Source organism: Cryobacterium sp. Y29 (genome assembly GCF_002929825.1).
Taxonomy (GTDB): Bacteria; Actinomycetota; Actinomycetes; order Actinomycetales; family Microbacteriaceae; genus Cryobacterium.
Genome location: NZ_PJJN01000025.1, coordinates 1 through 57038 on the forward strand (window position 1 = coordinate 1; position 57038 = coordinate 57038).

Sequence of the window (57038 nt, forward strand, 5' to 3'; positions counted from 1 at the left end):
TACGCTTCGGCTCAGATCACCGCATTCGCGGCCGCGAATGGCATCACCCGGTCGATGGGATACACCGGAATTTGCTGGGATTGTGACACGATCAGCTCAGCAGGCTTGGTCGCGGCTTGACCCGTGTTGGGATTGACCGCCGCTCAACCGTGGCGTGTCCTTGTGTTGATCTGTCGACCTCGGCCCAGTCTGGAGCAGGGTTCCGCCTGCTAAGCCATGTCCCAATAGGGGCCTTGCCCCGGGTGTTCCCTGCCCGTGTGTATCGTCACAGTCCTGACTGACTTTCTTCGCGGAACCGCCTTCGATAGAACAGCGAATGAAAGGCCAACTAAATGCCCGCCCCCGTTTTAAAGCGCCCTCGCAAACCTCATGGGGTATTCCACGGCGAAGGAGTAATCCTCGGCGTCGATACGCATAAAGATGTTCACGTCGGAGCCGTCCTCACGATGGCTGGGGTGCTTCTAGCAACCCACAGTTTCGCAACCACCAGTGCCGGCTATCAGGCTCTCTTGTTGTGGGCTTACCGTTTCGGTGAGGTGAGCGCGGCGGGAATCGAGTGCACCGGCTCATACGGTTCAGCGTTGATGAAATACCTCCACACACAACATGTGCTGGTCTTCGAGGTCAACCAACCCGATCGTGCGTTACGGCGAAAAGCGGGGAAAACAGACGCAGTCGATGCCGAAGCTGCCGGACGAGCAGTGCTCGCGGGTCGCTCGTTATCGACCCCGAAGGACGGTATCGGAGGAAGCGAGAACCTTCGCCAGATGCGGTTAGTGAAGTCCTCAGCGGTGAAAGCACGCACGACCGCGATCAACCAACTCAAAGGACTCGTCGTGGGCGCTGAACCCGGTCTGCGAGACGAGCTACGAGGGCTGACCACGAAAGCTCTCACCCGGGCTTGTGCGGTCATACTGCCCACCAGTGTCGAGCGGATGCTGATGGCAGAACTTGCCCACCGGATCAGCTACCTCACCGACGAACTCACCCGCCTGAAAACAGTCATGACGCAGACAGTCACGGCCTGCGTACCAGAACTCCGCCAACGATCCGGTATCGGCTACGACAGTGCTGCAGCGCTGATCATCGCTGTCGGTGACAACCCGGAACGGATGACGAACGAGGCATCCTTCGCGGCCCTGTGCGGGGTGAGCCCGGTCGAGTTCTCATCCGGGCAAACAACGAAACGTCGACTCAACCGGGGCGGCAACCGACAAGCCAACGCCGCCCTCTATCGCATCGTGCTCACCCGACTTCGATGGGACCCACGCACCCAGGAATACCTGAAAAACCGTACCGAGAAAGGCAAAAGCAAACGAGATGTCATCCGCTGCCTGAAACGCTACATCGCCCGCGAAATATTCACCATCATCAAAACTATCCCTGACCAGCCCAAACACCGAACACTGGTCGATTTGACACCATAGGGGCATCAACGCCATGGCTGAGAGCTTCTTCGCAACACTGAAAACGGAGTTCTACTACCGACGGATCTGGCCCACCCGGGACCGGGCGATTCGAGACGTCGCGGCGTGGATCGAGGACCGCTACAACCGTCGCCGTCGCCACTCCTCGATCGGGCACGTCACGCCTGTGGACTTCGAGCTGCAATACTCGTCACAGGCCGCAAAGATCCAACTCGCCGCTTAACCCGTGTCCACTCTCCGGGGTCAAGGCCAGTCCGGCATCAGGTGCACGCACGAACCCTGCGTCTGGTTTGCCGACTGAGCTGTAATTGTTCTGGAGTCGCTTGAGCTTGCGAACGGATCGTGCAATGACGAAGCATCCAAGGATTAGCAGGAGAGCGCCAGAGACGATTAAGAAAACGGAAAGCCCGACTGGGTGGCTTCCAAGCCCGAACAGTCCTTGCGGCCAGAGCATTGTTGAACCGGCAACGAAGACGATGCCTACGACGAGGACCCCACGCGTAAGGGTCTGGCTGTGGCGCCGCGCATCGTCGGCCGCGACCAGTGCTTTCGCGTTGGACGAGGGGTTCTCAGAGCTCTGATCTCCAGTCTTCATCATGTGGATACTGTATGTCCAGGATTTTCGTACCGTCAGTATTCTTTGCTGCGTGACGGCCGACAAATACCGCAACGATGAGGCAAATGCCCCACGTTTCCCTCGACGACACCATCGCGATCCTCCGCTCAGCCTGGCGAGCCGCAGGGGCGCCCCCGCACATGTGACGTTCCACACGCGGGGCGACCATGCTGTCAGGGCTGTCATTTGGACGTCGATCAGGTCTCACCCAGGTGCAGCCGAACACAGATTTGTAGCCTCTCCGCAGCAGCGAGAGCACCGTGTCGCGAAGGACGCGGTGTCTTCCAAAAGCCTTCGACGCTTGGCGGAGGGCCTGGCGAAATCAGGCGAGTCTTCGCGTCAGTGTTCGATCTCTTCATTGTGCGCCCGCAAGACGTTCCCTTTGCGGGCTGGTCAACCCGCCGGCCGCGCGCACGAGTTGATGTCTATACGTCCACGACGGTAGAAGTAGTAAATGGCCTGCTATCGGATCCCGGGGTCGAAGGTCGTGTTGGGTGGGATCAAGGAGTTGTCGCAGCACTAAGGTCTGCAGCGGCTTTCTTTGCCTCGGTTGCGGTCGCGAACATAAGTGTCAGCGGACTGCTGGTGAGCGGGTCCTTCACGAGCGGTGCTGAGAGGACGCGTCCGTCGAGGACCATCGCCAGGTTCTTGTTCAGTGCCTTGCTGGAAGCCGCGCTGAGTGTTTCGGCATCTGTGTCATTGAGATCAAGGGTCACGGCGTTTGTCGATCCCTGATCGTCGGAAAGTGTTACGGAATCTGGTGTGATCTCACCCAGGACTTGTGCCAATTCGTATGAGGTGGTTCCTGCCTGATCGCACGCGGGGGCCGCATCGTCTGAGGTCAGGACCGGCGCTGTGCATGGAGCGTCAACGGAAGAAATCACGAGCCGAAGTTGAAGCGGTTTCCCAGGCGAATTCGTGTCGCCGGCAGTCGTAGTACTGCACCCCGTGAGAAGCATCGCAAGGGAGGCACAAGCAAGGACGAGGGATAAATCGGGACGCGCCCGATTATTGAGTCGAGGTCTCACATTTGAGCGTGACCATGTTGTAGTCGACATTTTGAATTCCCCCATCGTTGCGGCACTAAGAACCTTCCTACAACATCGCAGTGAATCGGACATGTGTCAAACGGTTCAGTGGCACGAACGAAGAAACTTGTGCCCGCCGACGGACTCTTAGCGTCCCGCAAGGGGTTCCCCTATCGGGAACGGACCCAGAGCCAGCGATCGCAGGGAGCTAAGAGGCCCACTCTTCGGCGACGATCTGCATCGATGCTGTCGCACGGTATGCCTCGATGTCGTCGGCGGCGAGAATGGCGGTGATCAGCTCTTCGGTTCCTGAGACATAGACGCTCGCGCCGTAGAGGTCGTTACCGACTGCCCACACACCATCCGCGGGCATCCACCACTGAGCACTTCTGCCGCCGGCCATCCCGTCGAAGGGCTCCCCGCCATCGGCGAGGTCGCCGGCGAGAATGAGTACTTTACGACCGGGCAGGATCTTAATGCTTGCCGTGTCTCGTAGGTCATCGCGCATCCCGGCGTACCCTTCCCAGACGAGGAAGAAACACTCGGTGGGTGCGGACGTGTGCGCTCGGAGAAGCCGCGCGAGCGTTGCGGCCACGACGGGTTCGATGGTCCCAATTGTGCGATTTACTTCCCGCGCGCCGTTGTTGAGGTCGGTCCACTTCGTAGTTGCGTCCACCTCGGACTGCTCCGCAGCAAAGGTCCACCAGGCGAGGGGCTGACCGTTATCGTCGTGCAGGGGATTCATCACACGCGCATATGAAACGTGCCCACGAGGCAGGTAGTCACCCACGGTCATCGATCCACCCTGGAGAGATGGCAGCTCAGCGATGACGTGCGGGACGAGGCCAATCGGATGCAATGCCATCTCCGCACCCTATCGAGTAATCAAGGTCAGCCCGATGACGATCTGTCGGGATAGAGCTCTCCCTTGCGGGTCGCCCCAAGCCATCGCGGCGGGGCTATCCCGACGGCTTAGGGAAATGCAGAGGATCACACTCGGCGCAATATCCCCTCCGTCCCTCTGGTCTCGAGTCGTTGCGTTGCCGATAACGAGACTGGTCGGGCCACCAAAGGTACGAGAAACGCAAGTCGTCGCGTCCCGTAGAAGGTTCAGCTCGCGGTACGGGCGCAACTGGGCTAGTTGTACCCGGCCATGACGTTAGTGACGTTAGGCCGATCATGAAGCTCCGCCCGACCACCCCTCGGAATAGCGCGACCGCCCACATAACGAAACCACTCAGGATTACGCACCGTGGCATGAGGACCATCCGGCGCGAGCGCCTGACCCGGCCTGGCCAGCGCGCGCACAATCGCCCGATGGGCGTCAATCGCGCCCCTATCAACAGCCACTACTGAGGGGGATCCGCAGCACGATCCAAGATCGCATCATAAATCGCACCGTCAATGAGCCCCTCACTCAGTGCACGCCCCACCTCGTCAAATGACCCAGAAGCAGACACCAAGAGCGAATCAAAACCATCTGTCGGCGCCTCCGACGGGTAGACCCATCGGCCCAACTCATCAACGATCTGGGCCCGAGTCAACTCCCCCGTGGCATACCGCTGCGCAATCTCATACGGAGACGCACCAGAAAACCCCGGTACCAGCTCCACCACCTTTGCCGCCGTCCGCAACGCAGAATGAATCGTCGGCTGCTTCACCCCCAACTGCGACGCAAGCTCCGTCTGGCTCATGATCGCAGCCAAGCGACGCAACTCCCGAAGGTAATCGAGACGGTCAAGGTCAAGCCGCTGGCGCAACGTCCGCGCCTTCTGAACCTCAGGGCGGTAACTAATCGTGGTCATTCAAACCACCTCCTATAGACCATTCTATAACACGTGTATAGAACTATCTATAGGCTAGTTGTCAATCTCAGAAGACGTACGTGCGGAGCGGCGCAGTCAGCCGCGACAGCCTCGCAAAAGCGATCTGGTCAACAATCATCATCCAGCCGGGCGCTCAGGACGCGGCGAACTCATCCAGAGCCCGTGGGCAGGCCGCTGGGAACGGTCCCGGGCCGGTGACGAGCGCGGCCTCCGCGTGAACTGCTCCGCGTTCAATGGAGGTCCGGGCCACCCGCCTCGTTGAGTTCGTCGAGTACGCTGATCGCCTCGTCGGAATCGTCGGAATCGTCGGGGCTGTCTAAGTTGTCATCCGTTGTTGATCCGGCAACTTCCTCGGCAGCAAGATAAGGGTACTTCTCAAGCAGAAAGCGCCGCTTGTACGCAACGTCGGCCGCATCAATGATCGCTTCCAAAGTGGTCCAATTGAAGGTACCGCCAACAAGGATTCCGACTGCGGGTACGACCTTTCCGAGCCCTTGCTTGGTGAGACGAAAGCTGAACTTCTTCGCGAACTCCCCGGAGACCCTGGCGACAATTGACTTGTCCAGGATCGCCCATGTTTTGCCGCGGATTAGTGCTTGCGTGAGCCGCGAGATGTCGGCCATCGCGGCGGTCTTTGCGGTTGTTGACATCGCCGTCCCAGCATTCACGACAGACATCACGAAGAGCTTCTCGGCAGGCTGGTCAGGATCGTAGCCATAGAGCAACGAAACATGGCCCACTGAGCGTGAGGCGAGTCCGAAAACGACTGCTGCGTCGCCAGCGAAAGCGCCGACGATTGCTGCCCCCGACGGAGCTGCCGCGGCGCCAGCGGAGGTGGCGGCGACGAGTTCACCTCCGGAGATCACAAGCCCTGCACCCATCCCCGAGAGTGCGGCGGAGAGCGGATAGTACCAAGATGCTCCTCGTCCACCGACTGCGTCAATCTGTTGGAGGTCGAGATGACGCAGATCGAAGAGCGATGCAACGTCGTGTCCGCGCTTCTTATGGATCGACACCACGCGTTTGGAGGAAAGGCCCACCCGCGAAATCCGTCCCACAACGCGCCGCGTCGACCCAAAAGCGGCGCCGCTCCAATCGGCCACGCCGTCAGGGAGGGCCGCGGCGGCTTCGCGGGCCCGAGTGCCGATTGCGTGTGTGACGTTCGCACTGATTCCTTGCCCCCGCGAAACGGCAGACTTGGCCCGTGGATGGTTCTCCAAGTACTTCGTGGCACAATCGCCGAGTCCCGCTGCGCCGATTATCACTTGCTCGCCGGCGCTTTTCATCGCTCGGGATAGGGGCCGCCCCTTGAATCGTTGGATGTCACGCCACGCCGCGAGCTCGTAGTCCGAAGGATCTCCCATTACGCAAGAATAGCGACCAACGCCGACCGGCAGCGGGTGCTTCAAGCCGGTGCGTGAGTTAACGTTGTCCGCTTACTCGCATATAGCCGGTGGGCTGATGTCCGCGAGCTCGTCGACAGCAATCTTGGGACGCTCGCGGATGAGAGCGAGGACCGCTACAACCGCCGCCGCCGGCGCTCCTCGATCGGGCACGTCACACCAGTGGACTTCGAGATGCAATACTCGTCACAGGCCGCAGAGATCCAACTCGCCGCTTAACCCGTGTCCACTCTCCGGGGTCAAGGCCATTACGGGGAGGTATGCCGCGGTATAGGGGCAGGCGGTGTTATGGCCGAGGGGTCGGAGTCCAGCAGGTGCTCAGCTGCTCGAGGGGACAGCAGGTCTTCGTCGGTTGCGGTGCTATAGGGCGAGGCGGCGAAGGGCGACGACGGTGATGTCATCATCGGTCAAGTCGGAGCCGGTGATGACCGCGCGAATTCGGAAAATGACATCGGCGGCATCCACGGAGGAGTCGACAATATCTGCAATGTGCCGAAGCGATTCGACGGTCCCGTCATAGAGATCAAGGATGCCGTCGCTGCAACTGACAAGTGTGTCGCCGGGTTCCAGTTGCAGATGGCCGATAGTCCACGCCTCGCCGGAAGAAAGTCCGATGGGAAGGTTATCGGACGCGAGTCGACTCCACGACCCTTGGGCGCTGACGTGGATAGTCAGGCCGTGGCCCGCATCAATGTAGCGGACAGCTCCGGTGCGATCGTCGAGTCGCGCGTGGAACATCGTCGCGAATGTCGACGCGTCCGCTAAGTCAGATGCGAGGGCGTCGGATGCGCGATCAAGCGCGGTGGCGAGGTCGTCATGATTGCGCGCACTTCGAACGACGGCACGCACTGTCGCGGCGATGATGCCGGCTCCCACACCCTTGCCCATCACGTCTCCCAATGTGATCGCGATGCCATTACTGGCTTTGTACCAGTCGAAAAAATCGCCGCTGATCGTTTTGGAAGGAAGGCACATACCTGCAGAGTCGTATCCCACCGCATCCATGCCGCCTGTAGGTAGGAGCGCCTGCTGCACCACAGAAGCTCGCTGCAGTTCCATAAGTGTTGCGTGTTCCTTGGCCTGAAGATCGCTAATATTCCTGCGAGCGAGACGGCCGAGATCGTTGACCACGGCGGCCGCCAGGGTGAACGCGCAAGCGGAGAACAGGCCACGCGCGATCTCGTTCGGGTTGTCTTCGAGCGTAGACCCGAGAAAGAAGGGTACGAGCAACCCACCCAACACGCCGACAAACGCGTAAGCGATGTGACGGCGGCCGGGTGAAGCGGCGATCCAAACGGCTGGCAGGATTGCGAGCGATGCGAAAATCGATGTGCTCTCACCTGTCGCGAAGCGTAAAACTCCGATGACGAGAAAATCAATCGCCGGGATCATGACTATCACCCGCCCTGTCGGGTCCACCCGAGGTAGGATCCCGGCAAGGCCGGTCGCGACGGCCAGCAGCACGGCGGCTGCGATCAGGGCAGGAACGCTGGTGATGTTGGCAGTAGGCACGATGAGTGAGATCACAACGGCGACTGTAAATAGCAGTAGAACCGGAAGCTGTTTCACCAGCGGCGGAAACCCATCCAACACCACCGCCGAAATCGACAGCGCACGGATCGTGAGGCGCTTGTTATGTAATTGACCGGTCACGGTGCAGCGTGGCGCAGCTTGGTAATAGTCCAGATGTTGCGATCTTGTATTCGGTGGTAGTCAAAGTCGTCGACGAGTGCCTGGATGAGCGCCAGACCGCGGCCGGTCTCCGCGAACTCGTCAGGCATGTCCCGCGGACTCAAGTCGATTCGTGCAGGAGACGCAGTATCTTCGAGAACAGCCTTCAGCGCGGCTTCATTCGCTGAAAGTCTAAGGTTACAAATGATCGTGGTTGCGGACGTGCCGTGCTGGATGACGTTGGAGACGATTTCAACGAGCGCTGTCTCGAACATCATCCGGTCCGTCTCGTCAACGTCGCCTTCCTGCGCCCATAGCGTCTCGAGAGCGGAATGCACGACGCCGACTTCATCGGGAGGGGTGCGGAAGTCGATCGTGCACTCAGACATTGTCGTCGATTAGTCCGATAACGGTGTCGCCCAACTGAGACGATGACACCATGTTTAGCTTGCCAAGCCCGCGAATAACCGCGTTATCAATTCCGATTATTTCGCTCGCGAACATTTTTTACCTTTTCTTAGACTGGCTCTTATCAACATCTGTTCGCAAACAGGCGCGGGGTGACCGCCATAACATAGCCCTAACGAGCAGCCAATGCCTTGTTGAGGGCGGTCGTGGACGTCGTTGAACTGTTGATGCGCCAGTCGGTTTCTTTGAGGAAGTGGAACCAGACGAAGCCGGTCACGTCGGTCTGCTTCGCCAGGTAGGTCACTAGGGCAGTGTTCCACTCGGCCTTGGATCCGCCGGACTCGGCCGACGCGGTTTCGGCGATGATGATCGGCTTTCCCGGCGCGAGGGTGCGCAGCTGAGCGAGCCCGGCGTCGAAGAGGGTCGCTGGTGTTTGCCAGGTGCTCCAGGTGGCCGAGGTGCCCCAGTTGTAACCGTCCAGTGCAACGACGTCGACGTACGCGGCGCCGGGGTACAGGCCGGCCAGAGGTGTGGAACCGGTGTACGGGATGTTCGGGCTCCAGACCCAGGAGACGTTCGTGGCTCCGGTGGCGGCGACGACGTCGTGCACGTGGCGCCAGGCCGCGGCGTAGTCGCCCGTGGTATTGCCGTTCACGCCGTCCGCCCAGGGGTACCAGTTGCCGTTCATCTCGTGGCCGTAGCGCAGCATCACCGGCTTTCCCCAGGTGGCCAGGGCCTGGCCCCACTTGGTGAGGTACGCGTCGTAGGCGCCAGCGGTGATGTTGTCCGAGGAGTAAGCCGGCTGGCTGATTCCGCCGCCCCAGCCCCAGGGCTCCCAGGTGATCAGGCTCGTGGCGCCGCGCGCCCGAACGGAGTCGAGCTCGGCGATCGACACGGACTGGTTAAAGTCCTTGTACGACATCACGATCGAGGGGCTCTCGTTCACCAACGCCGCGACCGCGTCGAGTTCGGAGTTCGCTAGGGCGCCACCCGGGGTGGCGACCCCAAAGCGGAGCTTCGACGTGCTGATCGGGGCGCTCGTCGTCGCGGCCTGCTGGATGACGGTGGCGTCGGCCGGGTCCGCGGCGGTGGAGACAGCGGCGAAAGTGACGGTGAAAGAGGCGCTGGCCGTGACCCCCCCGATCAGGGCGGTGACCGGCAGGATGCTCGCTGTCGTGTCGGGAACCGTGAGGTCGGCACTGAAGCTTCCGTTTGCCCAAGTCTTCATGACAAGGCTGGTGGTGCCCATGGTCACCGTGCCCGCCGTGTTCTTGGCGAATCCACGTCCGTTGACGGTGAATGCGGAGCCGACCGGTCCGGTGTTCGAGCTCAACGAGACAGTGGCCGTACTGGACGCGGCCGCGGCGCTGGGAGCGTCGCTAAGGCCGGCGGATCCGGCCAGGACGGTCAGTAACACGACCAAACCCGCGAGCGCAGATCGGATGTGACGGTATGCGCGCATGGAAGCTCCCGGTAAGGGGGAGATTCACTCGGGTACCACGACACAATGCCGCAGTGAAAATCTCTTGTGTCGTAAGAATAGGGCATCGTGGGGCCAGCGGAATTCGCGGGGTCCCCCGGCCACTAATATGAGAAAAGTCACGGTGTGCATGTACCTCATGCCGGCGCAGCGGGGGGACCCAGGAAGGTACCAGCGTGCGAGGAGTGTCCCGCCGTTCTGTCAGCCTGGCACTAGCCGCCCTTGCTCTTGCGCTGCTGATGGGGCCGGCCGTACTCCCGGCTGCTGCCGTACAAGGCGAAACGAATGGCGGCGGCGATGCCGCTGACGTGCTGACACCGGACTCCGGAGCATACTTCGGTTCCATCCTCGACTGGTCCGCCGATAGTGCCAAGGACCAGGCGGACCGGCTGGGATCGCCAAGCGCGGTGTTTGAACACGACGCCGCCGTGCCCTTACCGGAAACGAGCAAGCTCTACCTCGAACAGTTCGTGGACCAGGTGCAAAGTCAGGGAGCATTGGCCCTGATCACCCTCACGCCCACGGTGGCGCTGGCGGATGTGGACGCCAGCGTCGCCAAGGCCGTGGTTGACGACCTGGTTGACGTGCTGGGCGACCAGGACCAGCCCGCTTACTTACGCTTCGCCCCTGATATGAACAGTTCCTGGACGGCGTGGGGGCAACAGCCCTCGGCGTATCGGCAGGCTTTCACCATCGTGGCCGACGCCGTGCACGCCCGACTCAGCAACGCCGTGGTGGTGTGGTCGCCCGCTGCTGGTGAGGACTATCCGTTCACCGCCGCGCGCGCGGCGGACACCGACTTGCTCAGGGAACTCGACACCGACAAAAGCGGAGTGGTCGACGGCGCCGACGACGCTTACTCTCCGTACTATCCCGGGCCGAACGTAGCGGACTGGGTGGGGCTCTCCCTCTACCACGACGACACCGGCGGCGGCGAGGCCGTGAACGTCGTACCCGCAGAGGGGGAGTTGGCTGACCAGCTTGGTCCGATCAGTGCAGTGGCGTCCGACGACGACTTCTATGCGCGCTACTCAGAGGCCACGAAGACTCCGATGCTGTTGGAGACGGCAGCATTCTTCAGCGAGTCCGCCGCAGGTGCGACAGAGTTGGCGGTCAAGCAGGCGTGGTGGCGTCAAGTCTTCGCCGCATCTACGGACGGCGAGTACGACAACCTCGGCGTCGTCCTGTGGCGGGACACCACTTCGACCAGATCTGTCGTGGGGGAGGTCTCGATCGACTGGAGCGTCACCCTGGGAGGGCCGACGCTCGCCGCCGTCGCGGACGACCTTGCCGCCAGCAGCCTGGTGCTCGCGCCAGTGCTCGAACCTGCGGGTACACCACCCCTGCGGGCCACCGCGACCGCCGGGTTGACCCTGGCCGGATGGCCAGCCTGGCTTGTTGTGGGCGGCGTCCTGGCGGCCACGGCCGGGCTGTTCGCCTGGGCCCGCCTGGCGCGCAACCGGGTCACGGTGCTGTACCGGGAGGAGCGGAACCGGGACCTGCGCATCGACATGTTCCGGGGCATCGCCATCGTCTTCGTCGTGGTCAACCACGTCGGCCTGGTGTCGCTGTTCCAAACTGGCACCCAGGAGGCGGTGGGCATGGTCTCCGGCGCCGAACTGTTCGTGCTGCTCTCGGGCGTGGTGCTCGGCATGGTCTACCGGCCCCGGCTGGAGGCCGGCAAGCTCGGCGAGGTGATCATCCGAACCGGCGAGCGGGCCTGGAAGCTGTACCGCACCGCGCTGGCGGTGATCCTGTTGGTCTTCCTCCTGGGCGTGCTGCCGTTCGTGAACGGCACCGCCGTCACCACCTACACCGACCAGGGCGTCGGCGCCGGGGGAAGCTCCGCCACCGGCCGGGTCTACGACCTCTACACGAATGTCGACCAGCTGCTGGCCTATCCGGCCAACCCGCAGATCTTCGTCGACTTGGCCCTGCTGCGCCTGGGGCCCTGGCAGTTCAACGTCATGGGTCTCTACGTGATCCTGCTGGCCCTGTCGCCGCTGATCTTTTGGGCCCTGTCGCGTCGCTGGGCGGTCGGCGTCCTGGCGGGTAGTTGGGGCATGTATGCCGTAGGCGCCCTAACGCACTGGCGCCTGTTGCCGTCGCAGTTCGAGGACTCCTTCCCCCTACTGGTCTGGCAGGTGCTCTTCGTCACCGGCATGGTCGCGGGGTACCACCGCCGCGAGGTCATCGCCTGGTTCCGCACCCGGGCCGGCACGGTTGTGCTCGGCATAGTGATCCTGGCCTGCGTGGCCCTGATGCTGTTCTCCTGGAACAACCCGTACCTGTCCAGCGCCTGGGATGTGCGCCTGGCCCTGGTGCCCGACAACACGTTCCGGCTTCTGTACCGCGCCTTCTTTGAACGCACCTATTTAGAAATAGGCCGACTCCTCAACGTACTGATACTCGTGGTCACCGGCTTCGCCGTGCTGACCGCGTTCTGGCGGCCGCTTAATGCGGCGCTGGGTTGGTTCTTCATCCCGCTCGGCCAGGCCACCCTGTACGTGTTCATCGTGCACGTGTTCTTCGCGCTGATCGCCTCGAACATCCCCGCCCTGGCCACCGGGAACGTGTGGCTGAACACCGCCGTGTACGTCGTCATCCTCGGCCTGCACTGGGTAATGGTGAAGACCAAATTCCTGTTCCGGGTGGTGCCACGATGACCACCGGCGCCGAGGCTAACGTGACGACCGCCGGCGACCGCCGGCAGGCAGTGCTGGGCTCGCTCGGCCTGCTGGCCAACGAACCGGAAACCATGTTCGACCGGGTGATGGCGATGGCGGCCGGCTTCTTCCGGATGGACCGGGCCGCGATCGTGCTGGCCGGCCGGGACACCCTGGTGGTCAAGGCGCAGTTCGGCGGTGACCTGGCCCGGCCGGAGTTCTCCGGGAGCTTCACCGAAGCGGCCATCGCGACCCGCACGTTGCTCGTGGTCGACGATGCCAGCACCGACCCCCGGTTCGCCCGCAACTCGATCGTCGACGACCCCAACGGCGTCCGCCTGTACGTGGGCATTCCCCTGCACGCTCCCGGCGGGGAGGCGATCGGCGCCTTCGCCATGTCGAGCACCCGAACGCGTCCGTTCGGTGAGACCGAGCGCACCCAGGTACGCCGCATCGCGGCCTGGCTCGAGGAAGAATTGGCCAGCCAGAAGGAGACGACCAGGGCCGCTGAGGTGCAGCACGCGTTGCAGCCGAAAGCATCGGTGAAACTGCCCGGATACGAAGTAGTCGGCACCTCCACACCCGCGCGCGCGGTGGACGGTGATTTCTTCGACTGGTATTCCGTGCCAGGTAGCCTCGGCCTGACCCTGGCGGATGTAATGGGTAAGGGCGTCGGGGCAGCACTTGTCGCAGCCACCGTGCGCGCGGTCATCCACACCTCCGCGGGCAATTCGGGCGTGGCCGCCACGGTGCGTCGCGCGGCCCGACTGCTCGAGCTCGACCTCGAGGACACCGATTCGTTTGTCACCCTTTTCCATGCGCAGCGCCGTCAGGCCGATGGGCGGCTGCGTTACGTCTATGCCGGCCACGGTCTGACCTTGGTCGTGCGCGCTGACGGGCGGAGCGAACAGCTAGCCCATGCGAACTTGCCGCTGGGTACCGGCCTAGAACCCGATTGGCAGCGGCACACCGTGTGGCTCGAGGAGGGCGACACCCTGATCAGCTTCAGCGACGGCGTGCTCGACCTGTTCGATGGCAGCCTCGCTTCGCTCGAGGAGGTGGCCGACATCGTCCGATACACCAAGACCGCCGCTGAAGCGGTGTCTGTTTTGACAATGATGGCCGAGTACGCGGAAGACTCCGATGACGTGGTTGTAATCGCTGTGCGCAGGAAGGGGAGACGCTGATGCAGATGCTGTTGTTGCGAATCGTGATCGTGCTCACGCTCGCCCTGGGGATCAACTACGTCGCCTGGCGCTGGTTGTTCTCCCTCAACTTCGACGCGTGGTGGATCGCCCTCGCCCTGGTGCTCGCCGAAACCTACAGCCTCATCGACGTGTGCCTGTTCGGCCTGACCATGTGGCGCTCGCGCACCCGCCCGCTGCCGCCGCCGCCCGCGGAGGGTGCCACGGTGGACGTGTTGATCACCTCGTACAACGAACCGATCGAGATGGTGATGGACACCGCACTGGCCGCGAAGGCCATCCGCCATCCGCACAACACCTGGGTCCTCGACGACGGCTCGCGCCCCGAGATGCGCGCCGCGGCCGAGGCGGCCGGCATCGGCTACATCACCCGCGGCGCCGAGTGGGACGACCAGCCCCGGCACGCGAAAGCCGGGAACGTCAACAATGCGCTCATGCAGACGGCCGGCGAATACATCCTGATCCTGGACGCCGACCAGATCCCCCGGCCGCAGATCCTCGACAACACCCTGGGCTATTTCACCGACGACCGGGTCGCCCTCGTGCAGACGCCGCAGGTGTTCACCAACGTGCCGCTGACCGACCCGCTCGGCAGCCAGGCGCCGTTGTTCTACGGTCCTATCCAGCAGGGCAAGGATGGCTGGAACGCGGCGTTCTTCTGCGGGTCGAACGCGGTCCTGCGCCGGGACGCTCTCATGCAGCTGGGCATCACCGGGTACGTGGAGGAGCTGGACGGGTCCATCTGGGCCACGCTGCGCACGGCCGCCCGAGTGCTGCGCCGGGCACGCACCTCCGACGCCGCCGGGCAGCCGGCCGTGCAGGAGGCTCTCAGCGCCGTCTCCGACGCGATCGCGCACGCCCGGTCGCGGCTCAAGCGCGGCGACCATTACGCCGAGATCACCTACGACCTGCAACGCCAGGTGGATGCCGCCGCCTCGTCGATCGTGGCCGGCGACCTCGCCGGGCTGCAGAGCGACCTGGCCGAGATCCGGGAGCTCGCCGCCGTCGCCAGCGGCGACGGGGGATCCAGCATGGATCATTTCCTCGACATGGAGACCACCGTCGCGGCGCTCGCCACCCGCGAGCTGTCACCCCTGAACGCCCTGGAAACCGTGCAGGCGGTGCTCCGGGCCATCGACATCGACCGCGCCGACGAAGCCCAGCCGGTCATGCCGCTGGCCACCATCTCGGTCACCGAGGACATGGCCACCTCGATGCGGCTGCACGGCCTGGGCTGGAAGAGCGTCTACCACCACGAGACACTTGCCGACGGCCTGGCCCCGGAAGATGTGGGCACCATGCTGACCCAGCGGCTGCGCTGGGCGCAGGGCACCATGCAAGTACTGCTGCGGGAGAACCCGCTGCTACAGCGCCGGCTAGCTTGGCCACAGAGGCTGATGTATTTCGCCACCATGTGGAGCTACCTGAGCGGCTTCGCAGCGATCGTGTACTTCGCGGCGCCGATCGTTTTCCTGGTCTTTGGCATCTTACCTGTGTCTACGAACGCGTTCGACTTCTTCATCCGCTTCATCCCGTTCATGGTCGCCAACCAGCTCCTGTTCCTGGTCGCCGCCCGCGGCATCCCCACCTGGCGGGGCCAACAGTACAGCCTCGCGTTGTTCCCGGTCTGGATCGAAGCCTGCCGTACCGCTTTCAACAACGTCGTGTTGCGCATCCCACTTGGCTTCGCCGTCACCCCCAAGACCCGGCCGGTCTCGACCGGCCCACAGTGGCACCTGATTAAGACGCAGATCGTGGTTTCGGCCATGCTCGTCGTAGCGATCCTGATCGGTTGTGTGCGTCTGTTCGTGAGCGGTGCCGAACCGATCGGCACCGCCGTGAACATATTTTGGGCCGTCTACGACCTCGTCGTGCTCGGCATTCTCGTCACCGCGGCCCGGTACACCGGGCACAATCCCCAGGAAAGTAGCACAGAATGAAATTCGAGACCTCACCGATCGGCGACACCATCGCCGCCATTCGAGGCGCGGGCCGGCTGAACATGGTGTCAGCGTCCGCGCTGCGCGAGACCGTGAGCGAGGCGCTCAGTACCGGCCGCACGCGGATCGTGGTCGACTTCAGCGGCATCGACTTCGTGGACTCTTCGGGCCTGGGCGCGCTGATCGGCTGCCTGAAGAGTGCCCGGCAGGCTGGCGGCGATCTGCGCATCGCCCAGCCCACTGCCCAGGTCACTATGGTGCTGCAGCTATCCAACCTCGACCGGGTGCTCAAGAGCTACAACTCCACCGAGGAAGCCTACGGTGAATGACTCTGTTGGCGTCCTCAAGCTGAGCTCGCCCCCGAACGACGTGAACGATGTGCACGACTTCGTCGAGGCGCAGTTAAGCCAGCACCCCGATCTCGACGACCTGGACCGGATGAAAGTCCTGACGGCCCTGATCGAGCTGGGATCCAATGTGATCCAGCATGCCAACAACGGGTCGGGCGTTACCTGCACCCTTACGCTGAGCGTCGAAGACGAACAAATCCACGCTCAGTTGAGTGACAGTTCGGAAATCGGGGGCATCAAATTGGCGGCCGGCGGCATGCCGGAGGACGTTCTTGCCGAATCTGGTCGGGGGATCGCATTCATACAAGCTCTCGTCGACGACCTGCACTACACGAGAATCGGCGACCGAAACCTCTGGAGCATTTCCAAGAAACGCAGCCGTTCGGCTTCCGTCGGATAACAGACGCCGATGGCGGCCAGGCGTTGAACCGGATGGAATGACGGATGATGCACCGTTGTGGCTACCAGTGGTCGACTAAGCGAACTGCATCGCTTGGCACTACCCGAAAAGCCTTAGTGGCCTGCAGCCTCGTGCTGGCCTTGACCCCATTGAGTGGACACCTCACAAGAGAGAATGTTCACTATGGCAAGATCACGTCGGGAGTTCACTCCTGAGTACGAGACCACGCTCGGCCGCTGGGTGACCGCGTTCAAGGGCCGCAACGAGACCGGGCAGACCGAGGTCACGGAGTCTGAACGGGCCGAGTTGCTGCGGCTACGGAAAGAGAACGCGGACCTGAAGATGGACAGGGCGTTTCTGAAAAAAGCGTCCATCTTCTTCGCCCAGGAAGCATCGGATACGAACGGCAAGCGTTCGAACTGATGCTGACGGAGAAGACCAACTTCACCATCACCCGCATGGTCCGCCTCCTCGCAGTCTCCCGGTCTGGCTACTACGCCTGGATCGGCCGACCGCCCTCGTCGGCGGCGATCCGGCGGGTGCACATCGAGCAGAAAGTCGCCTTCTTCCACGGCGATTCCGACGAGGTCTACGGGGCGCCGAGAATCCTTACCGACCTCCGCGCGGACGGGGAGATCATCTCCCGCAAAACCGTCTCGGCGACCATGAGACGGCTGGGTTTGGCGGGGATCTGCCCGAAGAAATGGAAGACGACCACCATCATCGATCACGCTGACGCCTACCCGGTGGACGCGGTGAAACGGAAGTGGGACGCCGGTGCGCTGAACCAGGTCTGGGTCGGCGACATCTAATGCCGACGTCGGCATTAGATGTCGCCGACGAATTTCACTCCGGGGCGGACGGCGGCGAAGTCGCGTTTGACGAGGTCGGGCATGTTCGCGGCCGCCTCGGCATCGGCTTCAGTCGTGATGCGGAAAGGCCGTGGTTGGCAGGCCACGAGGCCGATCTGGCGCATAAGCTGCCGCACCAGCTCGGGCGAGCACTCGGTCTTCTCCGCGGCAAGGTCGGCGTGGATTCGGCGGTATCCGTAGGTGCCGTCGGACTCCTCGGAGAAGTGTTGAATGCGGGAGATTAGGGCCTCTCGGCGGGCCGCAGTCGCGGACTGCGGCCGAATTGCCCAGTGGTAGAAACCGGACGTGGAGACGGTCAGCCAGAGACACATTTTCACCACCGAATTCCGGTTGGAGGGCTCAGATTTTTGGGAGTCGATGTACTCGTACTTGCTCACTACCGCTGCTCCCGCGCGAAGTAAGCGCTGGCTTTTTTCAAGAATGCGGTCTCTGCCCGCAGCTCGTGAACTTCCCGCTCGAGTTCCTTCAGACGGGCTCGTTCCGACACGGTCAAGTCCGCTTCGGTGCCACCGTTGGCCTCGCGGTATTTGTTGAGCCAGTTCCGGAGAGTCTCGGGCCCGACGCCGTAGGCGGTGGCGACGTCCTTGATCGGTTTGGAGGTTGTGATCACCTCGCGGCACAGCTCGTCTTTGAAATCTTGGGTGAAACGCCTACGCGCTGCGGTCATGCTGATCTCTACTTTCAGTGAACCCTCATTTTAAGAGGGCACACTGTCCGAGATATCCGCGGCAGCTCAGTGCGGACCATCACGAGTCGTAGGTTGGTCTTCCAGCGGCGTCAGGCTTGCACATTTCCGCGCCATCCGACATCGTCGGTTCCTTTCGCCTCGATGAACTCCTTAAAGTCCGCGAGGTCTTTCTTGATAGCGTGGTCGTCGATACCGAGAGCAGCCCCCGCCTTCTCAAGCAGCCCTGTTGCCTCCCAATCAAGCTGAACCGTCACACGCGTCTCGTTCGCAGCCAACTTATGAAACGTGACAACGCCCGCGTGGTCGACTTGGCCGCCGGTGCTGTTCCAGGCAACACGCTCATCGGGGTGCTGCTCAGTTATCCGAGCCTCAAACGTGCGCTCCACGCCGCCGATTTTAACCGTCCACTCGGTGAGAGTGTCCGTTACTTGAGTGACGGATTCAATAAAACTCAAAAACTTTGGAAACTCCTCGAATTTAGTCCACTGGTTGTAAGCGACGGTAACGGGAACGTTGACGTCGACAGTCTCGATGGCGTTGGGCATGGTGACCTCCTAATGCAAATTCAACGGATGAAATAGTTTCTGCAGCCCCCTTCACCGTACCGAAGGCAAATCCAAGGTCAACCCGGGTAAGGAAAAACTCGCAGGAACAAGAAAGTACCTGTGCACGAAACCTCAGCAGCGTGAACAAGCAATGGGACGGGCTAAACGACGGGCGAGGGAGACTCTTCAGAATCTCTCTCGGTGCCAGGGCGAAGCGCGACCAAAATGCGCTTCAGATCGATAACGATCGCGGCCGTGGGGCTGAGCGATGTCGCCCCGGCACCCAACTCTTGCATGCCGCGCAGAATCGCCTCGACTGCCACTACGGCAGCATCAAAGGGTGCGCTATCACGCGGGCCGTCGTCCGTGGCACGCAAAGTATCCGCGACCGCGTGCAGGGCATCGCTCAGAACCGGCCGCAGCTCGGGCGGCAGCACAAGAGGAATCGGTTTACCCCAGATCATGCCCGCAAAAACCTCAGTCAGGTTGCGCACGTGAAAAGTGACGTTCTCCAGAGCCGCGAGGTCCTCATAATCGACAACAAGATTTCTGCGGTTAAACCGAGCGCGAGGGTTACCCTTACGACTCTCGTCGGCGTATTGCACAGCTGACCTGACATCTCGGGCCGCGTCGGTAAGTGCGTTGCCTCTGGTCGCCCAGAGTTCACGCTCCGGAGGCCAACTCTCGACCAAGGCCACGCCGATATCGCTGAGGTGCGTGGCGAGGGTGCCTCGAAAACTAGTCAACCGCTCGACAGCCGTGCCGATAGCAAGAGGCGGCAAAATTAGCAGGTTGACCAAAAGTCCCACCACTATTCCCAGACCCACTTGGGTGAGATAACCGGCCGAGTAATCATCGGCTTCCGGGCCGCCGATGATGAGAACGAAAAGAGCAGTCAGGGGTACTTGTTCGCCGCCGACACCAAGCCATCGCATTCCTCCGATAAGAGAGCCGAGGCCGATGACCAGCGAAATCGTCCACACGCTGGGCTCGCTCAGGAGGAGCACGGCCCCAGCGAGGGCGATTCCGACGGCCAGCCCGGCGAGGGTTTGTAAAGCGCTGCGGAGCGAATGCATAAGTGTGGGGTGCATGCTCAAAAGTGCGCCCAGCGGCGCGTAGTACCGCAATTCCTGAGCGTCCCCAGGGAGAAAAGGGGACAGCGTCCAGGCAATCGCCACAGCAACAGCAATCTTGGTGACCTGGAGGAATCGCGGAGGTTGAAGACGACGGACCAGCGCCAGCCGTGACGGGTTCCACGGGAAAATCGTTCTCGGCATCGTCTACGTCTCTTCCGCGGCAACGGAGAGTTGAAATCCGCTCGCCCCGCAGGTTAAGCGCGAATGCTGGCGAGGCGCTGGGAAACATCCGACAAGAAAACCACTCCCGCAGTAGCCGGTCCGGAGCTCAGAATTTTCGAAAAGGATGTCCACCTCCGTTCACGCCGTGTCCGACAACGCGCCGGCGATATCGAATCAATGCGGATCTTGCTCGCGGAACGCGCCTCAGCCAACAAGGCACGCACCGCGAGCATCAATCAGATCCACGGACTGCTGGTCAGCGCGCCCGAGGCAACCCGACAGGATTTTCGTCGCTTTGACGGCGACAAACTGGCGGTCACTCTCGCACGCACACGTCCGGCGCCGGGGACCACTCCGGAGCTGATAGCTCGAGCATCCGCGAAACGGCTCACGCAACGCCACCACGCGCTAACGGCAGACATTGCCCATATCGTCATGCAGCCCTCAGACAACGAAGAGCGTCAGTGGATCCTTCACGCCGAAACCGTTCCGGAGCTCCGCCACGCCCCGAAACAGCTACTCGATCCGCAGTCTCAAGTGAAAAGGCTCACGCCACCTGGACCAACCAACAGCCCCACAACGATGAGCACAATACCCCAGAGAATTTGGCGTCGAAATAGCGCGAAAATGCCTGCAATAACGAGGATTACCGCAATGATCCAGAGAATTGTTGCCATGGTGCTGCTCCATTTCATTCAGCGCCGACGGGCCGTACACCCATGGCGGTTTTCGATCTGTTGAACGTACCCCCTGCTCGGTCTCTGACCACTGTGTTTTATCCAGAATGTCGTGGAGGTGAGACGCCGTCATCATGTGTTCGCGGCTATGCGAAACAACCAAGAGAACCCAAGCACGGTCACGACCCCCGAGGGAATGCCCCTATTGATGTCGAGAGACTTTTTGTTCCGCCTTGGGTTGTTGAGTTTTGTCGTCGAGCCATGCGCTAAAGGCGACTTCCCGATTGGTGTCAGCACGTTCGGGCACTCGCGTCTATTGCCAGCAAAAAACACCAGCGAACAGGAACCTCCCCCTTAACGCCGCCATATAAATTCGAAAACCCCATCTGTCGGCTCTGACTGCTTGACTATCACCATGGACGCCGCATCATTTTCTCCTACTGGATACAACGCCGATTTCCTCCAGATCCCTCTGCCATTCCCGGCTCCTCTCGCCGGAACCCTGATTCGTGAACTCCCGTATACACATTTCACCGTGCTTCTCGATCCCGCGCGGCGCCTCGCAATCGCGACCGGCGTCAACATCGATGGGGATCACCTCGTTACCGTTGACCGAGGCGACGACTGGCACCTCGACTCGCGGATACCGCTCTACGAACAGGCCGGGGAGGCCGTCTACGCCAGAAACGACCTCGACCGCGGACACCTCGTCCGGCGCCGGGACCCGGTCTGGGGCGATACAACAACAGCCCGGCGAGCAAATTACGATACCTTCGCCTACACCAACGCCGCCCCCCAAGCCGGAACCTTTAACCAATCGAAACAACTCTGGCTCGGCCTCGAGGACCACGTCCTCACCTACGCACGCACTAACGGTAACCGCATCAGCGTCTTCACCGCCCCCGTGCTCTCAGCCCAGGATCCGACATACCGCGGCGTGAAGATCCCGCAAGCATTCTGGAAGATCGCAGCATGGACAACGACTGCGGACGGCTCCACTGTTCTGCACGCTGCCGGATTCGTCCTCGACCAAAGCCCACAATTAGAAGACATCGACCTCGACACGGTCCGCGCTCGATCCCTCCTCGACGGTAATCCCCCGCCGCTTGGACCGTACCGCACCTACCAAGTACCCATCGTCGACATCATCGACCTCACCGGGCTCAACCTGACCGCCCTGTCCGAAGCAGACGTCTCCGCCACGGCCCCCGCGATCCGAGAAGACACCGACCCTCGAACGCGCTGGGTCGAACTGACCGACACCGCAGGAATCCACCTCTAACCACACCGAATCGTCTACAGCCCGCTCAATCCCCGGCGCGAAGGTAGACATAGACGGTTTCGCGGCTGATCCCGAACTCTCGAGCAAGCACCGACTTCGGCACGCCAGCGGCAGCCTTCTCGCGCAGCTCGACCGCGCGAGCAATGTCGAGCGACGGGGTACGACCACGATAGACGCCACGCTTCTTGGCGAGAGCAATGCCCTCGCCTTGACGCTCCCGAATCAAAGACCGCTCAAACTCAGCAAACGCCCCCATAACGCTCAAGAGCAGGTTCGCCATCGCGTTGTCATCGCCCGTGAAAGAGAGCTGCTCTTTCACGAACTCAACCCGAACCTTCTTCGCCGTGAGTCGGCGCACGATCAAACGGAGGTCATCCAAGTTGCGGGCCAGACGATCCATGGAATGCACGAGAACGGTATCGCCATCTCGGACGAACTTGATCATCTCTTCCAGCTCGGGCCTTTTCTGGTCCTTCCCCGACGCCTTGTCCTCGAACACCCGGTCGACGTCGACGCCAGCAAGCTGACGAATGGTGTTCTGATCGAGAGTGCTAACTCGCACATATCCAACTCGTTGACCCGTCATGTGACTTTTTCCCCTGTTCCGTCAAGTTAAACTCTAAAACCCGGTCGTGAGGGGTGTCCACCAATCAGAATTTGACCCTATCCTGACAATTTTTGACAAACGCTTCTGACGCCTAGTTGGGGTACACCCCAGGTGGACACGTCTGCTGGGACCTTTGACGCTAGGTGAACCTGCCCGCGTCAACGCCTTATCTGCGCGCAGTAAACGAGGGCGATAAGCAACAGGCGGGCCACTCTACACAGCTGGACCACGACTCCTAATTCGGACCGCTCCCCCGCTGCGCCGCCCGTGCGCCCGCGGGGCGCATCTGTGACGGGGCGCCCCTGCAGGGCGGGACCACTTCCTGACGTGTCAGGCGCGAGGTGCAGAAAGCGTCATCGTTATGCCGGTATTTTGTCGAGCTGTTCTGTGCACTGGGGACACGATGGAAGACTTTCGTGATCCTGCCTCGGCACGAAGAACGCCCCGCAGAGTGCGCGCACCCCCGTGCCCTCGATGGTGCTCCCGGCTAGGTGCTTCGTGTGTGTGTAATGTGCCTGCTGCCCCGGTTGAGACTGTGCGAGTTCCCCACTTGCCGTGATGGTCTCCAGTAATTGAACACGCCGCTGCCAGGCACCCGGATCAGCAATATTGGTGAATTCACTCTCGAGCCTGTCCCATCCCTGCTCGGGCGGCGAGAGCGAGATAAGGGCCCTCAACGTGAGTTGCCATTCGAGGTCTGATCCTTTGAACTGCGCTTCGGTCTCCACCGTCAGCTGAATCTCATCAGCTTCGTAGTCAGAGTCACGCACAGGAGTCACTTCGATTGTCAGCTCTGCCAAGATGCCCTTCGCTGCGAGTGGATGGGACACAACCAGTCGCGCAGAACCACCGCCGGCTACCGTACGGAGCGTGCCGAGCATGTCACGCTGCACCGATAATTCCCACTCGGTCAGAAGCCTTGCCGATGTCTCTTGCTTCAGCAGACGGAGATCTTCGTTGCTGGGTAGCCAGTCGCTCGTGCTGCCCGCAGCTTCGGCACGTTCAATCTCAACGTAGAAGTCATCAAAGGCCTTGTGGTTGTTCTTCGCGAGTCCGGCGACTACGAGCCAGCTGACACCGGTTTTGGGGTCACACCAAACTCCTCCACGCCACTGCGAAATCTTGATCTCGCGAAGATGCAGGAGGGTGCTACCCCTGATTCGACCCTCATCCGAATCTTCGCTTGGGTCGGTACCGATCGACTCAGCTGCTTTGAGGATGAGCGGGTGATCTAGCTCACTCAGTGGGTGCAATTGCATTAATTGACCATCAGCAAGCACCCGCCGCGGAAAGGGCGAAGCCCATCCGGAAGTCAAATCGTCGCGCAGCACTCGGAGTGTGGGACGAGCTCGACGACTATGCACAAAATCATTCTGCCCTACCGGAGGTGTCCGGGCCGCGGATAATCGCTCTAGAGCAGATCGGCGAGTTCGTCGATGGCGCCCGTACGAGTTTTCTGCTGAGTGGCGAAGCGTTCCGCAAGCTCGCGTCTGTCACGCTGACGCTGGGTTTCAAAAAAGATGATGTCGCGGATACGAATACGGCGATCACGTCCAACATGATGGGACACAATCTCACCTCGATCTAAGAGTTTGTATAAGTAAGTACGGCTAATCCCGAGGCGTGTCGCTGCTTGGTTCGGAGTGAGAGCAGCTGCCTCATCAAGAATCACAAGTTCAGCGCCGTCACGTAGGCAGCGCTGGAGGCTAAGAATGACGTCACGGAGTTCAGGGCCTGCTTCCGTGGCCGCAAAACGCTCAAGTGCGTCGAGTTGATCTGCCGGGATCCCTGAAATCTGAATAGTCTGCATAATGCCCACCTACGGCATCTCTCACTAACTGAAGTGTCACAGATGATTTATCTGTCATAGGTGACACTACCACTTGAGCGCTCGGTGTCAAACGTCGAGCGAACACGACATCACGCAGATTATTTCATCCTTTGCGTCCCACTCAGCCATCCCAGCGGGAGCGGGCCGACCCCCGTCGCAGGGAGTCGATTATCTCGTCCTGGTCTCTCAGCTTGAGTCTGAATCCGCCAAGTTCGATCGCATAGCGAGCCAGTAGCCCGAAGGGCGCGCAGCATTCGGGAACTCGCGGCATTGCCTGCCTGGCGCGGCAGTGGAACGCATTCAGGCCTCAGCGCCCAGGTAGACGTAGACAGTTTCGCGGCTGATTCCGAAGTCGCGCGCGAGAGCAACTTCCGGCACGCCAACGGCGGCCTTCTCCCTCAGTTCTGCAGGCCGGCCGCATCAAGAGACAGAGTGCGGCTTCGGTACACCCCAGCTATGCACTCTGCTCTCCCGATACTGTTTGATTTCGGCAACGGGTTTTGAGCACACTGACCCGGCAGAACCCTGCGGGAACCTGATCAGCATCCCGACCTGCTCCATAACGATCGTTTCTCGGCTCCTGCAACGATCCGGGCGGATCTATCGATCCAACACCACCTCTGAAATTTTCCATAAGGACTGAAGAGATTCTCGGCCCCATTTAGCGGGTCACATCGTATCCGGCCTGCACTCGGTACGTGGATCCCTATGACTGACGGGCTGAACGAGGGCCGTCTGCCGCAACCGGTATGGTCGCGATATGGATGACACTCAGCCCTCGCCTTACCCCACGTCTCGTTACACAGCGGCCGAATTGAAACTGACTGTGGAAGAACGCCTGGCGCAGACCATCGCAGGGGCGGCAGGGCGCAGCCTGCGGATCGTCGACGCGACTTTCACCGCGTCCCCATCAGTGTGGTTCGACGAAGACAAAGTCTCTCTGGATGACGTCTTGGACCTCGCGCACGCCATGGAAGCGCCCTTTATCTCTGTCGAGCCACTTGTCTTCAATCTGGAGGAATTTCTCGAGGACGATGAGGACGATGATGCGGTCGACCTTGCTGCGTTGCCGAAAAAGCTTCAGGCACTGAACACCCACAACGGCGCACTCAGCGGACTGTTCATCCGCTGGGTCCATGACGGGTCCGTATACCTTTACATGATTGAAGCTAGCTGGTTCACCACAGCATCCGACCTCCGCAACACTTGGCGCGCAAAAGAAGAAGATGACCGGGGCGACAACCTGACAGCCCGCCTCGCTCGCGCAGCGGAACTCACCGAAGAGCTTGAAAAGATGGAGGCTTTTCGTCGAACCCCACCGAGGACACGCAAAATGAAAGCTGCGAAGCTAATTGCCCCACTCCGCCAGCCCTCCGACGACGACACCCTCATCAACCACGCTATCCGCGTCGCAGCAGAAAACGCCGCGCTCAACAGCCAGCTGAAGTTCCAGGAGATCTCCGAGAACCTCACCGAAGTCGCGACCGACCTAGCCGCGACAGAGCGGTGGAAGAATGCACACCAAGCGCCCGCAAAACTATCCGTGGCTCGGGATTTCCTCATCCAATTATCCGGGGGCTACTCCCCCACCGAGGCATTCGCCAAGGAGCTCCGAGATACCGCCAGGAACTCGCAGCCGGTCATGCTCCTCGGACGCCGCGGATAGCCGCGACGCCATCGGAACCGTCGACACCAGCATCCTCACGGGGGTGATTCCCGTTCCCGAACTCACTGCGGCATTATCAAAAACACTGACCTGCACGGTGTCGAGAAACTCCACAGAGATACTGGACGTGGCTCTGGCGCGGGCTGACTCAAAATTCCACCGACACCTTTCGAGGTTGTCTTTGAGTGGATCTGTCCGCCGCACCAGAGCTGCTAATGCCGCTTGATCGGGGCGACATGACTTGATAGCAGCCTAGCCACCAGCCTCACCTCTGTGCTGTCTGCCTTCCCGACCCACGGCGATATCCCTTCAACGTGGAAACGGGAACGAAGTCATGACAGTTGCAATTCTTGAAGCGCCACAAATCGCCATCGCGGTCCCGGCGTCAAACATTATCTTCGCCGGGGTCGACACCCACAAAGACACCCACCATCTTGTAGTGAGTATTGCCGGTGCAGGGTTTATTAGTACGGTCATAGCACTCGTCCAGCAACGAGCCAACGCAAATGCGGATCAACGAGCTGAACCGACCGCCGCGTATATCCAACTACTCGCCGCCATCACCGATGTTCGCGAAATCCAACCCAACAAGGAATCAGCCGGACTTCTCGCACAAACGGACACGAGCATGATCGTATTCGCCCATGTGCTGACGGAGTCTCGGACGGCAGAGCAGTTTCGTCAAAACCCGCAGGCGTGCGTCGATCGCGTTTCGCGACTGCTCAATGGGACCAAGGAGCAGTTCCTTGTAAACGGGCTTCAATATGACCTGGTCGCAGATAAGCGTCCTGAACATGAGCGCTGGTATCCGCTCACTCTCCTGGAGCAAGAGGATCTTCACGGGTACGTCGGCCAGGCGGAAACATCGTCGCGGACGAGGACGGCACCGCGGTCGACTTCGGAGCGAAGTCGCCGTACGCTCACGTCGTCGATTCGAAACACGTCGAAAGGAAATTCGCGCTCGATCTCCTGCATCGGGAGGACGTCAAGGCCTTCGTCAAGCTGCCGTCGAGCTTCACCGTGCCAACGCCATTCGGGAAATACGACCCTGACTGGGCCGGCATGGTCGAGCTACCCGACGGTGGTCGCTACACCGGGTTCGAAACCAAGGGCACGACCAACACAGCACTTCTTGGTGGGTTCCAAGAGCCGAGGACGATCGCAGGCCAGCTGGACTTCACGACCGTGGCTGAGCGCCTCGGGCTGACGGACCTGAAGTACGCCGTCGTCACCGACATGTCCGACGCCGACGGTGTGCTCGACGACGCTATTTCGGCGTGATGTTGGGCGAGTGTCAGCACACAACTTCCACTTAGGGAGCATCTGCACGGCGGCAATTCACCCGCCGAGAAGGCCGACGTGGGCGACCGTTACTCAGACGTTGCGGTGCGTCGTGTGTGCACCGCGCCGTAGGGTCATAGCCAATCGGACTGTCTGAGGCCCATGTTTTACTAGCTTCATGGGACCGAACGAGACGCCTCTCAGCGACCAGAGCCAGCACCGGACGGTGCGCGCCGACACCCTTAAGCAGGTTGAGCCTGATCGCGGGGGCGCGTTTGTTCTGCGTCCCTATAGCCTCACCGACGCTGAGCTGGGTGGACTGCCGGCAGTCCTAGCTAGCGCCCCCACCCCGGTACGCGCGTGGGTGAGGTACCCGGCCACCGCCGACCAGGTGCATGGCTTAGCCCTGGCGTGGACTCCACGGGCTGTGTACGTCGAATGGGAGGGCAGCGGCATTCACCGCACATGGGTGTGGGCCTCAGCCGTCGAGAGCGCAACAGCAAGCCAGAGCGCCACCAGCAATATTCCTCCCCAGCGGCACCAGGTGAACGTGGTGACCATTCGGGACACAGAACCGCTCGTCGCACTCATCAACGCTCAACTGGCTCACAGCGGCGCCGAGTTCGTAACGTCCATGGCGCAGCCGGCCGGGCCATTCGGCGCGGTTGTGTTTGGATCCATTGACGACCACGCCGTGCCCTTAGAGTTCTTCATCGAGCCGGCGTCCAATATGTGCGCAGTGCACTTATTCGACATGACCGCGAAAAAGGTGTTTGCTGAGCGGGTAGCGGCACCGACTTTTGAGAAAGCCATCGAGGGTTATCCCTGGGCTGCAGCGATCGACATGCTTGGCAACACCTGACCACAAGCAGGAATCCAGCTCAGGAACCCGTTCCTCATCGCCGCAGCCTCGAAGAGTCATTTTCACTCCGTGATCTGCTGGGTCTTCTACGTTGCCCGGGTGAGCTCTGGCCCGTCTCCTTGTGCGGAGAGGGGTGAGACCCGAACGATTTCGAGTGCTGCCGCGACGGGTAGCGCCGCTTGTACGGCTGCGTCGACGAAGTGTTGGTCGCCGATCAGCTCGGGGTTCAGCCAGTCATCCCACCAGTCCTTCGGGAGCGGCACAGGGTTCCGGTCGTGAATGTGGAGGAGCTCGTCAATGGCGCTCGAGGTGAGGATGGTGGCAGTGAGAGTCCAGAGGGTCGGATCGTCGTCAGCTTTCGAGTGATCTTTCCACCAGGAATACAAGCCGGCGAAGGCCAGGAGCTCATCATCGGGGTGGTGGATGTAGAACGGGGTCTTCTTCTTCGTGGTGGGGTCGGTCTGCCACTCGTAATAGCCCGTCGCCGGCACGAGGGCGCGGTGCGTTTTGATGGGGCCGCGCCACGTCGCCTTATCAGTGATGCCTTCTGCCCTGGCATTGAATGTCGGGAACTTGGTTTTGAGTTCTTTCGACCAGGACGGAGTGAGGGACCACCGTGCCGGCTCCAGCCGGCGTACGGCTTCATCACCGCCTGCAGTAGAACGGATCACGACGGGGACCGTTTCGGTTGGCTTGATATTCCAGCTGGGCTGCCAGTCGTGCAAGTCTCCCCCGGTCGCGTCGAAGACGCTAAAGAGTTCGCTGGTTGTATTTGAGACAACAAGTCTGCCGCACATGCTGCGACGTTACAGCCAGTCAACCGCTGCTGCCCAGCCCCCGTGCAATGCACTCCCGTGTTTTGCAGGCCACGAAGCCAGTTCGGCGCGTCCCTGCGAGAGCATTGCCGCGGATAGGGGCGATCATCTCCGGGTATTTCACTCTAGGAATCTGGGCCGCGCGCTGGGACAAACTGTCGGGAAAGTGGACGGCCAGAGGCGTTGATTGTGGGGCGCTGTCCTGCGCGGGCTTAGGCGTCGAGGGCTCTGCTCTGTGCCAAGACGGCGATGAGGTCTGCGAGTCGATTGGGGATGGGTTGTGGCAGGGGGGGGGGGGTGTGCTTTCCGAGGTTGGTGGCGGCGCATGCCACTCCTCTGTAGAGATGAGCTTCGACTACAAAACCGACAGTGACTATCAGGCCAATGAACGGCGCAAGGGCCGATCCGAGGAGCTCGCCCTCATCATCCCTGGCCTCTCCGCCGAAGAAATCGCCCGCGCCGTCGAGCGCTGGTGCTCCATGCTCGGTTCGCAGACGTCGATGGACGGCATCGATCGAGGAACAGTCGTGGATTTCCGGACCGGTCTAGGTCCAGACTTCGCCGGGGGTCACCAGATAACTTCGTAGCGTTAGGTCTCCACCTATGTCCGTAATACTGACAGCAGTCATCGGATATTCGGCGACCTCATAAGCCACTTCTTCTACGGTCGAAACGCCCGGACCGACGGTGCCTCCACGATGAGGCCCGCGAGCTGGGCGTCATCGTCGCTGCCGCTGTCGCTACCGCTACCGCTACCGCTACCGCTACCGCTACCGAGGAGCAGGGGCATGAATCGGGTCAGGGCAGCGAAACCGCCGGCTTGGTCGGGGTACACGCCGAGCGACACGAGGTGTGTGCTCCCGTTTGAGGTGGTGAGCTCGACGCAGGGGTAGTGCTCTTCCGGTGCGATTCCCTCGCGGACAGCGTCTGCGAAGGTGTTGCTGTCGAGCTGTTCTTCGATCGAGACGACGTGGTCGAGGTTGATCCATACGTCGTCGGCGCCGATGATAGGCCGGGAGCGGTCGTGTCCGTAGGTGGTGACGGCCAGTTTGAGAAAACGCATGATGGTCCTTTCGCGACGGGGTGGCCTTGACGCTACTTCGCGGAAGGCGGCGGCCGCCGGCAATCAGGGCGATCTGTGGATAACGTCGCGCGGTTGGGGGTGTGTGAGGGGGATGTTCCCCCTCACCGGGTGAGACCGTCGACGGGGGCGGTCTCACCCGATTTAGTGGCTGGTGTTGTCGAGGGCGGCGAGGGCGATTTCCAGTGCACGGTCGTAGCTAATTCCGGCGGGTCGGATCGAGCCGGGCACGAATCGTTGCGACTTGGGCAGTCGAAGCGTCCCGGAGTATCCGTCGGGCGCGTCGTGCAGTGGCCCATAGCTGGGGTGCAGGAGCAACCACTGGCTGAAGGGCTGGTCGGCGTCGTGGAGGACGGCGGCACGAAACTTGGCGGTCGGGTTGAGGCACAGCGTCCAGAAGCGATCGGCTTGTCCTCGGGCCGTGAGGCGTTCACTCACCGGGCGGGGCGTCACGCCCTGAGGCGGCATCCGCTTTGCGGTCGTGGCGTGCGCATACGGGCGGAGCCGGGAATCGTCGCGTGTGGGAAAGTCGTTCAGGGCTGCTTGGGCGGCCCGTGCAGCTCGTCGTGCGGCGCGGTGTGCGACGGTGTCGTCGCCGTGGGTTCGAGACCACTCGCTGGCTTCGATGACGCAGCAGATGAGGTTCCAGTCGTAGCTGTAGAAGCGGATGAGGGCGTCTTTGTCGCGCTGGCTTTTGCCGGTGCCGAGGGGCGCGTATCGGGCGAAGAATGCGTTTGCTGCTTTACGGTCGGCTGCTATGTCATCGCTGGTGCGTTCGGGACGGGTGGTGACGGGGAATTGGGGCATGATTCTCTCCGCTCAACTGATTTTTTTGCCTGGCTGGCAAGAGAATCGATAGAGAGCGGGAGTGCCGGAGTGCACGGCTGGTCGGGGGAAATAAGGGAGCTTGCGACCGCGCCCGAGCAGGTGGGCACGGAGGCACGGAAGCGAACTACGATGACCGGCCAGACAGACAAAAAAACGACAAAGGCGTCCGCGCAGCGGTCCAAGGACCCGCAGATCTCCCCCGGTACCGCACGGGGTTGCATCTCGTGTTAGCCAGCGTCGCCGAGGTTGACGAGCTCCCGCATCGAGCGGTGATCACCCTGCTGGTCGCTCCCCGCGGCGCTCCTGGTCACTTCCCTCCCAGACGCGTGGCCCTGTTGCCGCGGGCCTCGTCGATCGACCCGGTGGTTAGTGTCCGATTTTGGCGATGAGGTCGGGGCGGAAGCCGGCCCAGTGGTTGTGGTCGTCGATGACGACGATGGGAGCGCTGCTGTAGCCGAGTTCGTCTTGCACGTAGGTGAGGGCGGCGGATGTTTCGGTGAGGTCGACGACGGTGTAGCTGATGCCCTGCTTGTCGAGGGCGAGCCTCGTCATCCGGCACGGCTGGCAGTTCGGTTTCGTGTAGACGATGACGCCGACTGTTTCGTTCATCGCGGGGCTCCTTTCACTCACGCTGTCGGGGTGGTGCTGTTCGGTAGCGGAGATTCGCTGTGCCCGGGAGGAAACGACCATAAGTGCGGGACCGACCGGTGGGGCCAGTGGGTGAGGAAATAAGCGACCGGAGGGAACGCCGAGCCCAGTTGTCACACCGGGCGGCACACCGTGCGCACGTTGGTCAGCGCCAGCCCGAGCCAGCAGGCTCCTCGAACGAACAGACACAACCCGTGACGTGGGTGGGGCTGCGCTGTTATCCAACGGTCATCGGATCATCGGATCATCGGTGAACGCGACATCGAGGTGCAGGTGATTGCAAGTGTCATCAAACTGGGTGAAGTGCACCAGCGCCATGTTGATGCCCGCCTCCCGCCGGCAGTCTGCCTGCCCGATCCGTGCCCCGGTGGGCATGACCGGGTCGAGCAGTCCGATCAGACGCAGGGACTGGCCGTCGGCCCCGGTAAGGCTGCGACCGCCGAGGGAGTAGAAGTCAACGGCGCCTCCACCGCCATTGATCCAGTGCGACGATTGGGTGCCGGCGCCGAGGAGTTGCCCGGTGCATTTGCGGTTGATGTCGCTGACACCGACCTGGTGAAACTGGTTCACAGCCAGGACCATCACCTGCAGGATGCGGGTGTCAATCCCGCAGTCCGGCACGGTCTGCCCACTGGCGATCCACCGGATCTCCTTCAGATGGTCAGGGACCAGGCCGCGCAGCTGCCCGTTGTCGGCAGCGGTGACGAGCTGCTGCGCCAGAGCGACCGCATCCCCGCCGACCCCGCACGCGCCGGCGGCACTGGCGGTCAGCGCGGTGACGACGTCGGTCGCCGGTACGAAGAACGGTGCGTAATGTTCCGGGTCGGCGTTGATCTGCACAGCGGATGCTGCCGCCGACGGCGTCATCTTCTCCCACCCGGTCAGCGCGGTGAGGCGTTGGAAGAACAGCCGGGCCGAGGTAGCGGGGTCCATCCGCTCCGCGAGGGATCCCCAGGTGGCGCGTTGCTGGAACAGGCCGCGGCTGTCGGGCCCGGCCGTGTCGCCGTGGTCGAGGTTGACCAGGCTGGACTCCCCCATCGCCGTCATCACCCCGAGAGTTTGCGCCTGGGCAGTGAGGCCGAGCTGGGCGCCGGCGTTGATGATGTCGGCGGCGTTGGCGAGCTGGTCGCCGCTATACCCGGCGACAGCCGGGTGCTGGGTGGCATCCGCTCGGCTGGCCGCGGTCAGACCGCAGGTGATGCCGGTGCCGGAGGAGAGGGCGACGGTGCCGCCGACGGTCAGGAGCAGGCCGGTGACGCTGGCGGCGAGCAGTTTGACCAGGCCCATGATGTTAGAAAATGGTGCCGACGGACAGGCCCTCGTCGGTGTTGGTCAGCTGCCGCTCCCACTCGGAGCGGATGTGCTCCACATGCGCTTCCGGGTGAGACCCGAACTTGAAGATGTAATGCCCATCCGCCAGCGTCTCAATGGTTCGCGCCGTCTCCGGAGCGAACCCAAAGGTTTGCTGGCACCAGAGGGCGTCTTCGGGCCGGGACTGCCGGTAGACGATGACGGTTTGTGCTTCCTGGATGATGGCCATGCCGGGTGAGTCCTTCGGAATGTCGGTGCCTTTGTGCATCACGAACACGTTCGAGATACCCAGGCCCCGGGAGAGTTTTTGGTTGGCTTTGATCAGCTGTGCCGACGGCCCGCCAATCATGTGCCAACCCTCCTCATAGACGACGGTGGTCGCCGAGGTGCGTTCGCTGCGCAGCCGGCCCAGCATCCACATGTTCCCTATCGCCATCACGACCGGCACCGCCGGGCCGTCATCAGGCAGCTGAGAGATATCAAACGATGTCAGCTTGCCGCTGAGGTCCACTGTCGAGGAGGTTTCGCCGTCGAGAAGGCCGGCGTATTCGTCGAGCAGCCCGTTCAACGTCCACTTCACCGACAAGCCGGCCTTGTGGAGGTCGTCGCGGGCGGTGACCGACAGGGTGCGGTAGTCGTCATCGTCGACGACGAGGCCGAGGTTCGGCAGCACGTCGGCGAGCACCGGCGCCCGCCCGTGGGCCTGGCTGACGGTGCGGCGCAGCGCCGCGCGGAGGGCTTCTTCTTCCCATTCGCTGAGGGGCTGATCGCCGCGGGCGATGCGGGTAACGATGTTCAGCAGCCGTGTCTGCCCTTTGACGCCGGTGCCGCGGGCGATCATCGGATCGAGCAGGTTCAGGGTGGTGCCAGTGCCGTCGGTGGTGAACCGGATTGGTTCAAACCCGTAGTGCCGCACGACGTTGGAGTATTCGCCCTCCCCGTTTTGGTCTTTTTTGTCGAACACCACCCCGCGGCGGCCCTGGAGCAGCAGGGGGCGGACGACGTAGTTGCATTTGGTGTGGGAGCTTTTGCCGGCGCCGACGTCGCCCATCACGATCACGTTCGGGCTCGACACCTCCCGCGGCTCCGAGTTGTAGGCGGTGACGGGGTCGTGGGAGATCGTCGTCCGCGACAACACGTCCCGCCCATTGACCACGCCGCGGGTACCGGTCGGCGGGCCGATCAGAGCGGTGTTGAGGATCTCGGCTTGCCGTGTCGTCGTGGGTGCGCCAGCCAGCGCCGGCGCGTAGAAACCGCGCCGCGCCGCGGCCGCCTGAGTACGCAGCGGCGTGCCCGGCAGCGCCCACGGCACAATCTCAACCGCACCCCGTCTACCGGCCGCGTCAATCCCACCGGTCTCGTCGTCGGGCACTTCGACGGGCGGCGCGAAGCGGCGCAGCACCGGCAGCGCCCACAATCTCGAGCGGGAGGAGCTGGTGTCGTTAGGTGCGGTCATGTGAGGGCCTCCTTGTCGGATTTGCCGGCCAGGCGGCTGTAGACGCGGGCAGAGAACGACGGCGCCGACGCGACCAGGCCACGGCCGATCGGCCACGTCGTACCGGACGCGGCGGCCTGATACGAATCGAGCCAGTCCAGGCTCTCAATGCCCAGGCCTGTGGAGCAGGTCTCCTCGAGCTGCCGCGATGCTCGCGCCAACTCCTCCCGACTCCGGACGGAGATGGTCACGAAGCCAATCCAGACGGCGCCGTGGTGCTGCGACCCGGAGACAAGGTCTTGCCGGCGACGGCGGGCGGCCGTCATGTGCACGTCGGTATCGTCCGTGTCCAGCTGCCCCGCCTCCCGGCGGGAGAGAGCTTCGGCGGTGTCGCGGACCAGGTCTTGCCGGGCGGCGACTTTCGCCTCCGACGCCGGCACCAGATGCAGGTGAAAGCTGACCGAGCGGATGAACTGGATGTCCTTCCCGATCAGCAGATCCAACACCCACAGCTGCGTGCGCGCCGCAGTCGCGAGGGCTTCGGCACGGATCGCGGCGGTGCGATGCCACCACCGCACCGGCAGCCCGGTGAGCGGGTCGATGCCGTCGACGATGTGCGCGGAGAATTCTTCTTCGGCGGGTTCGCCGACCCGGTTCGGGTGCACGTCGGCGACGAAGTCGATCGGACGCGACGGGTTCTGTTGATGCCGCACCACCGCCGCTACCTGCCGCGCCGTGAGCACCTCCACACGGCCGATTTTTGACTCCGTCAAACCACGTTTGGTCGAGGCGATCTCTTGCCGCATCAACGCCCGCCATCCGTCTCGGCCGTCGCCATACTTGGCAGCGGCGTCAAAAAATGACGGTGTGAGCGGCCAGTTGACGGTGACGAAGTGGCGTTGCACCATCGCGTCGTTCCCGGTCAGGCGTAGTACCTCCTCGTAGGAGGCGACCGCGTCGACCGGCGCCGCCGGGTCGAGGTTATTGAGCACCCAGAATTCCTGCAATGCGGTATCGGCCGGCAATACCCGCGTGGTGATTTGCACGTCCTGGACGAGGACGGAGGGGACGGCGCGGGCGGCGAGGAACGCGCCCCAGCCGTGGGCGGCGCGCGCCATGACGCTGGCCGATTCGATCCCGCGCAGCTGACCGCTGACGGTGAACGTCACTGACAGGTAGCTTTGCTCCCCGACCGGGGCGTGCCAGGCGATGCCGGGCTCGCCCCGGCCGTATTGCAGCCAGCCGAGCCCGTCCGACCCGTCCGGGTTCGCCCGCATCGCCACCACTGTCTGGCTCGCCTCCGCGGCAGTCTCCCGCGCTGCCGTGCCTACGGCTGCGCGGGCGTCGGTGAGGGCTTGCTGGAGCTGGTCCCACGCGCCGACCTCGTAGGGCACGAACCGGGTCGTGCCGGTCCGGGTGCGTTTCTTCCAGCGGGATCGTTTGCGCCGTCGGTCGACGATTGATCCGCGGTGTGTTTTCGCTGTGACGAGGAACGTCACCCCGCAACTGACTGCTGCCGCTGCGAGGGCGGGCCAGCCGATCAGTGGGGTGAACACCATCCCGAACACGAGCGAGCAGGCCAGGAAGATGATCCGGGCGCGGGAGTGCGTGCCGCCGAAGAAGGAGCGGTGCCCGCTCTCCCCGCCCAAATAGCGAATAACCGTGCGGTTACGCAGGTCCGTCATCATGTGTGATCTCCTCCCAGGGTCGGGGTGTCATCCATCGACTCCGTCGCCTGCTCTCCGGCGGTCTGGACCATGTCCATGCCTTTCCCGACGGCCTCGACGCTCTTTTGCGCGGCGGCGATCCCCGCCGCCGCGATCAGCGTCGGGACGCCGACGACCGCGCCCGCGCCGGTCGCTGATTCCGCCGTCCCGGCGGCGAGCCCGGTCTCAGCCGCGGTAGCCGCTCCGCCAGCGGCCGCACTTGCCCCGGCAGCTCCCGCGGTGGCCGTCGCTGCCCGGCCGGCGCCGATCGGCGCGCCGTCACCGGAGGCACCGGTGACCGCTGCGGCAGCAGCAACGCGGTTGCCGATGACCTCCGACAGGCTTCCCGGAGCTGTCGAGGACTCTGAGACGCGCTCGGTCGTGGAGTCCGTGGACTCTTTCGTCGTCGTCGAGGAGGTCCGATCCTGGCTGGAGGGTTGGCCGTAGCGTTCGGTGGCTTCGGTCATGTTCTGCGCCCCGATGTGTTTCCCGACGTCCACGGATGGACCGGTGGTGCCGCCGAAGGCCATCGGAATGATCGGGGCGAACTTCATCTGCAGCAATGGCGAGAGCGCGGCCATCAGCAGACCGATGATCGCGACCATGAGGGACACCATCGATTGCAGGCCGAAGTTGTTGCCGAACGCGCTGATCTGGTTCGCCGTCATCGAAAAGGCTAAACCCAGCAGCAAGAACAGCAGCGGGTGGGCTGCGAGAATCCCAATCCACAACGCGGCGATCTTCAAGCCGAAGGAGCGCTTGTTTTTGTCGATGATCCACACCAGTCCAAGCGGCAGCAACACGCCGGTGAAGTAGAGGGTCACCAGCTGCACGAGCAACATGAGCAGCACCAGGAAGAGGGCGAGGATCATGCAGATCATCAGGATGACGCCCATGACGATCCCGCCGGTGATGCCGACTGGGTCGGCCTGCTCAATCATGGTGGTGAACTGCCCGGTGACGGTATTCGCTGTGCCGGTCAGGCCGGCTGCGACGAAGACGTCCGTGAGGGAGTGGAAGAAGTTGATCAGCATGATCCCGAACATCGGGCCGAACATGGCACCGAGAAGGAAGGTTCCAAAGTACAGTCCGACGGACTCGACCAGATCGCGGCCGGCCTGGGCGCCGCGCGCCGTTCGCACAGCTTGCGGGATCAGCAGCAGCACGGCGACGAAGATCGCCGTAGCAAAGCTAATCTTGTAGGCGTTGATGAACCAATCCGCCGTCAGATCCGGCAGCGTTGCACTGGTCAGCGCCGGCATGATGTCACGGCTCATCCCCTGCGCCGTGTCGCGGAGCATCTTGAATGTGTTTCCCCACGGGTCCGACCAATAAGACACCACTCCGGCGGCACCGTTGATGGCATTACCTATGCCGCCCACGAGATCTCCGAAAAATCCTGGGTCATCGCCGGGCGTGGTCGCCATGCCTAGCATCGTCAGCACCCGCTCGTGAAGGGTTCACCGATCGAAAACAAGTCCTCCGTCGTGCGTGTCCCTTCAGACTTCGCAAATTTCCACGCGCCGTTTTCCCACCGGACGGTCACGGTAATCGATCCTTTCAACGTTGGGCTCATGGCCCCTTGTATGACGAGCCCCGTGCCGATCGTGGCGACGACTTCGTCGTTCGACGCCGATTCGATGTGCCACACACCAGGAATGGTCGACAGGTAGTATTCCGTCGCGTCCGGCACGAGCCCGCCTGAGACGTTCGGATTGTTCGCGAAAAACTCTCGCAAATCCTTCGTCGGAACACCAGTGGCGAGAGCGCTTGCCGCGACAGAGTCTGCATCGTCTGACGACGGGTAGGGGTACTGGTGTAGCCACCGTACGAAGGCGGCGGCGTACTCGACGGCCCCGCTGCTCGTGTGCGACGCGGCTTTCTGGGCGGCGAGGACCATGGCTGCGTCTCGTGTTTCGCCGCCGAGGCATCCGGTCGGCTCCGCGTCGACAGGTGTGGTGCTCGGCGACGGCGTGCTGCTCGCTGTCGGTGTTGTCGGCTCGGGTGAGGGTGTGGCGGTGTCGCGTTGGCTGCTGAAGTAGACGGCGCCAGCGATGATGAGTGCGCCGATGAGGATGGCGGCGGCGACGATCCAGGGCCAGGTGCGGCGGGTGGGTGGTGCGGTCGCGTGCACGAGTGCTCCTATCCGAAGACGGCGAGGATGGCGCCGACGATCACGGCGAGGGCGGCGAGCACCCCGAGGGAGATCCCGGCCCACATGGCTTGGTTGCGGGCGGTTTTGTATTCGTTGGGGTTGCCGCCGCTGGATGCGCTGGCCATTTTGATGATGCCGATGATGAGGAACACGATCGCCAGGATGATGCCGATCCCCCATACCCCGGCGAGGAGCTTCTGCCAGAGCAGGGTGAATTCCGCCCCGAAGATGGTGAAGTCCGGCAGGATGCCGTCGAGCGGGTTGTCGATCGTGCGCACGATGGTGCCCACGAGGGTCTGCAGGGATTCTGTGAGCATGACGGTTCGCCTTTCGCGGCTATCGGACGGTGGCTTGCAGGGTGCGCACGACGCCCGCGGCCGCTGCGGCAAACGCCCGCCGCGTCGATGGGGCGAGGTGATCGAGGGTAATCTGCCCGCGCTCGGCGATGTGCGGGTCATACGGGATGGTGAACACCTGCTCGACGCCAGCGTCGGCGATGATCTGGTCGACGCGGTCGACGACCTGCCTGTTCTCCGGCCGGCCGTCGGTCAGCCGCAGGATCGTGGCGTGGTCGGCCAGGCTCGCGGCCTTGCCGCCGGCCAACCGGAGTACATCGAGCAGCGCGACCGCTTCCAACACCGCGTCCCCGGCGTTGAACACCGGGATAACCAACGCATCGGCGGTATGGACGGCGCCCTGAAATGCGGACGAGGAGGGCTGGTTGCCGCTGTCCATAATGCGGATGCCGTAGTACTGGTCGACGACCGCCGCAACGGCCACCACATCGTCATGGGTGAGGCGCGGCCGGCGACGGACGGTACCGATCACGGACGCGAACGAGGTTTGCGGGGCTGTGTAGCCGGCGAGCTGCCCGACGCTGCTGATCGTGTCGACGTCGCGGACGAGTTCGCCCATGCCGCGGGCAGGGTTCCCCTCCGCCCGGAAAGACAGTGCGCCGGGATCGTCGGATACCTCGAGGATGCACACCGATCCGCCGCGGGCGGCGGCGAGCACTCCGCCGGCGATGATCGCCGACGGCGTCTTCCCGACGCCGCCCTTCTGGTTGGCGACCAACACGCTCACCGCACGGGTCCATGTTGCCTGCCGAATCGTTTCCTCATCCCGCCGCAGCGCTTCGGTCTGTTCGCGCTCGGCCAGCTCCGCCGGCCCCGGCGTCATCGAGAACCCAAGGCGCGACAGCACGCCGCGCAGGCCGCGCTGTGCACCCTGCGCTTGCGGGGCTGTGGAGAGCAGTCCGAGGTCGTGATCGGAACTGCCAAACAGATCGTCCAGAGCCGGCTCAGACGGTCTTCCTGCCGGCCGCTGCGGCGTCGCGGTGGACGGTGCAGCAGTCTCGTCGACGGCGAGCTGCTCTGGAAGCGGTGCGACCGGGCGTTCGGGGGTGGGGGCATCCGCTTCGATGTAGCCCTGGGCACGTGAGGCGCCGCGAAACGCGGTACTTACGGGTGGGTCAGTGTGCTGGTTTGTGGTTTGTGTTGTTGCCTGATTCTGACTGGACACAAGCAAATTTCCCTTTCTAGGACTCCATACGGTGCTCGTCAATCACCACAACGACACAGCGATTGGAATCAGTCATGGGGCTGGCCGGGCGTCGGCGGATTGTGGCAACAGCCGGGCATATTCCTGCCAGCCATGCTGTCGTATCCGTTCGAGCGGACCGGGTGTGCACCGTCACGATTCCCTTTCTGTGCGGCATCGTTGCCGTCTACGTCGAGAGTAATGCTCACCTCCGACATTGAATGCGACACACCGCCAAGAAGACACGAAATACCCTCAAAAAGTCCCGACCACAACAGCGGCCCGGGACCGAGCAGTCGCTTACTCCCTTGGCAAGTGCTAGTCAGTTCGCAAGGGAAAAGACCTATGTGGAAGCGGCTACACCGCTGCGAACCTCAAATGTTGAGCCGCGTTCGCGGCCTGTTTTCAAGGGCTTGTTTGACCTTTCCGGCCGGTCATCGTAGCTCGCTTCGCGCCTGCGTTCCCACATTCTCAGACGCGGTCGCACGCTCCCTTATTTCGCCTGAGATTCTGGGCACTACAGCTCTCCCGCTCGCTATCGATTTCTCTCGCCGGAAGGCAAACAAAATATTCGGTCCAGGAGAGGGAGCCACCATCATGACCATCGCTGCGGTTATCGACACCATCAGCACCGACACCACCATAAGCAGCACCATCAGCCACGACACCATCGCACGCACCGCCTGGGCCACCATCGCCGAACCCGGCGACCCCCACGTCGGCGCACTCATCGCCCGGTATGGGGCCGAAGCAGCCCTGACCGCCCTCCTCAGCCTGAACGGCGATACTGCAGCCAGCCAAGACGGGACCCTCGCGCAGCTGCGAGCATCAGTCTCGCCTCGGTACTCGGTCAACCGGGTCGTCGACGCGATCCGCCTCACCGTCACAGGCGGGTACGAGCTGCTCACGCCATCACACCCAAACTGGCCGGCATCCGTTGCCGATCTCGGAGAGACAGGACCATTCGCTTTCTGGGTACGCGGGGACGCTTCGCTTTTGAGCGCGCCGAGCGTGGCGCTGACGGGCACGCAATTCGCGACCCCGTACGGCAAGCACGTGTGTGTGAACCTGGCCTCCGGTCTAATCGCGCGCGGTTGGGTGATTGCCTCCGGCGCCGCTCGCGGCATCGACACGGCCGCCCTCGCCACTGGTCGGGCATTCGCCGGCCGCAACATGGTTGTTCTCCCCGCGGGCATGGGCGACACCTTCCCTGCGGAAACCGCGGAGCTGGTCGACGCAGTCGCGACGCGCGGTGTCGTCGTGAGTGAGATCCCACCAGGACGTACGCCCTCGGCGTGGCGGTTCCAACGTGGCAACCGACTCCTCGCGGCGCTCACAACCAAGACCATCATTGTCGAAGCGGAGTACGAGTCCGGGGACCTGAACACCGCGGTGACCGCCATCGAAGTGGGCCGACCGTGCGGCGCCGTGCCCGGGTTGACTTCGACCGTGTCCACTGCGGGATGCGACTGGATCATCCGTCACTACGGCGCCCGCTTAGTCGCCACCATTGACGACGCCGACCGACTCTGACCCTGGCGGGAACGCCGCCCTTATCGGTCAGGCGGCGCTCCCCGATTCATCCGTCTCGACGACGTCGAGCCGCACAACCTCCTCGTCCCGACCACCCTCAACATCAGCCGGCACCAACACCGGCGTGACCGGCGCGGATGGTGGTGTCTGCAATTGCCGGTTGGGCAGTGCTCGGAACGGAGCGATCGCGCCGCCCTGCACGATCCAGAACGCTCCGTCCGCCGCTTCGCGCACATCTTGCGGCGGGATGACGTAGGTGTGTTGGGCCCGGGCGCTGCCAAGCTCCTCGCCGGTGGCGCGGCCGGCCGATTCCATCCGCATCACCGTCCCGGCGTACTTCACCACATCTTCCGGGTCCTTGGACCGGCCAAAGATCAACGCCGCCCCACTCGTGAGTGCACGGCGCCGTCGGACCTCATCATTCGACAGGCCCGCCGGGCTCTGCGTCGCGAGGACTAAGCCGACGCCTGCGCTGCGCGCCGTCTCAAACAGGCTCCCCGCGGTATCACCCGGGTCCTGCGCACTCGTCACCAGCTGAGGGAACTCATCAACGATGACGACCACCGGGGACTTGTCGCGCCGTTCCAACCGGGTGGCGAGAAAATTCCGCAAATCCAACAGGAGCAGATCACCCAGCCGAGCCTGAGCATCGTCGACCGGCGACAACGGAATGACCGTCACGTCAGCTGTCGGCGCGTCGTAGGACCAGCCGTCCTGTCCGATCCAGCGTTGCATCGGCCGCAGCGCCACAAGCAGGCTCTGCAACGCCCGTGCTCCCGCGGTCGACCCGTCTCGCTCGACACGCTTGTTGATCAGCGGCAGGTCGTCTGTGACGTCCACAAACCGGGCTGGGTAGGTCAGCCGCTCGCGCAGGTCATCGATACTGCGCAGCGAAGACCTGCCTTGCACCATTTGCAGCACCCCACGAATCTCATCGAGATAATGCTGGTTGGCACCATCAGGGACAGGCATCAGCCGCATCAGCTTCGCGGTGATCTGGTCTCCGGTGCCGTTGAACAGATTCCACGTACCGCCGGTTGTCGCCGTCCGGCCGTAAGTCTGCGCCACGGCGACCAAGTTCTCGGCGTCAGCCGGGTCACCTTTCGCGTCTATCACGAACACGGGCCACCCGTATTCCAATGCACACAGCACGAGTCCGTTGATCAGGACGGTTTTGCCGCTGCCGGACTCAGCGATGATCAGTGCCCGCACCGACGATGCCGTCGGCGGCAGCACCAGATATTTGCCGGTGGCATCGACCCAGTCGCGCACGCGGCGCATGTCATAGAAGCGGTCAGCGAGGGTCCGAACCGTCACCCGGCTCGTCACCCCGAACGCCTGCCGCTGATCTCCCACGGCCAGCGGCACGGTGACCGCTTGGCGAGTGGTACCGACGATGCGGCCCGTCTCGGCCTCGAGGCGCACTCCGATGCGGCGGGCCACGCTGCTGTCGGCAGCACGCTTACGTGCGGTCTCAATCCTCTCCTGCCGCACCACGTTCGATACCCGCCGGGACCTCACCTGCTCGGCGATCTTCCGCCGCCGCAACGACCACGCCGCCGGCAGCAACAGCACCCCGGCAAAGAAATTCGCCACCGCCCACGGACCAAATATCGGCCAGAGCTGCCCCCACCACTCCGCGCCGTCAAAGAACTCGGTCGCGGCCCCGGAGCGGATCCAGTCCGCCAGCAGGATTGCCTCCCAAGTGAGGAGCGCGGCTACGAGGAGGATGCCGACGGTATTGAATATCCACTGCCACCGCCACACCACCCAGAACCGGGTCTTCGTCGCAATCACGTCGCCGGCAATCCGGCTCACCACAACCGGCACGACTAGCGGCAACGCAATCAAGACCATGACGACCGCGAACGCGGCGCCGAGCAGCCGCGCGATCGTGTCGCTGGTGGCGTCCGTCTCCACCGGAGCGGCCATGTCGCTCATGCTCGGACCTGCGTCGACTCGCCCCACGCGCTGGTGCTCGCGAGCTCGACCACAAGGGCGGCTCGTCCGTGTGCAGTCGCGTAGGCGCCGGCGCCCAGCTCGGCGCCGATCCAGTACCCGCGTGCGTCGAGGGAGTGTTGGGAAACGAAACGGGGTCGGTCTGTGCGGACTAGATGCTTGTCAGCCTCCCGTGTCACCGCCCGATCAGCGTCCGCCGTACAGAAATACACCACCCGATCAATCCCCTCATGCGCCAAGCGATACGCGTGGCTCTGACAAATCGACTGATACCGCTGCCACGTCTTCGGCGTCAACTCCACCTCCACCAACTCGACAACCCCGTCACGCTCGGCCACCCCATCGGCCTGATGCTCGCGCACGCTGTTCGGTTTGCGATCCCGCCGCCACGTGAACCCCTGCGCCAGATAGCGCGCCGACACCGTCGCGACCGCTACCTCGTGCCGCGTCGTCTGCCGAAACAGATTCGGCGCCGGCTTCCCAATCGCCAGATACGTGGCCCACACAATCGACCCGTCCCGATACGCCACCCGGCCCCGGTCGAGCAATCCAGTCCCGATCATCCGCGCCGCCCACTGCTGCGCCCGGCGCAATGACACCGGTTCACCAGCACCAGACAGGGCGCCCAACGCCCACCGCACGGCGTCCATATCGGCGAGCCGAACAACGTCCAACCACGCCAAAAGTGCCTCGTCGCGCTCCGTCACCTGCACCATCACTCAGCCTCCGAACTGACAAAGATTCAGCTTTCCACCACGATTCTGCACCCAGCCACCGACACAGCCCCGCATGCCACACCGCACATCGTCGACTTCAACTCATCAACCTCACCGCTTCTGCTCGTCGTTTTTCTTACCCGATTGCTTCCTACTTTCTGCCATCGGCTCCCCCATTTTCTGCCGGCCTTCCCTAGCTTTTCCTGCCACTTTTTCACTTCTTCTCTGTCTTCTTTTCTTGTTCTCCCTCTTTTTTTTCTTTTCAGTTTCTTTCTTTTTTGTTTTTGTACTTCTGTTTTTTTCTTCTACTTTTTTCTTCTCTTTCCCTGTCCCACTACCACCCCTTTACTTCCCAACCTCCTACACACTGAGGAACGATGGGTGTGGGAGGTTGGGAAGCGAGCGCAGCGAGGGGGCGGCGGTGGGACAGGGAAAGAGACCCCGCACATATTCGTTTACCTATTCGCTGCCGGTGAATAGGTAAACGAATACCCACGCAGGCTTATGGCGCCCTCCGTGTGTCCAAATTCGTGACGGACGACGTGGTATCTGCGACCGATCTTTGGCCCCTCTGCTGCTCATCTAGCAGCCGCCCGCACTGAACCTGCTCCGCCGGGCGAAGCCGAAATGGGCCCGGATATCGATGGCATCCCGTGACGTTGCACCCGCGGAAGCGTCGACGCGAGCGGCCAAATCTTGTCGGCTCTATGTCGTTTCAGCCGTCGAGACGTGGGCAACTCGATGTGCGACCACGGGCCGTTCCGTCGCCGGAATCAGCTCGTTACGACAAGCGCGGGAATCGTTCCACGCTGTCGAACCAGCGAACGACGCTGTTGGCGTTGTGGGCTTGCATGAGGGCATCTTCGACGATGCCGGCGAATTGGGCGGCATCGCGAAGGCCGAGTTCAGCCCGAGCGACTCCGGGTGCGCAGCCGGCGCCGCAGCCATCTTCGCCGTTGTACTCGACGCCGTCGACGACGGTGCTGTGCCAGTTGGCGAGCTGGTCGTACACCTGGCCGAGGGAGCGTTGGGTGGCGGTCAGACACCCGAGCAGCAGGTACGAGTCGTAGGGCCGTTCGATCGCCCGAGCCGCGTGCGCCAGGCTGCGTGCGATGTCGGCCAGCTCGTTCGCCCGGCTGCTCAATTCGCTGTCGTGGTCGTTCATAGTGGTACTCCTTTCATGCGATTGTGAGGGTGGGCCGCGAGTGCGACCCACCCGGGATGGCTATTCGATGTCGGGCTTGGAGTTGCGCCGCACGGTTGCGACGGCGCGGTTGAGGTCGGGGCCGATGTTGTCGGCGTAAATGACTCGTCCGTATTGGCGTGCTTGGTCGTCGCCCCAGCTGTCGGTGTGCTCGCGGCCGACGACGATGACGGGGTCACCCTTGTGCAGAGTGACGGCGACGTTCTGGCCGAGCTCGAACTTGGCTTCCACGAAGTGAGTGGTGGCGGCGTCGTGGGCGAGCCATTTGCCGCCGCGGTACTCGCCGGTGTTCTCGATGACGCGCAGCTTGGTGATCTGAATGCTGCCGGCAGTGACGACTTCGGGGTCCAGCGCCAGGTTGCCAATGATGGTGCGTGTGGTCATGAGTGCTTCTCCTTCGATGAGTGCTGCGTTGACGTGCGGTGGGTGTCGTTGGCCTTGGGTTCTTCGACCAACTGTTTCTGGTGCCTTCCGGCGAGAGAAATCGATAGCGAGCGTGAGCGTGAGCGTGAGCGTGAGCGTGAGCGTGAGCGGCGATAGTACCCTGAATCTCAGGGGAATTGAGGGAGCGTGCGACCGCGTCTGAGATTCCGGGAACGGTAGGCGCGCAGCGAACTACGATGACCTGCCGGACAGGTCACAAATTGTGTTTTACGTGGTGTCACATCGATCCGATTTCGGCTGCGATCGAAGGCTAGTTGCACGGCGTTTTTGGCGAGTTATCCACAGGCGTTTTTCGTGCGCGCGTACTGTTAATGTTTTGTTTATCCTGTTAGTACTGTTAGGGGGGCCGATCAGCGGCCCCCTATAGGGCCAGATCTGACCCCCTATCGGTACGCTAAACGGCCCCCTACGGGGGCCACTCACCGGCCCCCAAACCTCCGTGCCGCAACATCGGAATGACGTTGGTTTCATACCGTCGGTGACCGCCCGGCTTCGTGCTGTCAACGAGCAGATTGAACTCGGCATTGTGTCCACGGTGGCCAGCGCTGACTCGCTCGATAGCGCCGCTGGCGACGAGTTCCGCAATCGCCCGCTTGACGGAGTGGTGTGCCGACTCTGATCCGTTATCCGGAGCCAGATAGCCCAGGGCGATCGCCGAAGATTCTCGGGACGCGAAGTACCGGCGTGGCGGTTGATTGCCAGGGTTATCGGTATCGTCCCAGCTTTCCAGCGCCATGTGCAATAGCAGCCGGGTCGCCGCATGCCCCAGACCCAGTCGCGCAGCCACAAGAACGGCACCCTTGGCCGCATAGAGACCCACAGTGTTCTCACCCACCGGGTCGGGTGCGAGGCGTTGCGAGATGGCAGAATTTCAGTATTCTGGTCATAGATCAGATCCTTTGCGGGTGTTCGATCCTTGCCCCGGGGTGCAACCCGGGGCTTTTTCTTTGGCCTGCCGCGGGCCGACAATCTCGTCGTCCGCAACAGCAGATGTGGGCTCACCGCGCCACGAGCGCGCGTTCGCCCGTCTGCGTCTGCGCACTGGCCTCGACCCAAGCGATCACTTCGGACCGCTTGTACAGGACCTTCTTGGGCGTCGGCTTGTAGAAGCGCGGCCCCCGGCCCAGGTAGCGCAGGTGGGCCAGCCCTCCAATGGTCAGTCCGGTGAGTTCGGCGACGACGACGGGGAGGATGAATTCTTCAGTCATGATTACGTCCCTTTGGTGACACGAGGCACTCGTTGCTTCGTGTTGCGATCACAATAAAACGCTTTTCGCTGTTTGACAAGGATCAATAGCTGTACGGTGTCGGCATGACAGGTTTTGTGCGGCAGTTCGGAATCGGCGAGCGGATCCAAGCCATCCGCAAACGGCACGGTATTCGCTCCGCCAAAGACCTGGCCGACTTAATGCCAGGCGGCAACGTCACCGAAGCGATCCTTCAAAACCTCGAAGCCGGCCGCAAGCAAGACCTCTCGGTCAGCCAACTCCTGAACATCTCCCACGCGCTTCGAGTTCCACCGGTATTTCTCCTGGCACCGATCGGACGCCCACAGGACCCGCTCGATCTGGTCAACCTCAGCGACACATTCGAGGGCATGACCGTCGCAGAGTTCGATGCCTGGATCTCCGGGGAGACCGATGGCGCCTACCGGTGGCGAGACCTCACCGAGCGCACGGAACGCTCCCAGCTCGAGGCCATGCGTGAACTTATCGCGAGCCTGCGGGAGCGCCGACGCCTCACCATCAACGTGGCCATCGAGGCAGAGCTCACGCCCGCCAGCGAAGTCACCACTGAACCCCCGATCTGGGACACCACCAGGGAACAACTGGCCGAGGCAGACCGGCGCATAAAACAGCTCAGCACCTTCCTTGCCGATACGGGGTGGGACCTCGAGGGGTGGGCCCCGTAACCACTGGAATCAAGCCAAAGCATTGCCGCATGGGAGCCGCAGAGAACCGGCCCGCCAGTTGTAATCTGTGCGCGTGACGAACTTTCTGGCGCAAGTTCGGATTGGCAACCGCCTTCAGGCAATCCGCAAACAGCGCGGCATCCACTCGATGTCAGTGGGTCCGAGGATAGTGAGATCAGATTCACGATCACTGACGATCCCGAGGTGAGGTCATGGGAAGCATCGAGTCATACGCCACGACGAGCGGCAAGCGCTATCGAGTGATTTACCGGCGTCCCGATCATCTGCAGACTCAGAAGCGCGGGTTCCGAACGAAGAGAGACGCCGAGCTCTACCTGTCGGCCATAGAGATCAAGAAAGCTACTGGTGAATACATCGATGCCACCGCATCGAAGGCCCTGATCACCGTGTTGGGTGCTGACTGGTTGGCATCTCAGACACACCTCAAGCCGTCTTCACTTCACCCCGTTGAGGTTGCGTGGAGGCGATACGTCCTTCCGACCTGGGGCACCTGCAAGGTCGGCCAGATTCGTCACAGCGACGTACAGATTTGGATCTCGCAGCTGGTTGCGGGCCGCAGCGCGACGACCGTTTTGCGGATTTATGGTGTGCTGGCCGCGATTCTTGATGTTGCGGTCAAGGATCGGCGCATTCCCTCGAATCCTGCGCGGGGAGTGACCCTGCCGCGTAAGACGAAGGGCCAGCACGCATACCTGTCGCACAGACAGGTCGCTCTGCTCGCACAAAATTCCCGTAAGCACTCGACTCTCGTTCTCGCCTTGGCCTATACCGGGTTGCGCTGGGGCGAAGCGACCGCGTTGCGAATTCGCGACGTGGACACGGTGCGACGGCGCATTCAGGTGCACGAAAATGCGGTGAGCGTTAGTGGGACCATCCACGTCGGCACACCCAAGACGCATCAAGCACGCGCGGTCCCCTATCCAACGTTTCTCAATCCGCTCTTCGTCGAACTCATGAAAAACTCGACTGGGGCCACTCGTGGTCGCGGCGAGCTACTTTTCGGAAGTGGCCTCGACTACGTCCGCAGCCCCGATTCCCGGCGGGGCTGGTTCGTGTCGGCGGTGCGTAAATCGCAGACTGCCGACAGCACGTTTCCGCGAATGACACTCCACGATCTGCGCCACACCGCAGCGAGCCTGGCCATCTCCGCCGGCGCCAATGTGAAAGCCATCCAACGAATGCTTGGCCACGCGTCGGCAGCCATGACTCTCGACACCTACGCCGACCTTTTCGACGACGATCTCGACTCGGTGGCCGACGCGCTCGACGACGCTCGAACTCTCAGCATCGACTGAGTCCCGATCCACCGATCAGCTTGGAGACCGTGTGCAGATCATGTCCTTGGACAGGCCAGGATGTCGGTGACAGTTCGCTCGGCAAATACAGCGGATGACTCGGATGCCCTCGCTTCGTCGTCCGCAGGCAGGTGAGCAAGTCGAATCCAGGAATTGACAGCACCTCTTTGACGCGCTCTGGCTTGGCGTGCATGCCCCAAGCGGCGACCAGTACCTCACCGCCCGCGCCAGCGTCTTCCAGATAGCGGTCGTTGTCTGGACCGAGGGGATCAGCTGCGGTCCACAAATCGGCCGGCTGCGTTGCCCGGAACGCGTAGAGGTTCACGACGTTCAGCCCTCCGAGCCCCCAATGCCGGGCGAATCCGATACATCGCCGAAGCGTTGGATCATCCGAGTGCTCATCCGCGGTGGACGGATTCAGCATTACGAAAGTCGCGCGCGGACCGTCAGACCACACTCTGGAAAGTCGATAGCGATACATTCGATTTTTCGAAAGTTCAGCTCGCTTGTCGACTTCGATCATTCATCACTGTCTCACGGTGACCGAGCCGGCGAAAACGGGCCTGGACCTACCCCGTGCGCGTGCTCCCGCGATGCGCAGCACGAGGCTCGATACGCCACTTTTCATCACGTTGATCCTAGTTTTCCACACCAAAATTTTTTCAAGTGTTGCCAAAATGTTGCCAAAACGGCCATTCGGGCAAAGAAGAACCCCCTACTCCCCAGTGAAACACTGCGATGTAGGGGGTTTTTCGTGGCGGTACCGGTGGGATTTGAACCCACGGTGGAGTCTCCCCCACACGACTTTTCGAGAGTCGCACCTTCGGCCGCTCGGACACGGTACCGCGGTCGATCCTAGTAGAGACTGTGGTCCGACGCGAATCGGCGAACATGCAGCAGACACACGGATGCCGCGGAGTAGCCTCAGCGGGTGACTTCACCGACTCCACGCATCCGTTCTGCCATCGCTACCGGAGTAGCCGTTGCTGCGACAGGCATCGGACTCGCCACTACCCGTTTTCGTCGTGACCTCGAACAGCAGAAGGTCATTCTCAACGAAACCCTTCCGGTGCACTCGGCATGGTGGCGCGACAACGCCAAACACCCAGGAGAACTGCTCTACGTCGCGATCGGCGACAGTGCCGCCCAGGGCATCGGGGCCTCGAGCCCGAACAAGAGCTACGTCGGCGTTCTCGCCGATCACGTACGGCTGGCGACCGGACGAACGGTCCGCGTCGTGAACCTCAGCGTGTCGGGTGCCACGGTTGCTTTGGCCGTGCGCGATCAGCTTCCGCGCTTCGACAACCTCAAGCCCGACCTCATCACGGTCGCGATCGGCGCCAACGACATCGCCCGATGGAACCCCGAGGCCTTTGAAACCGGCATTCGCTCCGTTTTCGACACGCTGCCGCCAGACGCCCTCGTCGCCGACCTCCCCTGCTTTCACCTGCCGCACAACGAAATCAAGGTGGCGGTAGCCAACGAGATCATTCGCCGGATCGCCGCCGAGCACAAGCTGACGGTGGTTCCGCTGCACGCAACGACCAAACGGGCCGGCCTTCGCAGCATCATGACCCACGTCGCCAAAGATCTCTTTCACCCCAACGACCGTGGATACCGGTCCTGGGCGGAGGCGTTCCTGCCGTCGATGAGCGCCGATATTGCGCACCGTTTCTCACCGGTCAGCCACACGTTAACCGAGGCCGACTAGAGCGCGCACCGCGTGCGCGGCCGCCTGTCGGCGGCCACGGCTAGGCTCGGAATATGGCAAAATCCATCTCCTCTTTTCGCTGCTCTGAGTGCGGCTGGACCACTCTCAAATGGGCAGGTCGTTGCGGCGAATGCCAGCAGTGGGGCACCGTCGTCGATGCTGGCCAGAGCATCGGCATCACTCGCAAACTCAAGGCCATCACACTGGTCGGCGATGGCATCGCACGCCCCATCACCCATGTTGAAACGGATGCCGCCGCTCACTGGCCGACGGGTATCAACGAGTTCGACCGGGTGCTCGGCGGTGGCATCGTGCCCGGGTCGGTGGTTCTGCTCAGCGGCGAGCCGGGCGTCGGCAAGTCTACGCTGCTGCTCGAAGTCGCCTCCAAGGCAGCGGCGGCAAAGAGCCGCGTGCTCTACGTCAGCGCCGAAGAGTCAGTGAGCCAGGTGCGATTGCGCGCCGAACGCACCAACGCGCTCGAACCCGAACTGTACATCGCCGCCGAAACCGACCTCGGGGTCATTCTTGGGCAGATCGACGCGGTCAAGCCCGACCTCATTATCGTCGACTCGGTGCAGACCGTGTCGAGTGCGCTCTCCGACGGTTCGCCGGGCATGCCCAGCCAGGTGCGGGAGGTGGCATCCACTTTGATTCGGGTCGCCAAAGACCGCAACCTGCCAGTGTTACTGGTCGGTCACGTCACCAAAGACGGCTCGATCGCCGGGCCGCGGGTGCTTGAGCACCTGGTCGATGTGGTTTGCCAGTTCGAGGGAGACCGCCAAACGTCACTGCGATTCATTCGGGCGCTGAAAAATCGGTTCGGACCGACCGACGAGGTCGGCTGCTTCGAGATGACCGGTGATGGCATCGCCGAGGTGCCCGACCCAAGTGGGTTGTTCCTGAGCCGAGCCACCGAGCCGGTCGATGGCACCTGTGTCACGGTCGCTCTGGAGGGCCGCCGTGCCATGCCGGTCGAAGTGCAGGCGCTCGTCACCGACACTCAGGCTCCGAACCCGCGCCGCGTCACGAGCGGCGTCGATTCAGCCCGCGTCGCCATGTTGCTCGCGGTGTTGCAGGAGCGCGCAGGCATGAATCTGTCGACCAAAGATGTCTACGTGTCGACGGTCGGCGGTATCCGTCTGAATGAGCCGGCCGCCGATCTCGCAATTGCGCTCGCCATCGCCTCGGCGTTCACCGGTCTTGCCGTGGCGCACAACGTGGTCGCGTTCGGCGAGATCAGCCTGGCCGGCGAGGTACGAGGCGCGCTCATGTCCAAGCAACGCGTGAACGAGGCAATGCGCCTGGGCTTCACTACCCAGATCGACGCCGCTTGCGGCTCGATTCATGCGGCGGTTGCCCTCGCGCTCGGCACCACCCGCAATCCACGCGACGCCGAACTCGATCGGGCGTGGGGATAGGCCAGCGCCATTCAGCGAATCAGTGACCCACGGAACGTGCAAAACGCGCGATCCAGACACGCGTTAGGCACGTGCCGTTATTCGTCGTCGCTGCGGCCGAGCTGAGGGCTCAGTGCCTTCAGTAGGTCAGCTGGAGCGGCTTGCATGACGTTCGGCCCGGCGATGTCGAAGAAGACCATCTCCAGCGTCGCGGCGTGCACGGTGAGAAACTCCCGCAGCCACTGGCCATCGCAAACCATGATCTGCGGGTTGATGTCGTTGGGAACCACACGCACGTAGTTCTCCGCCGCGGAGAAGAGCAGCAGCATGCGCTTGTCGGAGCCTTCGCGGCCGAAAACCCGTACCTGTGCCGCCTCGCCGTTGACGACGAGTTGCGGCACGATCATATAGTCGTTGCGCAGCGCATAGGCGACGGCGACGACGTCCTGCGCCGCCAGTGCGGCGGCAAGAGCCTCGGAACGGGTGTTGGCAGTCGTATCGGTCACCCATTCATTCAATCAGGCGTGGCCGTGCGTGCCCAACTGGCAGCGCACGCCACGAGCGAACGGATTCGAAAGCCCCGGCACCAACAGCGGTATGCACTGCCGAGAGATTTTGCGACGCCTCGTAATGTCGACATGAACGCATCGAAGCGGCCTAATTCTGCCGGTCATACGGACCGTTCTTCGGGACCGGACTCTAATTCAAAATCATGAGCGCCGGGGTGGCCGCCTTGATGCCGTCCACGGTCACGTGCAGGTAATAGGAGGCTCCGCCGGCCGGAACCGCAGTGCGGGTTGCGGCTTCACAGGTATCAACGGCCGAGCGGGTGCGATCCCACGCGATCGGTGTAGCGAGTGGCATGGCGACCCCGGGCTTGAGGGTCACCTGGGCGTCGATCGGGTTGGTCTGGCAGTCGGTCGAGGTCCAGTACACGTCTGTCCCGCTCATCACGGTGAACACCTGCCTGGCGTTACCGGCATTGATCACACAGTCGGTCGTTCCGATGTTGGTCAGGCCTAGCGACAGCTGCGGCAAGGCGTCGGCCGCGTAATTCGTCGCATCGGTGATGGCCGCGACCTCTACCGCAGATGGGTCGCAGGCAGCGCCGTCGACGGCAGTGGCCGTCTCGGGAATCGTGCTGGCGGCATCCGTCGGTGCGGCCGACTCGGTCAAGGCGGCCGCCGGTGATTTCGAGGTTGCCGCGTCGCCCTTGCTGGCTCCCGGTCGCACGATGATGAGGAAGAGAATGACGAGCACGGCGAGAAGCCCGAGCCCTACTACGAAACGCCGGCGCCGGTACACCTTGCTGGACTGGCGGCCGACCGATTGCTTGATCGTCGACATGCCCCAAGGTTATTGAAGACGGTGCCAGAACCCGGTAATGGTGTGCGTGTCGGCAGCAATTGATGCCGGAAGAATCGAGAGCCCGCCCGCAACCGAAGCGGTGCGGACGGGCCCGCGCAACCGCGGGGCTAGCGCGGGCCGTTCTTCAGCGGCTTCCTGGGGTGGTCGATTTTGACATCGGTCCAACCGATCACGTCACCGCTCGCATTCTGCGCAGAGACCCTGTACCGGCCGTGCTTGAGGTCGTCGGCGAGAGTGACGCTCACAGTGCCCTCGGCGCTCACGAGCAACCAACCACCGACGTTGTCGGCTTTCTTCTTGGAGTAGGCCCACACCGACACATATTCTCCGGCATGCTCCATTCCGACCTCGACTACAGCCCTGTCACCGGCCCGATAGGAATTCTGGTCGGTATCGATCGCGTTCTTGAGCTTCTTCGTCAGCTCTTTCGCTGAGGCAGCGGCAGGCGCCTCGCCCGGTTCGGCATTGACGGCCACCGCGACAGCCAGGCGCACGATGGTGCCCGATTCGACGGCCGTCATCTCCAGCACGCTGTTTTCGATCGCGTCGGCCGGTACCGTAACGGTCACGGTGGCCGTACCCGTCGAATCAACGGATGCCGTACCCACGTCGGCACCCGACCACTTCAGCGCGAGTTGCGTGTTTTTCGGGGCACCGAGCGACGTGAGGTTGAGACTTCCGACCGTGAGGGTGAGAGCGTCACCCGGGTTGACCGCTGCCGTGGGGGCCCCGGTGATCGAGGCCTGGTTGGCCTTGAACGACGGTGCCAGCGGGCTGTTCTGCTGGATGTAAGAAATCCACGCGTCCCGGTCGACGAGGCCGGAGTCGCGGGTATCCGTTCCATTCCTGAACTCGCGAAAATTGTCGCCGCCGGTGAGGAGAAAATTGAACGAACCGATGCGGTAGGACTGTGCCGGGTCGAGCTGCGTCCCGTCGATCCAGATGCCCGTCACACGGTCACCCGCGGCACGAGCGGCATCGAAGGTGTAATCCACGTTGTCACTCAGGCCGAGTTGCAGGAACGGACGGCTCGGAATCGTGCCATCGGCGTTGGTCTGCCACTGCTGTTCAAGAACGGACTTGAACTGTGCGCCGGTGAGACTTGTCGTCCACAAGTTGTTCAGGAACGGCAGCACCGCGTTCGCCTCGGCATACGTCACGACACCGTTGGGAGCGAGCGAAAGGTCGGCCCGAATACCACCGGGGTTGACGATGCCGATCTCGGCGCCGCCGATGGCAGGGTCAGCCAGGGACGCGCGCAACGAGTTGGCGACGAGGGAGCCCAGGGAAGAGGGAGCCATGCGATTTTCGGCGCACGGGGCGACTCCGCCGAGGCAGGCCCGGGTGATGTCGGCGGTGATCGATCCCACGGGCACGTTGCCCTGGATCGCCGCCTCCGCCAGCGCGGCATTCGTTATTGCCTGCACTTCGGCAACGCGCGGATAGCCGGCCGCGAGGTCGGCATCGGGTGCGGTGGAGCGGGCTACGTTGCGGTTGGTCACGGTGGTGGTGTCACCTGAGGCAATATCGTAGCTGAGTACGACCTGCCCGATGTTCTCGCCGTAGCTGCCGGTCTGGAGCACGGGGCGAGTCACGCCAGCGGCCGCGCCGGGGACCTGTGCGTCCCACGCGTACTGCTTGTGCGTATGGCCGGTGAAGATCGCGTCGACCGCGGCCGACGTGTCATTCACGATGTTCGCAAAGGCTTCGCCAGCGGCGAGTTCCTGCTCGAGCGTTGCACCGTCCGGCATTCCCGCGCCGGCGCCCTCGTGGTATTCGGCGATCAGCACATCGGCTTCGCCGTTGGACGGGTCGCCGTCGGTCAGTTGGGTTGCCACTCGGTTGACAGCTGCGACCGGGTCGCCGAAGCTCAGGGTCGCGATTCCGTTGGGTGACACGAGCGCGGGGGTCTCTTCGGTGACCGCGCCGATTACACCCACGGTGATGCCGGCCACGTCGAGCAGGGCGTATTCCTGCATCGCGGGCGTTTCCGTGCCGACGTTGTAAACGTTCGCTCCGAGATAGTCGAAGTCGGCCGCATCGGCCACCCGCCCGGTCAGGTCGCCGAAGCCCTGGTCGAACTCGTGGTTGCCCACGCCGGAAGCAGCGAGGTCGAGGGCGTTGAGAACGTCAATGGTGGGGCGGTCATTTTGCGACGCCGATGCGAACACCGAGGCTCCGATATTGTCGCCGTTCGACAGGAACAGCGAGTTCGCATCGCCGTACTCGGCGCGAAGCTGTTCGACGGTTCCCGCGAACTTGACGGTGTTCGCGTCAATGCGTCCGTGGAAATCGTTGATGTTGAGCAGGTTCAGTTCGATAGCAGTCGGTGACCTGAGGTTGAGACCAAGCACAACCGGGTCGTGGTCTGAGGAGCGGAACGCGTCGGCGACGTAGAAGTCGGTCACGTTGTTGTTGTACCGGCTGTACTCGAGGGCGACCGACTCCACCGAGTTGATGTTCCAAACATCGACGGCGTTCACCGCGGCATCCGCTTCGGGCGAAGCGAAGACGTGGTCCAGCGAGCCAACCGTGCCGCCGAAGGCATAGGTGTACTCGCCGCTGTCGTCGCCCTGGTTGATATAGCCGGCCTCCAGCAGTACTTGAATCGGGTCTTCCATGTCGTAGGCGTTGAAGTCTCCGGTGAGAAAGACCCGGTCGATGCCGGAATCGATCTTGACCTCGTCGGCGAAGGCCACGAGCGCACGGGCCTGCTCGATGCGGGTCGGGTTGGATGCTCCCTGGCCGTCACCCTGGTCGGCGTCGTCCCCGGTGCCCGACCCCTTTGATTTGAAGTGGTTGACGATGGCGAGGAAGCTGCTCTCGTCATCGCCGATCAGCGCAAATGCCTGGGCCAGCGGTTCGCGCGCGCGACCATTGAAGGCGACGGACTCGGTCAGAATGACCGAATCCCCCACCGTTTCGACGACAGCCGGCTTGTAGATGAACGCGGTGCGGATGACATCTTCGCTGGCTGGAAGTGCGGTCGGTGAAGCCACGAACGCCCACACGTTGCTACCCGCTGAAGCGTTCAGCGCCGCGGTCAGGTTCGCGAGGGCATCGTCGCGATCCTTGCCGAACGCGGCCGAGTTCTCGATCTCTTCGAGCGACACCACGTCGGCGTCGAGAGCGTTGATGGCCGAGACGATCTTGGCCTGCTGGCGTTCGAAACTGATCTGGGTCGCGGCGCCGCGGGCATCGCATCCGCCGCGCACCGTGGTCGGCACGCCGGCCCGGTCGTTGTAATACCGGCAGCCGTCGAGCGTGTCTCCCGTGGTGGAGAAATAGTTCAGAACGTTGAAACTGGCTAAGCGGATGTCCCCACCGACGTCTTTCGGCGCGTTCGTGCGGGTGTCGGCAAAGGTTACCGGCTGCACGGTCGCGGCGTTCGCCGGGACGAGGGCTGTGGTCGGCTGAAACTTCCAGGCGTCGTTGCGAAAGTCGAAGACGACCGGAGACCGGAACGACACCGCCGCGCCGATGCGCACCGGAGCGGTCGTTGACAGGTACGGAACCGGGCTGCCCTGGTTGGCGGCGGCGAGGTAGTTGGTGGTAGCCCCGTCGTCGAGCGTGACCGCGCGGCCGGCGTTCTCCGCGAGCGCTGTCTGGTATTGGGCTGATCCGGGCAGTGCTGTCACACTCGGATTGACCAGCGGCGTCGTTCCGGTGGCGAGTCCGATTTCGGCGTACTGGTTGGTCCGGTAGTTATTGGTGACGGTGAAGTCGCCCTGCGGCGCGAGCAGCATACCCTCAAGGGTTTCCCGCTGTTGCGTGTTGGTCGGCAATGAGACTGCGGCGGGTGTCACGGCCACAGTGCTGTCGGTGAGCTGGGTGACATCGCCAACGGTGCCGAAGGTGACCTCGGTCATGCCGAAGAACTCTACGACGGTGCCCACTACTTGCACGTAGTCACCGATCTGAACCTTGGCTT

General features: G+C 62.6%; 54 protein-coding genes, 1 tRNA gene and 1 pseudogene (1 of these 56 running past the window's edge). 19 read left to right on the plus strand and 37 right to left on the minus strand.

The genetic code is table 11. The features are described 5' to 3' along the window. Positions 1-332: 332 nt before the first annotated feature. Positions 333-1427, plus strand: a complete 1095-nt coding sequence (locus CXY74_RS02185) for an IS110 family transposase (RefSeq protein ID WP_104198920.1) — start codon at positions 333-335, stop codon at positions 1425-1427. Between the two features lie 13 nt (positions 1428-1440). Then, on the plus strand, positions 1441-1650 hold the full coding sequence (locus CXY74_RS02190) for an integrase core domain-containing protein (RefSeq protein WP_104198921.1): 210 nt from the start codon (positions 1441-1443) through the stop codon (positions 1648-1650). On the opposite strand, the gene CXY74_RS17240 is transcribed toward CXY74_RS02190, so the two are convergent. The 8 genes from CXY74_RS17240 to CXY74_RS02230 all read right to left on the minus strand — a co-directional run bounded on the left by CXY74_RS17240 (position 1618) and on the right by CXY74_RS02230 (position 9841). Further along, on the minus strand, positions 1618-2025 hold the full coding sequence (locus CXY74_RS17240) for a hypothetical protein (protein ID WP_146070028.1): 408 nt from the start codon (positions 2023-2025) through the stop codon (positions 1618-1620). The genes CXY74_RS02190 and CXY74_RS17240 overlap by 33 nt on opposite strands. Positions 2026-2543: 518 nt before the next feature. Continuing rightward, positions 2544-2759 (minus strand): hypothetical protein, encoded by a 216-nt coding sequence (locus CXY74_RS02200; RefSeq protein ID WP_104198923.1) that lies wholly within the window; start codon positions 2757-2759, stop codon positions 2544-2546. A gap of 520 nt (positions 2760-3279) precedes the next feature. Beyond that, a complete protein-coding gene (locus CXY74_RS02205) occupies positions 3280-3936 on the minus strand; it encodes a hypothetical protein (RefSeq protein WP_104198924.1) in 657 nt (218 codons plus the stop codon). A 484-nt stretch (positions 3937-4420) separates the two neighbouring features. After that, positions 4421-4876, minus strand: a complete 456-nt coding sequence (locus CXY74_RS02210; RefSeq protein WP_104198925.1) for a hypothetical protein — start codon at positions 4874-4876, stop codon at positions 4421-4423. A 251-nt stretch (positions 4877-5127) separates the two neighbouring features. Continuing rightward, complete coding sequence (locus CXY74_RS02215) at positions 5128-6261, minus strand: EcsC family protein (protein ID WP_233193171.1); 1134 nt, start codon at positions 6259-6261, stop codon at positions 5128-5130. 399 nt (positions 6262-6660) lie between these two features. Continuing rightward, entirely contained in the window at positions 6661-7953 is a 1293-nt protein-coding gene (locus CXY74_RS02220; RefSeq protein ID WP_104198927.1) for a PP2C family protein-serine/threonine phosphatase, read from the minus strand. Further along, complete coding sequence (locus CXY74_RS02225; protein WP_104198928.1) at positions 7950-8360, minus strand: ATP-binding protein; 411 nt, start codon at positions 8358-8360, stop codon at positions 7950-7952. Before CXY74_RS02225 ends, CXY74_RS02220 begins: the two co-directional genes overlap by 4 nt. Positions 8361-8551: 191 nt before the next feature. Continuing rightward, entirely contained in the window at positions 8552-9841 is a 1290-nt protein-coding gene (locus CXY74_RS02230) for a glycoside hydrolase family 26 protein (protein ID WP_104198929.1), read from the minus strand. Positions 9842-10044: 203 nt separating this feature from the next. On the opposite strand from CXY74_RS02230, the gene opgC reads away from it, so the two are divergent. From opgC to CXY74_RS02265, 7 genes are all read left to right on the plus strand, one after another. Next, positions 10045-12525 carry an OpgC domain-containing protein gene (opgC, locus tag CXY74_RS02235; RefSeq protein ID WP_233193172.1) on the plus strand — a complete coding sequence of 827 codons (2481 nt, stop codon included), beginning with the start codon at positions 10045-10047 and terminating at the stop codon, positions 12523-12525. Beyond that, on the plus strand, positions 12522-13712 hold the full coding sequence (locus CXY74_RS02240) for a PP2C family protein-serine/threonine phosphatase (RefSeq protein ID WP_104198930.1): 1191 nt from the start codon (positions 12522-12524) through the stop codon (positions 13710-13712). Before opgC ends, CXY74_RS02240 begins: the two co-directional genes overlap by 4 nt. Further along, positions 13712-15670 (plus strand): glycosyltransferase family 2 protein, encoded by a 1959-nt coding sequence (locus CXY74_RS02245; RefSeq protein WP_104198931.1) that lies wholly within the window; start codon positions 13712-13714, stop codon positions 15668-15670. The genes CXY74_RS02240 and CXY74_RS02245 overlap by 1 nt, the downstream gene beginning before the upstream one ends. After that, positions 15667-15999 carry an STAS domain-containing protein gene (locus tag CXY74_RS02250; RefSeq protein WP_104198932.1) on the plus strand — a complete coding sequence of 111 codons (333 nt, stop codon included), beginning with the start codon at positions 15667-15669 and terminating at the stop codon, positions 15997-15999. The genes CXY74_RS02245 and CXY74_RS02250 overlap by 4 nt, the downstream gene beginning before the upstream one ends. Before the next feature lie 40 nt (positions 16000-16039). Continuing rightward, positions 16040-16420: an ATP-binding protein gene (locus tag CXY74_RS02255; protein ID WP_233193173.1), complete on the plus strand. Its 381-nt coding sequence runs from the start codon at positions 16040-16042 to the stop codon at positions 16418-16420. A 183-nt stretch (positions 16421-16603) separates the two neighbouring features. After that, the gene (locus CXY74_RS02260; RefSeq protein WP_199183124.1) at positions 16604-16843 is read left to right on the plus strand and encodes a hypothetical protein; all 240 of its coding nucleotides are present in this window, start codon (positions 16604-16606) and stop codon (positions 16841-16843) included. Next, the gene (locus CXY74_RS02265) at positions 16843-17232 is read left to right on the plus strand and encodes an IS3 family transposase (RefSeq protein ID WP_104198934.1); all 390 of its coding nucleotides are present in this window, start codon (positions 16843-16845) and stop codon (positions 17230-17232) included. The genes CXY74_RS02260 and CXY74_RS02265 overlap by 1 nt, the downstream gene beginning before the upstream one ends. A gap of 17 nt (positions 17233-17249) precedes the next feature. Here CXY74_RS02265 and CXY74_RS02270 read toward each other — a convergent pair. From CXY74_RS02270 to CXY74_RS17660, 4 genes and pseudogenes are all read right to left on the minus strand, one after another. Continuing rightward, positions 17250-17959 (minus strand): annotated as a pseudogene (locus tag CXY74_RS02270) (IS3 family transposase); the annotation flags it as partial. A 110-nt stretch (positions 17960-18069) separates the two neighbouring features. Then, positions 18070-18525: an SRPBCC family protein gene (locus tag CXY74_RS02275; RefSeq protein WP_104198935.1), complete on the minus strand. Its 456-nt coding sequence runs from the start codon at positions 18523-18525 to the stop codon at positions 18070-18072. 161 nt (positions 18526-18686) lie between these two features. Next, positions 18687-19802: an aromatic acid exporter family protein gene (locus CXY74_RS02280; protein WP_104198936.1), complete on the minus strand. Its 1116-nt coding sequence runs from the start codon at positions 19800-19802 to the stop codon at positions 18687-18689. Between the two features lie 554 nt (positions 19803-20356). Then, positions 20357-20500: a GPGG-motif small membrane protein gene (locus tag CXY74_RS17660; RefSeq protein ID WP_166786221.1), complete on the minus strand. Its 144-nt coding sequence runs from the start codon at positions 20498-20500 to the stop codon at positions 20357-20359. A 415-nt stretch (positions 20501-20915) separates the two neighbouring features. On the opposite strand from CXY74_RS17660, the gene CXY74_RS02285 reads away from it, so the two are divergent. Beyond that, complete coding sequence (locus tag CXY74_RS02285; protein WP_104198937.1) at positions 20916-21782, plus strand: DNA/RNA non-specific endonuclease; 867 nt, start codon at positions 20916-20918, stop codon at positions 21780-21782. A gap of 25 nt (positions 21783-21807) precedes the next feature. On the opposite strand, the gene CXY74_RS02290 is transcribed toward CXY74_RS02285, so the two are convergent. The 3 genes from CXY74_RS02290 to CXY74_RS02300 all read right to left on the minus strand — a co-directional run bounded on the left by CXY74_RS02290 (position 21808) and on the right by CXY74_RS02300 (position 24199). Continuing rightward, the gene (locus CXY74_RS02290; RefSeq protein WP_104198938.1) at positions 21808-22368 is read right to left on the minus strand and encodes a recombinase family protein; all 561 of its coding nucleotides are present in this window, start codon (positions 22366-22368) and stop codon (positions 21808-21810) included. A gap of 380 nt (positions 22369-22748) precedes the next feature. Further along, entirely contained in the window at positions 22749-23720 is a 972-nt protein-coding gene (locus tag CXY74_RS02295; RefSeq protein ID WP_146070030.1) for a DUF3039 domain-containing protein, read from the minus strand. An 80-nt stretch (positions 23721-23800) separates the two neighbouring features. Then, complete coding sequence (locus CXY74_RS02300; protein ID WP_104198940.1) at positions 23801-24199, minus strand: helix-turn-helix domain-containing protein; 399 nt, start codon at positions 24197-24199, stop codon at positions 23801-23803. Between the two features lie 781 nt (positions 24200-24980). Here CXY74_RS02300 and CXY74_RS02305 point away from each other — a divergent pair. The 3 genes from CXY74_RS02305 to CXY74_RS02320 all read left to right on the plus strand — a co-directional run bounded on the left by CXY74_RS02305 (position 24981) and on the right by CXY74_RS02320 (position 28029). Beyond that, on the plus strand, positions 24981-25886 hold the full coding sequence (locus CXY74_RS02305) for a hypothetical protein (RefSeq protein WP_146070031.1): 906 nt from the start codon (positions 24981-24983) through the stop codon (positions 25884-25886). A gap of 864 nt (positions 25887-26750) precedes the next feature. Further along, the gene (locus tag CXY74_RS02315) at positions 26751-27167 is read left to right on the plus strand and encodes a hypothetical protein (RefSeq protein ID WP_255409510.1); all 417 of its coding nucleotides are present in this window, start codon (positions 26751-26753) and stop codon (positions 27165-27167) included. Positions 27168-27345: 178 nt separating this feature from the next. After that, positions 27346-28029, plus strand: coding sequence for a hypothetical protein (locus tag CXY74_RS02320; RefSeq protein ID WP_104198944.1), 684 nt, complete (start codon positions 27346-27348; stop codon positions 28027-28029). Between the two features lie 86 nt (positions 28030-28115). On the opposite strand, the gene CXY74_RS02325 is transcribed toward CXY74_RS02320, so the two are convergent. Next, a complete protein-coding gene (locus CXY74_RS02325; RefSeq protein WP_104198945.1) occupies positions 28116-28826 on the minus strand; it encodes an SOS response-associated peptidase in 711 nt (236 codons plus the stop codon). Positions 28827-29188: 362 nt separating this feature from the next. On the opposite strand from CXY74_RS02325, the gene CXY74_RS17245 reads away from it, so the two are divergent. Next, positions 29189-29431: a hypothetical protein gene (locus CXY74_RS17245; protein WP_146070033.1), complete on the plus strand. Its 243-nt coding sequence runs from the start codon at positions 29189-29191 to the stop codon at positions 29429-29431. A gap of 74 nt (positions 29432-29505) precedes the next feature. On the opposite strand, the gene CXY74_RS02335 is transcribed toward CXY74_RS17245, so the two are convergent. From CXY74_RS02335 to CXY74_RS02380, 10 genes are all read right to left on the minus strand, one after another. After that, positions 29506-29907, minus strand: a complete 402-nt coding sequence (locus CXY74_RS02335) for a hypothetical protein (RefSeq protein ID WP_104198947.1) — start codon at positions 29905-29907, stop codon at positions 29506-29508. Positions 29908-30069: 162 nt separating this feature from the next. After that, the gene (locus CXY74_RS02340; RefSeq protein ID WP_104198948.1) at positions 30070-30732 is read right to left on the minus strand and encodes a hypothetical protein; all 663 of its coding nucleotides are present in this window, start codon (positions 30730-30732) and stop codon (positions 30070-30072) included. 387 nt (positions 30733-31119) lie between these two features. Continuing rightward, positions 31120-31362, minus strand: coding sequence for a glutaredoxin family protein (locus CXY74_RS02345; protein WP_104198949.1), 243 nt, complete (start codon positions 31360-31362; stop codon positions 31120-31122). A 267-nt stretch (positions 31363-31629) separates the two neighbouring features. Beyond that, entirely contained in the window at positions 31630-32688 is a 1059-nt protein-coding gene (locus CXY74_RS02350) for a hypothetical protein (protein WP_233193174.1), read from the minus strand. A gap of 4 nt (positions 32689-32692) precedes the next feature. Beyond that, complete coding sequence (locus tag CXY74_RS02355; protein ID WP_104198950.1) at positions 32693-34168, minus strand: ATP/GTP-binding protein; 1476 nt, start codon at positions 34166-34168, stop codon at positions 32693-32695. Further along, positions 34165-35835, minus strand: a complete 1671-nt coding sequence (locus CXY74_RS02360) for a hypothetical protein (protein WP_104198951.1) — start codon at positions 35833-35835, stop codon at positions 34165-34167. Before CXY74_RS02360 ends, CXY74_RS02355 begins: the two co-directional genes overlap by 4 nt. Continuing rightward, positions 35832-37280 carry a hypothetical protein gene (locus tag CXY74_RS02365; protein ID WP_104198952.1) on the minus strand — a complete coding sequence of 483 codons (1449 nt, stop codon included), beginning with the start codon at positions 37278-37280 and terminating at the stop codon, positions 35832-35834. Before CXY74_RS02365 ends, CXY74_RS02360 begins: the two co-directional genes overlap by 4 nt. Before the next feature lie 11 nt (positions 37281-37291). Continuing rightward, entirely contained in the window at positions 37292-37987 is a 696-nt protein-coding gene (locus CXY74_RS02370; protein ID WP_104198953.1) for a hypothetical protein, read from the minus strand. An 8-nt stretch (positions 37988-37995) separates the two neighbouring features. Continuing rightward, the gene (locus tag CXY74_RS02375; protein WP_233193175.1) at positions 37996-38325 is read right to left on the minus strand and encodes a pilin; all 330 of its coding nucleotides are present in this window, start codon (positions 38323-38325) and stop codon (positions 37996-37998) included. 19 nt (positions 38326-38344) lie between these two features. Further along, complete coding sequence (locus CXY74_RS02380) at positions 38345-39529, minus strand: hypothetical protein (protein ID WP_104198954.1); 1185 nt, start codon at positions 39527-39529, stop codon at positions 38345-38347. 615 nt (positions 39530-40144) lie between these two features. Here CXY74_RS02380 and CXY74_RS02385 point away from each other — a divergent pair. Continuing rightward, on the plus strand, positions 40145-41080 hold the full coding sequence (locus CXY74_RS02385; RefSeq protein ID WP_158252280.1) for a DNA-processing protein DprA: 936 nt from the start codon (positions 40145-40147) through the stop codon (positions 41078-41080). Positions 41081-41107: 27 nt separating this feature from the next. On the opposite strand, the gene CXY74_RS02390 is transcribed toward CXY74_RS02385, so the two are convergent. From CXY74_RS02390 to CXY74_RS02415, 6 genes are all read right to left on the minus strand, one after another. After that, positions 41108-43021, minus strand: coding sequence for a hypothetical protein (locus CXY74_RS02390; protein WP_104198956.1), 1914 nt, complete (start codon positions 43019-43021; stop codon positions 41108-41110). Next, a complete protein-coding gene (locus tag CXY74_RS02395) occupies positions 43018-43758 on the minus strand; it encodes a hypothetical protein (protein WP_146070034.1) in 741 nt (246 codons plus the stop codon). Before CXY74_RS02395 ends, CXY74_RS02390 begins: the two co-directional genes overlap by 4 nt. Positions 43759-44536: 778 nt before the next feature. Then, complete coding sequence (locus CXY74_RS02400) at positions 44537-44920, minus strand: hypothetical protein (protein ID WP_104198958.1); 384 nt, start codon at positions 44918-44920, stop codon at positions 44537-44539. Positions 44921-44980: 60 nt separating this feature from the next. Next, complete coding sequence (locus CXY74_RS02405) at positions 44981-45343, minus strand: single-stranded DNA-binding protein (RefSeq protein ID WP_104198959.1); 363 nt, start codon at positions 45341-45343, stop codon at positions 44981-44983. A gap of 466 nt (positions 45344-45809) precedes the next feature. Next, positions 45810-46238 carry a hypothetical protein gene (locus CXY74_RS02410; protein WP_104198960.1) on the minus strand — a complete coding sequence of 143 codons (429 nt, stop codon included), beginning with the start codon at positions 46236-46238 and terminating at the stop codon, positions 45810-45812. A gap of 163 nt (positions 46239-46401) precedes the next feature. Further along, positions 46402-46611 carry an AlpA family transcriptional regulator gene (locus CXY74_RS02415; protein WP_104198961.1) on the minus strand — a complete coding sequence of 70 codons (210 nt, stop codon included), beginning with the start codon at positions 46609-46611 and terminating at the stop codon, positions 46402-46404. 104 nt (positions 46612-46715) lie between these two features. On the opposite strand from CXY74_RS02415, the gene CXY74_RS02420 reads away from it, so the two are divergent. Both CXY74_RS02420 and CXY74_RS02425 read left to right on the plus strand, forming a co-directional pair. Next, positions 46716-47315: a helix-turn-helix domain-containing protein gene (locus CXY74_RS02420; protein ID WP_104198962.1), complete on the plus strand. Its 600-nt coding sequence runs from the start codon at positions 46716-46718 to the stop codon at positions 47313-47315. A 212-nt stretch (positions 47316-47527) separates the two neighbouring features. Beyond that, positions 47528-48631 carry a site-specific integrase gene (locus CXY74_RS02425; protein ID WP_104198963.1) on the plus strand — a complete coding sequence of 368 codons (1104 nt, stop codon included), beginning with the start codon at positions 47528-47530 and terminating at the stop codon, positions 48629-48631. Here the strand turns inward: CXY74_RS02425 and CXY74_RS02430 are convergent. Together CXY74_RS02430 and CXY74_RS02435 are read right to left on the minus strand one after the other, a co-directional pair. Continuing rightward, a complete protein-coding gene (locus CXY74_RS02430) occupies positions 48618-49154 on the minus strand; it encodes a DUF1643 domain-containing protein (protein ID WP_104198964.1) in 537 nt (178 codons plus the stop codon). The genes CXY74_RS02425 and CXY74_RS02430 overlap by 14 nt on opposite strands. A gap of 232 nt (positions 49155-49386) precedes the next feature. Further along, positions 49387-49476 (minus strand) — tRNA-Ser (locus CXY74_RS02435). A gap of 86 nt (positions 49477-49562) precedes the next feature. Between CXY74_RS02435 and CXY74_RS02440 the strand changes: the two genes are divergently transcribed. Then, on the plus strand, positions 49563-50342 hold the full coding sequence (locus CXY74_RS02440) for an SGNH/GDSL hydrolase family protein (protein WP_104198965.1): 780 nt from the start codon (positions 49563-49565) through the stop codon (positions 50340-50342). Between the two features lie 53 nt (positions 50343-50395). Next, complete coding sequence (gene radA, locus CXY74_RS02445; protein ID WP_104198966.1) at positions 50396-51760, plus strand: DNA repair protein RadA; 1365 nt, start codon at positions 50396-50398, stop codon at positions 51758-51760. A 77-nt stretch (positions 51761-51837) separates the two neighbouring features. On the opposite strand, the gene CXY74_RS02450 is transcribed toward radA, so the two are convergent. From CXY74_RS02450 to CXY74_RS02460, 3 genes are all read right to left on the minus strand, one after another. Further along, positions 51838-52245: a dehydrogenase gene (locus CXY74_RS02450; RefSeq protein ID WP_199183125.1), complete on the minus strand. Its 408-nt coding sequence runs from the start codon at positions 52243-52245 to the stop codon at positions 51838-51840. A gap of 193 nt (positions 52246-52438) precedes the next feature. Further along, positions 52439-53086, minus strand: a complete 648-nt coding sequence (locus CXY74_RS02455) for a hypothetical protein (RefSeq protein ID WP_104198968.1) — start codon at positions 53084-53086, stop codon at positions 52439-52441. Positions 53087-53214: 128 nt separating this feature from the next. Further along, positions 53215-57038, minus strand: partial view of an ExeM/NucH family extracellular endonuclease gene (locus CXY74_RS02460; protein ID WP_104198969.1) — the 3' portion only. It continues 904 nt past the right edge of the window; the window shows 3824 of its 4728 coding nt (coding positions 905-4728); its start codon lies off the right edge, out of view; its stop codon occupies positions 53215-53217.

Bases quoted from the DNA above. Each gene is read 5' to 3' on its own strand.
- CXY74_RS02185 (WP_104198920.1), top strand. From the start codon at position 333: ATGCCCGCCCCCGTTTTAAAGCGCCCTCGCAAACCTCATGGGGTATTC.
- CXY74_RS02190 (WP_104198921.1), top strand. From the start codon at position 1,441: ATGGCTGAGAGCTTCTTCGCAACACTGAAAACGGAGTTCTACTACCGA.
- CXY74_RS17240 (WP_146070028.1), bottom strand. From the start codon at position 2,025: ATGATGAAGACTGGAGATCAGAGCTCTGAGAACCCCTCGTCCAACGCG.
- CXY74_RS02205 (WP_104198924.1), bottom strand. From the start codon at position 3,936: ATGGCATTGCATCCGATTGGCCTCGTCCCGCACGTCATCGCTGAGCTG.
- CXY74_RS02210 (WP_104198925.1), bottom strand. From the start codon at position 4,876: ATGACCACGATTAGTTACCGCCCTGAGGTTCAGAAGGCGCGGACGTTG.
- CXY74_RS02215 (WP_233193171.1), bottom strand. From the start codon at position 6,261: ATGGGAGATCCTTCGGACTACGAGCTCGCGGCGTGGCGTGACATCCAA.
- CXY74_RS02225 (WP_104198928.1), bottom strand. From the start codon at position 8,360: ATGTCTGAGTGCACGATCGACTTCCGCACCCCTCCCGATGAAGTCGGC.
- CXY74_RS02230 (WP_104198929.1), bottom strand. From the start codon at position 9,841: ATGCGCGCATACCGTCACATCCGATCTGCGCTCGCGGGTTTGGTCGTG.
- CXY74_RS02240 (WP_104198930.1), top strand. From the start codon at position 12,522: ATGACCACCGGCGCCGAGGCTAACGTGACGACCGCCGGCGACCGCCGG.
- CXY74_RS02245 (WP_104198931.1), top strand. From the start codon at position 13,712: ATGCAGATGCTGTTGTTGCGAATCGTGATCGTGCTCACGCTCGCCCTG.
- CXY74_RS02250 (WP_104198932.1), top strand. From the start codon at position 15,667: ATGAAATTCGAGACCTCACCGATCGGCGACACCATCGCCGCCATTCGA.
- CXY74_RS02260 (WP_199183124.1), top strand. From the start codon at position 16,604: ATGGCAAGATCACGTCGGGAGTTCACTCCTGAGTACGAGACCACGCTC.
- CXY74_RS02265 (WP_104198934.1), top strand. From the start codon at position 16,843: ATGCTGACGGAGAAGACCAACTTCACCATCACCCGCATGGTCCGCCTC.
- CXY74_RS02275 (WP_104198935.1), bottom strand. From the start codon at position 18,525: ATGCCCAACGCCATCGAGACTGTCGACGTCAACGTTCCCGTTACCGTC.
- CXY74_RS02280 (WP_104198936.1), bottom strand. From the start codon at position 19,802: ATGCCGAGAACGATTTTCCCGTGGAACCCGTCACGGCTGGCGCTGGTC.
- CXY74_RS17660 (WP_166786221.1), bottom strand. From the start codon at position 20,500: ATGGCAACAATTCTCTGGATCATTGCGGTAATCCTCGTTATTGCAGGC.
- CXY74_RS02285 (WP_104198937.1), top strand. From the start codon at position 20,916: ATGGACGCCGCATCATTTTCTCCTACTGGATACAACGCCGATTTCCTC.
- CXY74_RS02290 (WP_104198938.1), bottom strand. From the start codon at position 22,368: ATGACGGGTCAACGAGTTGGATATGTGCGAGTTAGCACTCTCGATCAG.
- CXY74_RS02300 (WP_104198940.1), bottom strand. From the start codon at position 24,199: ATGCAGACTATTCAGATTTCAGGGATCCCGGCAGATCAACTCGACGCA.
- CXY74_RS02305 (WP_146070031.1), top strand. From the start codon at position 24,981: ATGGATGACACTCAGCCCTCGCCTTACCCCACGTCTCGTTACACAGCG.
- CXY74_RS02320 (WP_104198944.1), top strand. From the start codon at position 27,346: ATGGGACCGAACGAGACGCCTCTCAGCGACCAGAGCCAGCACCGGACG.
- CXY74_RS02325 (WP_104198945.1), bottom strand. From the start codon at position 28,826: ATGTGCGGCAGACTTGTTGTCTCAAATACAACCAGCGAACTCTTTAGC.
- CXY74_RS17245 (WP_146070033.1), top strand. From the start codon at position 29,189: ATGAGCTTCGACTACAAAACCGACAGTGACTATCAGGCCAATGAACGG.
- CXY74_RS02335 (WP_104198947.1), bottom strand. From the start codon at position 29,907: ATGCGTTTTCTCAAACTGGCCGTCACCACCTACGGACACGACCGCTCC.
- CXY74_RS02340 (WP_104198948.1), bottom strand. From the start codon at position 30,732: ATGCCCCAATTCCCCGTCACCACCCGTCCCGAACGCACCAGCGATGAC.
- CXY74_RS02345 (WP_104198949.1), bottom strand. From the start codon at position 31,362: ATGAACGAAACAGTCGGCGTCATCGTCTACACGAAACCGAACTGCCAG.
- CXY74_RS02350 (WP_233193174.1), bottom strand. From the start codon at position 32,688: ATGGGCCTGGTCAAACTGCTCGCCGCCAGCGTCACCGGCCTGCTCCTG.
- CXY74_RS02355 (WP_104198950.1), bottom strand. From the start codon at position 34,168: ATGACCGCACCTAACGACACCAGCTCCTCCCGCTCGAGATTGTGGGCG.
- CXY74_RS02360 (WP_104198951.1), bottom strand. From the start codon at position 35,835: ATGATGACGGACCTGCGTAACCGCACGGTTATTCGCTATTTGGGCGGG.
- CXY74_RS02365 (WP_104198952.1), bottom strand. From the start codon at position 37,280: ATGGCGACCACGCCCGGCGATGACCCAGGATTTTTCGGAGATCTCGTG.
- CXY74_RS02375 (WP_233193175.1), bottom strand. From the start codon at position 38,325: ATGCTCACAGAATCCCTGCAGACCCTCGTGGGCACCATCGTGCGCACG.
- CXY74_RS02385 (WP_158252280.1), top strand. From the start codon at position 40,145: ATGACCATCGCTGCGGTTATCGACACCATCAGCACCGACACCACCATA.
- CXY74_RS02390 (WP_104198956.1), bottom strand. From the start codon at position 43,021: ATGAGCGACATGGCCGCTCCGGTGGAGACGGACGCCACCAGCGACACG.
- CXY74_RS02400 (WP_104198958.1), bottom strand. From the start codon at position 44,920: ATGAACGACCACGACAGCGAATTGAGCAGCCGGGCGAACGAGCTGGCC.
- CXY74_RS02405 (WP_104198959.1), bottom strand. From the start codon at position 45,343: ATGACCACACGCACCATCATTGGCAACCTGGCGCTGGACCCCGAAGTC.
- CXY74_RS02415 (WP_104198961.1), bottom strand. From the start codon at position 46,611: ATGACTGAAGAATTCATCCTCCCCGTCGTCGTCGCCGAACTCACCGGA.
- CXY74_RS02420 (WP_104198962.1), top strand. From the start codon at position 46,716: ATGACAGGTTTTGTGCGGCAGTTCGGAATCGGCGAGCGGATCCAAGCC.
- CXY74_RS02425 (WP_104198963.1), top strand. From the start codon at position 47,528: ATGGGAAGCATCGAGTCATACGCCACGACGAGCGGCAAGCGCTATCGA.
- CXY74_RS02430 (WP_104198964.1), bottom strand. From the start codon at position 49,154: ATGATCGAAGTCGACAAGCGAGCTGAACTTTCGAAAAATCGAATGTAT.
- radA (WP_104198966.1), top strand. From the start codon at position 50,396: ATGGCAAAATCCATCTCCTCTTTTCGCTGCTCTGAGTGCGGCTGGACC.
- CXY74_RS02455 (WP_104198968.1), bottom strand. From the start codon at position 53,086: ATGTCGACGATCAAGCAATCGGTCGGCCGCCAGTCCAGCAAGGTGTAC.